Raw genomic sequence first — 48,257 nt, 5'->3', positions numbered from 1 at the left:
GCCACCGACGACGGTTTCTGTACCGGCACGGTCGAGACCGCCACCTACGTCGGCACGTTGGTGCGCGCGGGCGTGCGCATCGACGGCGGGGAGGCGCCGCCGCTGCGCCTGGAGGTACCGGCCGGCCGCGGCCCGGTCACCGGCGAGCGCGTCGGGATCACCGCCGACCCCGAGGACGTCAACCTCTTCCCCACCGAACAGGCAGGGTGAGCCATGGCCGCAACCCTCACCGCCACCGCACCCGCCCGTCCGCGCAAGCTCCTGGCTTCGCGCAAGACCCGGGTCGGGATCCTGTACGCGCTGCCGGTCGTCGTCTATCTGCTGGTGCTGTTCGTCTACCCGATCTTCAGCACCCTGCTGCTGAGCCTGAAGGACGCCGACGGCTCGTTCACCCTGCACTGGTACGCCGACGCGCTCACAGGCGTCAACCTGTCGGTGCTGTTCACCACGCTGCGGATCTCCGCAGAGACGGCCGTGCTGAGCCTGGTCTTCGGGTTCGTCCTGGCCCAGGCGATCTCCCGGCTCAAGCCGCTGTGGGCGGGCCTGGCGATGCTGGTCGTGGTCGTCCCGCACTTCGTCAGCGCCCTGGTGCGCACCTACGGCTGGATCATCATGCTCGGCGACAAGGGCCTGGTGAACGAGACCCTGGCGTGGGCGCCGGGGGCGCCGTACTCGCTGCTCTACAACGAGCTGGGCGTGGTCATCGGCACCACCTCCATGATGCTCCCGTACACGGTGCTGCTGCTGTACGGCGTGATGCGCGGTGTGGACCGCCGCCTGCTCGCGGCCGCGGCCAGCATGGGCGCGGGACGCGTGACGATCTTCCGCCGCATCTACCTGCCGCTGGTCTCGCCCGGACTGGCCAGCGCCGGACTGCTCAGCTTCATCCTGTCGCTGGGCTACTACATCACCCCCGCCCTGATGGGCGGACCCAACCAGACGATGATCGCCACCCTCATCAACCAGCAGGTCACCAAGGAGAACCAGTGGAACGGCGCGGCCGCGCAGGGCGTCATCCTGCTGGTCCTCACCCTGGCCGGACTGCTGCTGGTCAAGGCCGTCAGCTCGCTCGGCGCCAGCCGTAAGAAGAGGAGCGCGTCATGATGGAGCTGCGCAGCACCCTGGCCGGGCGGATCGTCCTGACCGCGGTGGCCACCGTGATCCTGCTGTTTTTGGCGCTGCCGATCGTGGTCATCCTGGTCACCTCGTTCAGCAACAACGCCTTCGCCTCCTTCCCGCCCGACACCTGGACGCTGAACTGGTACAAGGCGCTGTTCGCCGACGGCAGCAAGTGGCCGGCCGCGCTCTCCCTGAGCGCCCTGGTCGCCGCCATCAGCACCGTGTTCTCACTGATCATCGGGGTCACCGCGGCGACCGCCCTGGTCCGCAGCGAACTGCCGCTGCGCTCGGCGGTCTTCGCCCTGGTCCTCGGGCCGCTGCTCATCCCGCAGATCGTCACCGCGCTGGGCCTGTTCCTGCTGTTCGAGCCCGCCGCGATGCTGGGCAGCCCGCTCGCCATCGCCCTGGGGCACACCGTGCTGGCCTCGCCGATCGCGGTGCTGATCCTGATCGCCACCCTGCGCGGCATCGACGAACGGCTGGAGGACGCCGCCGCCAGCATGGGCGCGGGCCGGCTGACGATCGCCCGGAAGATCACCTTCCCGCTGGCCGCACCGGGAATGATCGCGGCGGCGATCTTCTCCTTCATCACCAGCTTCGACGAGTTCTACATCTCCCAGTTCCTGTCCTCGGTCGACACCGTCACCCTGCCGGTGCGGGTCTACAACTCACTGACCTTCGACATCGACCCCAGCGTGACCGCGATCAGCGCGATCCTCATCGCCTTCGCGATCCTCGCCCTGGGCCTGGTGGCCCTGGTGCGCTGGCTCGGCTCCGGACGGCAGGAATCCCTGCTCTCGGTCGAGAACACGGTCGGAGTCGCCAACCCCGCAGGCGAGACCGTATGACCACCCACCGATCGTGCTCTCTCAACACACCATCCTGCGATCAGCGAAAGAGCCACGCGCATGACTGACACGCTCACCGCTCCCTCAGAGGAGTCGGCAGTCCTCGAATCCGTCCCCCGTGGCTTCCTCGCCCACGACTGGCAACCCGCCAGCGGCGGTCGCACCTTCGAGGTGCGCAACCCCGCAACCGAGGAAGTCATAGCCACCGTCGCCGACTGCGGCGCACAAGACGCGCTCAAAGCACTGGACGCGGCGGCCGCGGCCGCCGACCAGTGGGCCCTCACCAGCCTGCGGGACCGGGCGACCGTCCTGCACCGGATCACCGACGCCATGACCGAACACCGTGAGCGTCTGGCCCGGATCATCACCCTGGAGATCGGCAAGACGATCACCGAAGCCCGGGGTGAGGTCGACTACGCCGCGGCCTATTTCCGCTGGTACGCCGAGGAGGCGGTCCGCCCCCACGCACGCAGCACACCCTCCCCGGACGGCAAGAGTCACATCGTCACCGTCGCCGAACCGGTCGGGCCCTGCCTGCTGATCACCCCGTGGAACGTGCCCCTGGCCATGGCCGCCCGCAAGGCCGCAGCCGCCCTCGCCGCAGGCTGCACCGCCGTGCTCAAACCGGCCGCGCTCACTCCGCTGTCCTCCCTGATACTGGGCGAGCTGGCGCGCGAGGCCGGCGCGCCCGCAGGTGTCCTGACCGTGATCACCAGCAGCGACCCGGCAGCGGTCACCACGGCTCTGCTGGCCGACCCCCGGCTGCGCAAGTTGTCCTTCACCGGGTCCACCCCGGTCGGCAGGCTGCTGCTTCAGCAGAGTGGTGCCCGGGTGCTGCGCACCTCGATGGAGCTGGGAGGCAACGCGCCGTTCCTGGTCTTCGACGACGCCGACCTCGACCTCGCGGTCCGCGAAGCGATGATCGCGAAGATGCGGCTGGGCGGCCAGTCCTGTGTTGGCGCCAACCGGTTCCTGGTCCAGGAGGGAATCGCCGACGCGTTCGCCGCTGCCATGGGCGAGCGGATGGCCGCCACCCGGGTCGGACCCCCGGACCGGGAGGACACCGAGCTCGGCCCGCTGGCCGACCACCGTGCGGTGGACAAGGTCCGCCACCTCGTCGAGGACGCCGTGGCCCGTGGGGCTGTCGTCATCGGCAAGGCGGACATCCCTGACGGGCCCGGCCACTATGCCGCCCCTACCGTGCTGGACCACGTCCCCGCCGACGCCGCGATCATGCACGAGGAAGTCTTCGGCCCCGTCGCCGCCATCCACCGGTTCTCCACCGAGGCCGAAGCCATAGCGGTGGCCAACAACACCGAGCACGGCCTCGCTTCGTACGTGATGACGTCCCACATCGACCGCGCCCGCCGGGTCGCCGCCCGTCTGCAGGCCGGCATGGTCGGCATCAACCGCGGCCTGGTCTCCGAGGTCGCGGCACCCTTCGGCGGGATCAAGCAATCCGGCCTGGGCCGAGAAGGCGGCCCCGAAGGCCTCCACGAGTACCAGCAGCTCAAGTACCTGTCCATGCCCGGCTTCAACACCTGAGCAAGGCGGACTCCAGCGCAGGGCTCGCCCACGTGCCGGCCGGGCAACGCAGTGACCGGGATGATGATCCGTTCCGCGACGTCCACTGGCGCGCGGCCAAATCCGCCCCAGGTGGCCAGTCTCCGGCGGCGGCATTGATACCGCCGGCCTGGCCGCCCGGACGGATCTTCGGCAGGACGGCGCTGTGAAGCAGTTCCCGCCGCTGGTGCCTGCCTCGCAGTGCTTGGTCACCGACGGCAAGGGGCATCCAGCAGAAGCTGGGCAGGCGTCTGGGGCGTCAAGCTGCCACGGCAGCCCGGTGGGGAGAGCCTCGGTTCTTCCTCACCGGGCTGCCCTCTTGTCGGCCTACACATAACGTGCACAGCCACGCCCGGCGTCCAGAGGCTCGACACACGCGTTCGCGCTGCCGCCTCTGATCCCGGGCCGGGCACATCCGGAGCCTGATCAGCAACCAGCACGCACCATGCTCCGCAGGAACCCATGGCACCCGCGATCCGCGTGCCGTGGGGGCTGTCCTCTCCACCGACTTTATGAAGGAGACGGTCGACCGTGGATGCCACCGACGAGAAGATCATCGCCGAGCTGACCCGCAACGCCCGCATCTCGCACTCCGAGCTGGCCGGCAAGGTGCTGCTGTCCCGCAACGCGGTGCGCCAGCGCATCGAACGACTGGAGCGCCAGGGCCACATCGCCGGCTACACCATCGTCCGCGCCGGCGACGACACAGGCAACGTCGTCTCGGCGCTGGTCCTTGTCTACCGCCAGGACCGCATGCGCGGCGGCGACGTCCTGGCCGCGCTCAAACGCATCCCCGAGGTCGTCATCTGCGAGATCCTCAGCGGCGACTTCGACATCATGGTGCGCCTGGAGGCGGCCTCACTGGAACGCGTACGAGTCATCTGGGAGGACATCGCCCAGATGCCGGGCGTACGGGACACGATCACCGCGCTCACCCTGTCCAGCGTCGTCAACCGCCCGCGAGGAGGGCGGAGTTCTACGGCACCGGGGTGAGCAGCGCCATTGCCTCTTCCCTGTCCAGCAGTCCGCGCTGGACCACGAGGTCCACCACGTCCGCCCCGGTGGCCAGGGCCGCTTCTGTCGCGGTTCAGGCGGCCGCCGCATGGCCGACGTGGGGGTCAGGGCGGTGCGCCCAGGGGGTTCGCGCTCGGTACGGAAGGCGGTCATTGATGTCCCACAGAAGCAGTTTCGCCATGTGCCCTCCCACCGTGCCGCGTTACGGGGTCGCACCGGCACCCGATGTGTGCAGAGCGTGCACGCGACCGCGTGTCCGGTTCTAGGCCGACGGTACGAGAGCCGCGCGTGAAGGCGCCTCGGTGTTCACGCCGCACCTGCCGATCAGCCGCACCATGCGGTACTGCTGGCGCAGGGAATGCGTACACCTCACCCCGGCGGCCGGAATCGTCCGCCGCTGGTCGTGATGATCACGATAGGGGTTCCGCCGCAGTGAATCCGGTATCTACTGCGGCAGCAACAGGCGGGACGCCAAGCCACGAAGGTCCGTAAGCCCAGCGGTCACACTGGTTCGGAATCGTTTTCGAGCTGGCTCGTCTTGTCCCGCAGCCATGCCGTCAGCTGGCGGACGCGTCCGTCTTGCTCAGGTGATTGACGGCTGAGGAGGTGGTAGCTGGTGCCGTCGGGGACGAAACCGAAGGGTGCGACGAGTTGCCCTCGTTCCAGGTCGTCCCGGGCGACGGCATACGGGGCGATTGCGACCCCGACGCCGGCCGCGGCAGCCTGGAGGGTCAGGTAGAAGTGCTCCAGGGTCTGCTGGGAGGCAGGCTCTGCTTTCATGCCGGTGATACGTCGCCAGTCGTCCCACGCCTGCGGTCGTGTGTCGGTGTGCAGAAGGGCTACCTGCGATACGTCGGCGGCGCCGGTCAGGCGGGTCGCGAGATCGGGCCGGCAGACGGGTCCGATCCGCTCTGCGAACAAGCGGGTCCTGCTCGCCTCTTCAGGGAACGGGAAGTCGTCTCGGCGGATCGCGAGGTCGATGTTGTCCCGCTCGAAGAAGACAGGGCCGCCGCCTGCGGACAGGTGGACGGCGACGTCCGGCACGTTCGCGGCCAGATCGGGGAGCCGGGGAATGAGCCATCGCATCAGAAGTGTGGGCTCACACGAGAGGGTGAGCGGTCCTGCGGGTGTGCGGTGTGAGATCTGCCGGGCTGCCGCATCGATCTGATCGAGCGCGTCCCGGACGATGGCCGCCAGCTGGCGGGCCTGCGGGGTCGGGCGCAGGGCGCGTGTCTGTCGCTCGAAGAGTGATATTCCAAGGGACCGTTCGAGGTTCTGGATCTGTCGGCTCACCGCGCCGTGCGTGACATGCAGTTCCTGCGCCGCCGCGGTCATGCTCGCGTGCCGGACGGTCGCTTCGAAGGGCAGCAGTGTATTCAAAGGAGGAAGGGCCGACCATCGCATGCGTGAATTTTACTCACAGGTCTTGTGAGAATGAATCGTTTGTCCTGCCATTTCATCTGAATGACTATTGATCCAGTCACAGAGAAGGTGGCTGACGGAGAGGTGGGGCATGACATTCCGCAACGACGTGCGGCAGGGCATCGCCATCCTGGCGGATGACCTCACCAGCGCAGGCGACGGTGCCGCGCCGTTCCGCCAGGCAGGTCACGACGCCCGGATCCTGCTCACCACCACAGCGAGCGTGCCGCGGCACGCCGTGGGCGTGAGCGCGGTTGACCTCGGGAGCCGGGTGCTGGACGAGGAGGCCGCCGCTTCGCGTATGTGGCGGGCAGCCCGCCTGTTCGCCGGCTCCGAGTTGCTCTTCAAAACCGTGGATTCCACCCTGCGCGGTCATGTCGCGGCAGAGGTCCGGGCTGCATGGGCGGGATCGCAGAAGCGGGCCGTCGTCATCGCTCCGGCCTTCCCTGCGGAGGGCAGAGTGACGGTGAAGGGGGTCCAGTACGTGCGGGGCGTACCGGTCCACGAGAGCGACTATGCCCGCGACCCGGTACACCCCGTGCGGTGCTCGGACCTCGCCATGCTGTTCCCGGAAGCCGTTCTCAGTCAGCCGGACCGGGCAGCCGAGCTGCCCGAACTGATCGGGAACGGTGACCTGATCGTCTACTCCGCCGCCGAAGACGGCGACCTCGACCGTCTGGTGGCAGCGGTGCCGCGGCTTGACGAAGTGTTGTGGGTCGGTTCCCCAGGTCTGGCGGCCGCCCTGGCCCGAAGGTGTGCACGCGCTACGGGCAGCACTGCATCACTGCCCGCCCCGGCCCGACGTCCACTGATCGTGGTCGGCAGCACCAACCCGGCGACCCGCCGGCAGCTGGTCAAGCTACACACCAGGGTGGACGTCCAAGGTGTCACCGTCGACGTCGATCCGGCCCCGGCCGTGGAAACGCTGCGAGGCCTGACGGCCCCCATCCTCACCCTGCAGACACCCGACGAACGCCACACGCCACAGACCGCACAAGTACTCGCCCGCTCTCAGGCAGCAGTCGTCCAGGCGCTGACCGAAGACCACGCGGTCGACGCCCTCGTCATCACCGGCGGAGAAACGGCCACCACCGTGCTGCAGCCCCTTGGTGCCACCGGCATCGACCTACTCGACGAACCCGAACCCGGCGTCGTCCGCGGATCCCTGATCGGCCGACTCCGCCTTCCCGTGCTGATCAAGGCAGGCGGCTTCGGCGACGACGCCATGCTCCTGCGCCTGTGCCACCTCATCCGACATCCCCTCGACCCAGGAGAGCACACATGACCCCGATCGCCATCACCATGGGCGACCCCTGCGGAATCGGCCCCGAGATCACCCTCAAGGCGTGTGCCGATCCCCGGCGCACCGTGCCCGTCGTCGTCATCGGCGACGTGGGCGTCCTCGCCCGCGCCGACCGGGTCGCCGGCACACACCTCACCCTTCGCCCCGTCGCATCTGTCGACCAGGCGGCGTTCGCGCCCGGCACGGTGGACGTCCTCACCGAGGACGGCCTTCCGGCCGACCTGCGCTGGGGCACGCTCGACGCCCGCGCGGGAGCAGCGTCCTTCCAGTACGTCCGCCGCGGTATCCAGCTCGCCCTGGCAGGGGAGGTACGGGCCCTGGTGACCGCGCCGATCAACAAGGAAGCACTGCGCATGTCCGGCGTCCCCTACCCCGGGCACACCGAGATCCTCGCCGACCTGTCCGGCACCAAGGACTACGCGATGATGATGGCCACCGACGAGCTGCGGACCGTCCTGGTCACCGTGCACCAGTCCCTCCGCACCGCGATCGACGCGATCACCACCGCCCGCGAACTCGACATCATCCGCCTCACCCACCGCACACTCCAGCGCGGCGGCCTGCCCGCCCCGCGCATCGCCGTCGCCGGCCTCAACCCCCACGCAGGAGAGAACGGCCTGTTCGGCCGCGAGGACCTGGACATCATCACCCCCGCCATCGAGGCCGCGCAGAGCGAAGGCATCCAGGCCAGCGGCCCCTGGCCCGCCGACACCGTCTTCATGCGAGCGCGCGCCGGAGCCTTCGACGCCGTGGTCGCCCAGTACCACGACCAGGGCCTGATCCCCGTCAAATACCTTGGGATCGAACACGGCGTCAACATCACCATCGGCCTGCCCTTCGTCCGCACCAGCGTCGACCACGGCACCGCCTTCGACATCGCAGGTCTCGGCACGGCCGACCACACCAGCCTGCTCACCGCCCTGACCCACGCCGACCGCCTGTCCTCAGGGACACCGGCCCGCCCCTGACCACCGACTCACACCAACCCGGAACAAAAACCGGAACAGAAAGCCGAAGGACACCGTGGACTTCATCTTCATGCTCACCCGCGACGACCGCACCGTCACCGACTGCCTCGACGTCCTCGACACCATCAAGGACCTCGGCATCACCCACATCGGATTCAAGGACATCGGCGTCGACCGCGACACCCTCGCCCAGCTGCACGCCCGCATCAAGGACATGGGTGCCACCACCTACCTCGAAGTCGTCAGCACCGACCGGGACCAGGCCCTTGCCTCCGTACGGACAGCCACCGAACTCGGCGTTGACTGGCTGATGGGCGGTACCTGGATCAAGGAGACCCTCGATCTCCTGCAGGGCACGTCCATCGGCTACCTGCCCTTCCCCGGAGAACCCCTCGGCCACCCCACCCGCCTCGCCGGAACCCCGGACCGCATCGCCGACGACTGCCGACAGGCGGAGGCCGCCGGCTGCGCCGGCGTCGACCTCCTCGCGTACCGCGCCACCGATGCCGACCCCCTCGACCTGGTCCGCGTCGCCCGCGCCGCCACCACCGGCCGCCTGGTCGTCGCCGGCTCCATCACCAGCACCGACCAGATACAGGCGCTCGCATCAGCCGGAGCCGACGCCTTCACCATCGGATCCGCCGCTTTCGACGGCTCCCTGCAGCCCCACGCCGGCACCCTCCGATCCCAACTGGCCCCCGTGGTGGGTCTGTAGCGAGGGCCGCCCCCGGGAACCCAGCAGCAAGGTGGCGCGGAGCGCCCCGTGCGTGCGGGAGCGGTCACCGCTTCGCCGTCCGGGATGAAGCGGCATCGCCCGGACACGAGGACCGAGCAAGGTCACGGGCGGGGTGAGGTCGAGCCACACGGCCATCGGCTGGATCTCTTGACTCCTCCCTAAGCCGCTGCCATTCTCTGTGCCAAATACCAGCATGATGTACCACGATGTGGCACGACGGAGGGGTTCGAGGGCTGAGGTGGATCCCCGAACCCGGGACGAATGCGAGCGTTGGGGCCCCAAGGGCGCGCCGCCTCCAAGTCGCCACCAAGCATCCTCACGCTCGGGATCCAGCTTGCGGCCCGGCGATACGAAAGGAAAGTCCTGTGTCAGCTGGGAGGAAGCGCGTCGCCGTGGTCGGCGTGGGAACGATGGGCGGCCAGGCCGCCTGGCGGCTGGCGGCCCGGGGCGCCGAGGTCGTCGGCTACGACCGCTTCGCCCCCGGCCACGACCGCAGTGCCGCAGGCGGTGAGACCCGGGTCTTCCGCAGCGTGCAGACCCACGACGGCCGCTATGTGCCGCTCGTCCGGCACGCCGACGCCCTCTGGAAGCAGTTGCAGGCGGAGACCGAGCGGGAACTGCGCCGCCTGACCGGAGCCCTGGTCATGGGGCCGGCCGACGACCCCGAGATGCGTACCGTCATGGACGGCATCGCCGAGCACGGCCTCGACCACGAGGTGATCGACGCCGAGGCGATGGCCAAGCGTTTCCCGCAGTTCCGCGTCGACGAGGGCGACCTGGTGCTCCTCGACTCCCACGCGGGCTTCGTCCGCCCCGAGCTGACGGTCCAGACCGCGGCCCGACGTGCCGAGGAGCTGGGGGCCCAAATCCGCCGCTACACCCCGGTGCGGGAGGTCACTCCCGTCCCCGGGGGAGGCGTGGAGATCCGCACCGACACCGACACGGAGCGATTCGACGCCGCGGTCGTCACCCCTGGCCCCTGGGTGGGCGACCTGCTGCCCGACCTGCCGTGGGAAGTGAACGTCTACCGCGCGATCAGCGCCTGGTTCCTGCCCCACGAGGACCACCCGGCAGACGCCGAGCGTCCCGCCTTCATCCGCTGCGGCGACATCCCCTTCTACGGCATCCCGTCCCCGGACGGCCTGACCGTCAAGCTCGGCCTGCCCCAGGCCCACCACAAGCCCGTGGACGACCCGAACCGGCTGAACCGGACCGTCGCACCGGAGGAACTGGAGTCCTTCACCACGGCGGTGCGGCGCCACCTGCCCGGCCTGAACCCCGATCCGGTGCGCCTGTCCGTGTTCATGGAGGGCTACACCGACAGCACCAGGCCGCTGGTCGGCCCCCTGCCGGGCTGTGACGACATCGTCCTGCTGGCCGGCTTCTCCGGCCAGGGCTTCAAGATCTCGCCCGCCATGGGCGACATCGCCGCGGACCTCGCCCTGGAGGGCCGCACCTCCCAGCCGATCGACTTCATCACCACAAACGGCCGTGCTGCGGCCTGAGCCCGAACGAGGAAAGCCATGACGCTGACCATCGGCCCGCTGCGGGCCGAGCCCGGCCAGAAGACCCGCGGGAGCCTGCCCGCCGACCTCGGCACCACGACAGTGGAGGTGCCCCTGATCCTCGTCAACGGATCCCGACCAGGCCCCCGGGTCGTGATCACCGGTGGCGTCCACGGCGGCGAGTTCATCGGCGTCGACGCCGCCACCCGCCTGGCCGGGCTGCTGGAACCGAACGAGGTCGCCGGCCAGGTGGTGATCTGCCCCGTGGCCAACCCCCCGGCCGTCTACGGGGGCAGGCTCAACATCTCCCCGCTGGACGGCGTGAACATCAACCGCGTGTTCCCCGGCGACAAGGACGGCGGCCCCACCGACCGGATGGCGGCCTGGCTGTTCGAGAACCTGATCGACGGCGCCGACTCCTACGTGGACCTGCACAGCGGCGGCATCGACCAGCATCTGCTCGACTTCGTCGGCTACCGTCTGACCTCCGACGACGAGCTGGGCGGGAAGATCAAGGCGATGGCCCACGCGGTCGGATACGAGCGAGTCATCTTCGGCACCAGCCCGGACGGCGGCAACAGCCACGCCGCGGCGAATCGGCAGGGTGTCCCCGCGATCCTCGTCGAGACCGGGCAACTCGGCGACCGTGACCCCGCCACCGTGCGCAGGCTGCTCGACGGCCTGTACCGGCTCCTGCACCACCTCGGCGTCATCGAGGCGCCGCAGCACCTCGCACCGGTGACCGTGCAGCCGCGCGACTGGATCTGGACGGGCGAGGTCGAGTCTCCGGTCGCAGGCCTCTGGTACCCGGACGCGGCCACCGGTGACGAGGTGACCGAGGGGCAGACCATCGGCCGCATCATCGACCCGGTCGACGGCGCCGAGCACAAGGTCGCCGCCGTCTCCACCGGAACGATCATCTACAGCATGAATGGGCTGTCCGTCCGCCCCGGCACGCACCTCGCCGCCATCGCCACCCCCCACGACTGACGGGCCTCATGCTCGACCACTGAACCGCCTCCATCCCGCTGAGCTGGTCCCCATGCCCTATTTCCAGGAGAGCTGCCATGACTGATTCCATGATCGGTCGCAGAGCGCTCCTGCGCGGAGCAGGCGGCCTCGCCGCTCTTCCCTCTGAAGAACAAAGCGGCCGTCACCAAGCGCTGGTTGGAGTGGGCTCGTGGCTGAATTCGGTGTCGCCACACCGTCCGTCAAGGTGGCCGGCGGCAAGCCGGCCACCGCGACCGGCAAATCGCTGTCGGTAGTGGCCCTGCGCAAGACCTACGGCGATGTCGTCGCCGTCGATGAGGCGTCCATGGAGATCGCCGGTCCCTGGTCTACCGCCCGCCGGTCATCCTCATGGACGAACCGCTCGGCGCCCTGACAAGCGTGATCGAGCAGTTCGACACCCCCCGGAACTGTTCGAACGGCCGAGAACCCACTTCGTCGCGGACCTCCTCGGCGCGGCCAACTTCCTGCCCGGCCGCGTGGAGAAACACACCGACGAGCACACCCTTGTCTCGGGTGATCTCGCTGAAGTGAGCCGGGATGCCGAGAGACGATTCGCGAAGGAGACGGTCCGCTATGGACGCCATCGACGAGAAGATCCTCGCCGCGCTGACCCGCAACGGCCGCATCTCGCACTCCGAGCTGGCCGGCAAGGTGCTGCTGTCCCGCAACGCGGTGCGCCAGCGCATCGAACGGTTGGAGCGCCAGGGCCACATCGCCGGCTACACCATCGTCCGCGCCGGCGACGACACCGGCGATGTGGTCTCCGCGCTCGTACTTGTGTACCGCCAGGACCGTATGCGCGGTGGTGATGTCCTGGCCGCGCTCAAGCGCATTCCGGAGGTCGTCATCTGCGAGATCCTCAGCGGCGACTTCGACATCATGGTGCGCCTGGAGGCGGCCTCACTGGAACGCGTACGAGTCATCTGGGAGGACATCGCCCAGATGCCCGGTGTACGGGACACGGTCACCGCGCTCACCCTGTCCAGCGTCGTCAACCGTCGGCGAGGAGCGCGGAGTTCAACGGAGCCGGGGTGAGCAGCGCATCGGCAGGTCCTCGCCGGTTACCGTTCAGGGCCATGGGTTCGCGCTCGGTGCGGAAGGCGGTCATTGGACCACTTCACTGATGTGGTTGACGCAGACGACCTTGGGCTGGGTCATCTCCTCGAAGGCGAAGCGCACGCCCTCGCGGCCCATGCTGCCGTACTTGAATCCGCCGAACGGCATGGCGTCGAAGCGGTAGTCGGACGAGTCGTTGATCATGACTCCGCCGGCTTCCAGCAGTCGGGCCGCGTTCAAGGCGCGGTCCAGGCGCGAGGTGAAGATGCCCGCGTGGAGGCTGTAGTCGATGGCGTTGGCCTGCTCGATGGCGTCCTCGAAGGACGTGAACGGCTGCAGCACGACGACCGGGGCGAACACTTCCTCCTGCCAGATCGAGCAGGTCGCCGGGACGTCTTCCAGGATGGTCGGCGCGTACAGGGAGCCGGTGACGTCGTTTCCGCACAGCAGCACCGCGCCCTCGGCCACCGCCGTGTCGACCTTGGCCCTGGTGGCGGCCACGGCCTCCTGGGTGATCATGGGGCCGACGTCGGTGCGCTCGTCGAGCGGGTCGCCGACACGCAGCAGCCTGGTGCGGGCGACGAAGGCGTCGCGGAAGCGGTCGTAGACCTCACGGGCGATCAGGATCCGCTGGGTGCCGATGCAGTTCTGGCCCGCGGCCCAGAACGCGCCGGAGACACAGGAGGCCACGGCCTCGTCCAGATCGGCGTCGTCCATGACGATGACCGGGGCGTTGCCGCCCAGGTCCATGGCGAGCTTTTTCACCCCGACCGTGCGGCTGATGGCCTCGCCGGTGGCGAATCCGCCGGTGAAGGACACCATGCGCACGTCGGGGGCGGCCACGATCGCGGCGGCGATGTCGGCATTGCCGTTGACGACGGTGACGATCTCCTCGGGCAGGCCGGCCTCGATGAGGGTGTCGACCAGGCGCAGCGCGGACAGCGGCGTCAGCGCGGACGGTTTGAGGATGACCGCGTTGCCGCCGGCGATGGCCGGGCCGAGCTTGTGGGCGACCAGGTTGAGGGGGTCGTTGAACGGAGTGATGGCGGCGATGATGCCCAGCGGTTCGCGGGTGAACCAGCCCTGCCGTTTCTCCGAGCCCTCATAGGAGTCGAAGGGGATGACCTCGCCGGCGTTGCGCCGTGCCTCGGCCGCGGACAGGGACAGGGTGTTGACCGCGCGGGCGACTTCTTTTCGGGCCTGGGTGATGGTCTTGCCGGCCTCGCTGACGATCAGCTGAGCGAAGGACTCGGCGCGCCGCTCGATCAGGCGGGCGGCGCGTTCCAGGACCGCAGCCCTGGAGGCGCGGGACAGCGCGGCCGCGGTGCGGCGCCCGCACCTGGCCTGCTGCAGGATGCCGGCGACGGCGCCTGCGTCGACGGTGGGTACCGAGGCGATGACCTCGCCGGTGTAGGGGTTGTGCACGGGCGCCGTGTCGGTGCCGAGTTCGATGCCGGGAGGCACGACGGTGTCAGACACGGTGAGTCTCCTTCAGAACAGGGCGCGTGGGGGCGGTGTCGTCGTCCGCGTGGCGCTGGTGGATGGCGATGAGGTCCGACAGCAGGGCGTAGGCGGTCTCGATGCGGCCGGCGCCCGGCCCGCAGACTGTGACGGTGCCGAGGAGGTCGGTGTGGAAGGCGACCGCGTTGAGGGGGCCGGAGATCCCGGCCAGCGGGTGCTGGGCGGGCAGGGCGAGCGGGGCGACGCGGGCATCGACGCTGCCGTCCTCGTGGCGGGTGGCGGAGCCGACCAGCTTCCACCGCAGCCCCTTCGAGGCGGCGTCCTGCACCTCGTCCGGTGTGATCGCGGAGATGCCCTCGCAGAAGACGTCCTCGCGGCGCAGGTCGGCGCCGAGGACCTCGTTGGCCAGGATCATGACCTTGAGCTGGACGTCGTGGCCCTCGATGTCCGCGGTGGGATCGGCTTCGGCGTATCCGAGCTCCTGGGCTTCGGCGATGGCCGCCGAAAGCTCGATGCCCTCTTCGAGGCGGCCGAGGATGTAGTTCGAGGTGCCGTTCATGATGCCCTGGACGCCTGTGATCTTAAGGCCGGCGAACATGCGCTCGGCGGTGCGCAGGATGGGGGTGCCGCTGAGTACCGAGCCCTCGAACTCGAAGCTGACACCACGCTCGGCGGCCAGCTGCTTCAGTGCGCGGCCGGCGAGTGCGACCGGTCCCTTGTTGGTGGTGCACACGTGCTTGCCCGATTCCAGGGCCCAGCGCACATGGGAGAGGGCGGGCTCGCCGTCGGTGGGGTTGGTGAACGTCGCCTCCACGACGATGTCGGCCGGGACTTCGCGGATCACCCACTCGTTGCGCGGATCCGCGCTGCCTCCGGCAAGGCCCGCGAAGCTCAGCTCCCCGGGCTCGGCGGCCAGCAGCGGCGCCAGATCGATGCCGTCGGTGTCCACCAGGGAACCGGCCCGCAGGTCGGTGATCGCCACCACTCGCAGGGCGAAGCCCAGTTCCTCGGCCAGGCGGTCCCCGCTCTGGGATATGAGTTCGGCAAGCGCGCGATTGACGCCGCCGAATCCGATGAGGGCGAGATCGTATCGGCCCATGAGATCGCTCCTTCGCAGTCCGCCACCTTCACGGTGCGGCTGCTCAGAGCCTCGCTTCTCCGCCTGTCACCTGCTCCATGTCACAACGGCCACGACGCATGCCGATCTGCTCAGTCCTTAGGGCGATTCGCCCACCTGGTTTTGTACGTGGGAGCTGACACCACTTGTCGCTCAGAGCGGGGAACGCCCGGTCCTCCCGGAGGGCAGTGTTGCTGAGTTCTGGGCAACACCCGGGGCCTTGCGGTGGGAGCCTGGGGGTGCTCTGCGGGATGAGGGTGCGATGGCGCCACCGAAGTCCAAGGTCGATCTGTACGCGGCGATCCGCCGTGATGCCCGGGCGGGGGAGTACGCCCGCACGACGCAACGGAGCCAGTCTTGATCTCCTGACCATGCGCATCCGGCACTCTTCGCGGTCTCAGGTGCCGCAGTCGTGCACGAAGAGATAAGTTTCAGGTTGGAACTGAAACGAAAAATGATAGGCTGCCGCTGAAGCAGCCGCGACGAGATGCAAGCCACGAAGGAGGGAACCTGCTGATGACTTCCACGCTGAGTCGAGCGCTGGTCAACTACCCCAACAGGTTCGACCCCGCAGCGGTCGGTGAACTGCCTGAGCGATTGCAGTCCACCGTCAAGCGGCGAAACAACGTGCTGGGCCCTGGTTACGCGCTGAACTACCGGGAGCCGGTCGAGTTCGCCTCCGGCCGAGGCGCTCACCTGTTCGACCAGGATGGCAACGACTACCTTGACGCCTACAACAATGTGCCGTGCGTCGGTCACGCACACCCGCACGTCGTCGAGGCCGTGTCCCGCCAGATGGCGGCGGTCAACACCAACACGCGCTATGTGCAGGAATCACTCGTCGACTACGCCGAGCGCCTTCTCGCGACCATGCCCGAAGCGCTCTCGAAGGTCAGCTTCGCGTGCAGCGGGTCGGAGGCGAACGACCTGGCCATGCGCGTGGCTCGCTTCCACACGGGCGGCGAAGGAATCATAGTGACTCGCTGGGCTTACCACGGCCTCACTCGCGAGGTTGCGAGCTTCTCGCCGACGCTCGGCGCGGGCTCACCACTCGGGCCGAATGTGCGGCTCATCGATGCTCCTGATCCGCGACTCGTCCCGCCGGGTTCATCGCTTCCCGACTACATGCGAAGCCAGGTGCGCGGCGCGATCAACGACCTCGAGCGCCACGGCTACAGGCTTGCGGCGCTGATCACCGACTGCGCGCACTCCAGCGACGGCCTCTTCACCGATCCCGTCGGTTACCTGCGTGACATGGTCGAGGAGGTACACGCCGCGGGCGGCGTGTACGTCGCCGACGAGGTCCAGTCGGGATTCGCCCGGCTCGGAGAGTCGATGTGGGGGTTCAGCCGCCATGGGGTGCTTCCGGACATCGTCACGATGGGCAAGCCCATGGGCAACGGCATGCCGATGTCCGGCGTGGTGTTCAGGCCCGAGGTGTGCGACGAGTTCGGACAGAATGTCCGTTACTTCAACACCTTTGCGGGCAGTTCGATCGCGGTTGCCGCCGGTGCCGCGGTTCTGGACGTCTTCGAAGCGGAGAACGTGCAGCAGCGAGTTCTCGACAACGGCAGGGCGCTCAAAGCCGGCCTTGAGGAGATCACTCGCGAGTCTCCTCACGTCGCGGAGGTCCGCGGCAGTGGTCTGTACGTGGGCGTCGAACTCGTGAAGGACCGGGAGTCGCTGGAGCCCGATCGTGTCCGCGCCGACCACGTCATCAACGACATGCGCGAGCGTCGAATCCTCATCAGCGGCACCGGGGAAGCAGTCAACGTGCTCAAGATCCGACCGCCGCTGGCCTTCGACTCGGCCGACGTGACGCGATTCCTCGAGACCTTCGCGGAGATCGCCGAGATGCGCCTGTAGCAGGCCGAAAGCCGAAGGGACCCAACGGTGAACACCTCGCCCCCCGCACGTATCGCCCAGCAGTTGTTCCAGGAGAGCGGCCTGGCATCGTCCCACGAGCCCATCGAGACGAACGTGGTGGACGCCCTCCTCGCCCGGCACTACCAGCTGAGCGGACATCTCGAGCGGCTGGCAACCGAGAAGGACGACACGTTCCGGCTGCGGACCGGCACGGCCGACCATCTCGTCAAGGTTTCCCCGCCCGACGAGGCAGTGGCTGTCGTAGCTCTGCAAACGGCTGTGATGCGCCACCTCGAAACCGAAGCTCCTCATCTCCCCGTCCAGCGGGTCAAGGAGACCACCGAAGGCAGCGACAACGTACCGATCGAGACGAACGACGGCGGGGTTCGAGTCCTGCGCGTCTTCGACTTCGTCGAAGGTGCCGTCCTGGCGCGGACCAACCCCGATCCCCACCAGCTTGCCCAGGCCGGGCAGATGCTCGGGCGAGTGGATCTGGCTCTGCGGTCATTCAGGCATCCAGCGGACGAGCGGCGCCTTGTGTGGGATCTTCGACACTTCGACCAGCTGCGGGAGCTCATCGAGTACACGCCCAGCGCCGCGCACCGTCGGCTGGCACAAGAAGTGTTCCGCCTGTTCCACGAGGCCATTGTTCCGAGGCTGGGTGATCTCGAGACCCAAGTGATCCATGGTGACTACAGCCCCTACAACGTCCTGGTGGATCCGCGGACAGACAGCTTCGTCACAGGGGTAATCGACTTCGGCGACAGCATGCGCAGTGCTTTGATCTTCGATCCTGCTGTGTCTCTCGCGAACCTTCTCGGCCGGACGCCGTGGGATCCCTGGCGTGAGGCATGCAGCTTCGTCGCGGGATACGAGCGGGCCCGGCCGATCAAGGACACCGAACTCCCGCTCCTGCCTGTTGCCGCGCTGGCACGCCTGACACTTCGCGCGCTGGTCACCCATTGGCGCGCGGAACGAGTGCCGGAGCGTCGCGACTACCTGCTCGAGCACGCCAAGGACGACTGGGCCAACGTGGAGCGGGCCATGGCCGTCGCCATGGAGGAGGTCGTGGCCCGCTTGCTGAGCATCCGCCATGACACGTCTTGAGCGGCGCCACTGAGGCGACACTCGCCGGCGTCCGACACGGCAGACCTGGCCGATCGCCAAGTTCAACAGAAGCGCAGGCGGGCCAAGGATCAGCATCTTCACCGACGCCCACGGGTAGTTCGGCAAGTCCGGCAGAGACCACTGGTTCGCGCTGCGTATGGTCTCGCTAAGGTCATGAGGTGAGCAGCATCAACCCCACACCGCGCGACTACAACAAGGCAAGTGTCCTTGACGTGGTTCTCTCCCATGCGCCGTTGACCCGGAACAAGCTCATCGAGCTCACGGGGTTGAGCAAGGCGACGGTGTCGCGGGCCGTCGAGGAACTGCGCTCTGACGGGTTCGTCGTGGACGGGGGAGTCGACGCCGTCGTCGGGCGTGGCCGTCCGTCGACGTACCTCGATGTGCCCGAGACAGCCGGACATGTCGTGGGGGTCGGCTTCGGCGCCGTGACCACCGGCGTGCTGGTGACCGACCTACGCGGCCGTGAGATCGGACACGTGATCGTCCCGACGGTCGAGCACCACGACGTCCCCGCTGCCGGCCGGTGGCTGGTCGACCTGATCGCGCAGACCAGCGCCTCCGCACGAGGGCCACTGCGCCAGGTCCTCGCGGCACTGCCCGCCCATGTCCGCGACGGCGCCGAGGTCTTTCGGCCTGCCGATCCGATGAAAGTCTTCTCCGGCAGAGACCTCCACCGAACCGTCGAAAAGCTCGTCGGTGCTCCAGTGTCCTTCGACAGTGACGCGAACGCGTCCTTGCTCCAGGTGCTCACGGACGACGCGAGCATCCATGACGCTGCCCTGTTCAGCGTCAGCAGCACCCTGAATTTCGCCACCTGCAGGGACCAGGAACTGGCTCGGGGACGTACTCCTGCATTCGGCGACATCGGTTCCCTCTCCTCCGGCATCGACGACCGCACCCTCAACGAGCTGCTGAGCACCGCAGGGCTTGTGAAGCTCGCTCGCGAACACGGACTGGACCTCGAACGCGTCGAGGACCTGTGGCTGGCACCTCAGGACCATCGAGCCCGTGCCGAGATACTCAAGGCGTTCACGACGGCGGTCACCACCGCCGTGAGCATCGTCGCCGTGACACTCGATCCCGAGTCCGTCTACTTCGTCGGCCGGTTGCACCCCTTGGTGGACGAGGTACTCCCCGAGGTACGCAAGCGACTCGCACAGAACTTGCCGGCCGCCCCTCGGATCACGACCGTCTCCCAGATTCTGGGACTCTCGGTAGCACGCGGCGCGGTGCACGCGTGCCTGGCCATGACCCACAACCGCCTACGGGACGCGCTGCTCAAGGCACGCAGTCAGGGACCACGGCAGGAGCAAACCGCGCCGGCATTCTGATCCGGACTGCGAGCATGAGGAACGTGAGCGCCGTCGCGACAAGTGGAACAGGCCCCTCATCACCTACGGAATCCAAGCCCAGCACCTCCTTCTGACCCCCGGCTTCGTCCTCCCCGTGGAACACACAGGCCGCGCACGCCCGGGACCTGCGCACGTTCTTCGACTTCCTGTGGTTCGCCCGCGAACAGTGCGAGGAGGTGCACGCCCGCTGCACGCCCGAGGACAAGGCCGACCTCGTACGGCGGCTGCGGGAGGAGGGCCGCCGGGTCGCGGTCGTCGGTGACGGCGTCAACGACGCGGCGGCGCTCGCCGACGCCGACCTCGGCATCGCCATGGGCAGCGGCACGGACGCGGCGATCGGGCCGCCGACGTGACGCTCGTGCGCGGCGACATCGAGGTACTCGGCGACGCGGTCCGCCTCGCCCGGCGCACCCTGGGCACGATCCGCGCCGACCTCGTGTGGGTCTTCGGCTACAACGCCGTCACCGTGCCGCTCGCCATGGTGGGCCTGCTCAACTGGCTATTCAAGTAGCAACCTGGATGTCGTCCCATGGGTGGCAGGTTCACTGGGGCAGTGTCAGATGTGTGCCGCGCACCGTGGCCTGCCTGCCCCGTCGACGTGTACAGGTTGCACTGAATTCGGTCGCTGCGCTGCACCCTGTGCACACGTCATGAGCTGCGAAAACACCGCAAAGGCGTTTGGGATTCGGGGCTGCTGCGTTTTGGGGCGTCGCACACCACCAGGCCTGACCTGCAGCGACGGAATTTCCCACACATCCCACGAAGGCGGGGGCTTGTGGAAAACCTTGTTGAAAATCCAGCCTGCGGATCTTCGACAAGGAGCACAAGCCCGCTGGTCAGACATGGTGCGATGCCCTCCGCGATACCACCTGAGCGGACAACGTGACGTATCAACGACCGACCAGGGACAGCGTAGCGGATGCGTGCCGGCGAGGGTCCTCTGTATAGGGGCAGGAGAGCGGCACGGCGAGCTGGAGTGGCTCTGACCTGGCGTTTCTGTGGCTTGCGGCGAATGATTGGTGGACGTTGAGGGCGCGGGGACCGGGGGCGGTCACGTTCACGGGGTGTCGGTGCGGCGGCGGAGGACCGGGCGCAGGACCTCGATGACGCCGGGGTCGTCCACCGTGGAGGGGATGGGTTCGTCGTGGCCGTCGGCGATGCCGCGCATCGTCTTGCGCAGGATCTTGCCCGAGCGGGTCTTGGGCAGGGCGGCGACGACCGTGACGTCCTTGAGGGAGGCGACGGCGCCGATGCGTTCGCGTACGAGCCGGACGAGTTCGGCCTCGACCTCGCTCGGGTCGCGGGCGGTGCCGGCCTTGAGGACGACGAAGCCGCGGGGGATCTGCCCCTTGAGTTCGTCGGCGACGCCGATGACGGCGCATTCGGCGACGTCGGGATGGGCGGCCAGGGCCTCTTCCATGCTGCCGGTGGACAGCCGGTGTCCGGCGACGTTGATGACGTCGTCGGTGCGGCCCATGACGAAGACGTAGCCGTCGTCGTCGATGTGGCCGCTGTCGCCGGTGAGGTAGTAGCCGGCGTAGGCGGAGAGGTAGGAGGCGACGTAGCGGTCGTCGTCGTTCCAGAGGGTGGGGAGTGCGCCGGGCGGCAGGGGGAGCCTCACGACGATCGCACCGTCGACGCCCGCGGGCGCCGGCTCGCCCGAGGGGTCGAGGACGCGGACGTCCCAGCCCGGCAGCGGGCGGGTGGGGGAGCCGGGCTTGAGGGGAGCGGCCTCGATGCCGACCGGGTTGGCGACGATGGGCCAGCCGGTCTCGGTCTGCCACCAGTGGTCGATCACCGGGACGCCCAGCAGGGCGCTCGCCCAGTGGTACGTCTCGGGGTCGAGGCGCTCGCCGGCGAGGAAGAGGTAGCGCAGGTGGGAGAGGTCGTAGCCGGCGGTGAGTGCTCCCTTCGGGTCCTCCTTGCGGATGGCCCGGAAGGCGGTGGGCGCCGTGAACATGGTCTTGGCCCGGTACTCGGCGGCAACCCGCCAGAACTGGCCCGCGTCCGGGGTGCCCACCGGCTTGCCCTCGTACAGGACTGTCGTCGCGCCGGCCAGCAGAGGTGCGTAGACGATGTACGAGTGCCCGACGACCCAGCCGACGTCGGAGCCGGTGAACATCGTCTCGCCCGGGCCCACGTCGTACACGGCGCCCATCGACCAGTGCAGGGCGACCGCGTAGCCGCCGCAGTCACGCACGACTCCCTTGGGTTTTCCGGTCGTTCCGGACGTGTAGAGGATGTAGAGGGGGTCGGTGGCGGCGACGGGGACGCAGTCGGCCGGCGGTGCGGCGGCGACCAGGTCGGCCCAGTCGAGATCGTCGGGCCCCAACTCGGCCTGCTCCTGCGGGCGTTGCAGGATCACGCTCTTCTCCGGCTTGTGGACCGCGAGTTCGATGGCCCGGTCGAGCAGGGGCTTGTACGCGATGACACGCTTGCCCTCGATGCCGCAGGAGGCGGAGACGACCACCTTGGGGGCCGCGTCGTCGATGCGGAGGGCGAGCTCGTGCGGGGCGAACCCGCCGAAGACGACCGAGTGGACCGCGCCGATCCGTGCGCAGGCCAGCATCGCGATGGCCGCCTCCGGGACCATCGGCATGTAGATGACCACACGGTCGCCGTGCCCCACGCCGAGCTGTACGAGTGCTCCGGCGAAGGCCGCCACCTCGTCCCTCAACTGCGCGTAGGTGTAGGTCCGTTGGGTGTTGGTCACGGGCGAGTCGTAGACGAGCGCGGGCTGTTCGCCGCGGCCGGCTTCGACGTGCCGGTCGAGCGCGTTGAAACAGACGTTGAGCCGCCCGTCGGGAAACCAGCGGTAGAACGGTGCGCCCGAGGAGTCCAGCGCGCGTTGCGGAGCGACATCCCAGTCGATGCCCTCGGCCGCCTTCAGCCAGAAGCTCTCCGGGTCCTCGGTACTGGCGCGGAAGACATCCTCGTACGTTCCCATCGCGCACTCCTTTTGTGGCATCGAGAGGGGCGGGCATGTTGCGGCGTGCGGAACCGTGTCGGACACAAGTACCGTATGCCGACCCGGCATGGTCGAGCAGGATGCCGGAGGCTCGCGGAGGCGCTCCGAGCCCTGTGTCAGGATCTTGAGGTGCCCACCCCTCAAGCCCACGGCAACGTGATGGCCACGACAGCCAGGTCCGCGCGGATGGAGAAATGACGACCGATGACTGATACCGCTGCGGTCGAGATTCTCGCCGACGTCCACCGGGGCGTCGGCCGCATCCTTTTGAACCGGCCCAAGGCGCTCAATGCCCTGACGACAGGCATGGTCGCCGCCATCGACCGCGTGCTCGCCGGGTGGGAGGACACACCGCTGTCCGCTGTGGTGCTCGCCAGTACCAGCACGAAGGCGTTCTGTGCCGGTGGAGACATCCGTACGATCCGCGAGCACAGCCTCGCCGGGGATGCCGAGGCCAGTGAGCGGTTCTTCGCCTCCGAATACCGGCTCAACGCCCGGATCGCCGAATATCCCGTCCCGGTCGTGTCGCTCATCGACGGCCTGTGCATGGGCGGCGGTCTCGGGCTGTCCGTCCACGGCAGCTTCCGTGTCGTCACCGAGGGCGCGGTGCTGGCGATGCCCGAGACCGGGATCGGGTTCTTCCCGGACGTCGGGGCCAGCTACTTTCTGCCGAGGCTGCCCGGCGCGATCGGCATGTACCTGGGACTGACCGGGCACCGGCTCGACGCGGCCGACGCCCTGTATACGGGGCTGGCCACGCACTTCGTTCCCAGGGACGGGCTCGAGGGGGTCGGGGATGCCCTGGCCGACAACCCCGGCGACCCGGTGGATGTGGTCCTGAACCGCCTCGCCGGCCGTTCCCCGGTGGCGGGCAGCGGGCTGGCGGAGGTACGCGGGGACGTGGACTGGGCGTTCGGCGCGCCGAGCCTCGGCGAGATCGAGAAACGCCTGCGCCACCTCGACACCCCCTGGGCGGCAGACGCGCTGGCCACCTTGGAGTCCGCCTCGCCGCAGAGCCTGGAGATCACTCATGCCCTGCTGGCCCGGGGCAGGCAGCGTACGTTGCGCGAGTGCCTCGGCGCCGAACTCGCCCTCACACGCACGACCATCCGCACGCCGGACTTCCTGGAGGGCGTGCGCGCGGCCCTGGTCGACAAGGACCGCACTCCCAACTGGCAACGTGCGTCGCTCGGCGGACGGACGTCGTCGTCCTGAGCATGTCCGTCGTGAGCGTCGAGAGCTGCGAGCTGTCGGTGCGTCTCGCCCGACCCGGGCGTGCCGGACGGAGGGTCCGTGGCCGGCACGGTCTCAGTCGTTGTCGGGCACCATCGAGACCACGACCTTGCCGGCCTTGGTGCGGCCCTGCTCGACGTGCGCCATCGCCTCGAGCGTCCGGTCGAACGGGAAGGTGCGGTCGATGACCGGGCGGAGCTTCCCGCTGTCGTAGAGGGCGCCGAGTTTGCGCAGCTGGGAGCCGTTGGCCTGCATGAAGAGGAACTGGTAGCGCACGCCCAGCGCCTTGGCCTGCTTACGGACCTTGCGGCTGAGCACGTTCATGACCAGGCCCAGGAACGAGGGGGCGCCGAGCTGCTTGGCGAAGCCGGCGTCCGGCGGGCCGACGACACTGATGGCCAGGCCGCCGGGCTTCAGCACGGTCAGTGACTTCTCGAGGTTCGCTCCGCCCAGGGCGTCCAGCACCAGGTCGTAGCCGGACAGTACCTTCGAGAAGTCTTCCTTGGTGTAGTCGACGACGACGTCGGCGCCGAGGCTCCTGACCAACTTCTCGGTGTCGGTGTCCGTGGTCGTCGCCACCGTGGCGCCGAGGTGCTTGGCGAGCTGGATGACCGTCGAGCCGAGGCCACCGGCACCGGCGTGGATGAGCACCTTCTGCCCCGGCTTCACCTGGGCACGGTCGACGAGAACCTGCCAGGCGGCCAGGGCCACCAGCGGTACCGCGGCTGCCTCTTGGAGGGTGAGTGAGGCCGGCTTGGGCGCGACGTCGTCCATGTCGATCGCGATGAACTCCGCGAAGCCTCCTACCCGCAGGTCGCGCGGACGGGCGTAGACCTCGTCGCCGACGTTGAGGCCGTGTACGGCGGAGCCGACCCGCGTGACGACGCCGGCCACGTCGTGGCCGAGCACGAACGGAAGCTTGTACTTCAGGATCTGCTTGAACTCTCCGTTGCGGACCAACTTGTCCAGCGGGTTGATACTCGCGGCGCTCACTCTGACCAGGACATCGCGGTCTCCGACGGTGGGCTCGGGTACCTCCGCGGCGTGTACGCCGTCCTTGCCGTACTTCTCGACGACGAATGCCTTCATGTCGGCCGCCTTTCTGCGTGGGTGTTCGGGGGGTCGATGTGATTCTTCGCGCAGGTCCCCCTGCGCGCCCGTTTCTCGCATGCGGCCGGGTTGATGTGCTGGTCATGACGCTACCGGCTGAGTATAGAAAAGTAAACTCAGGCGGGGTCGGGGTCGCCCCCGTGGGTGCGAGGACCGAAGCTCTTCGGAACGCCGGCGTGGACCTTGACTCGGCCGGGACATGTCAACTGTTCGATCGCCCGGACCCTTGAGGTCGTGGGTGAGAAGTGGACGATCCTGATCCTGCGCGAGGTTCCGCAAGATCGGCTACGGGAGGCAGGTCCTTGCCGACGTATGGAGGCCGACCCCTTGACGGGCCCAACAACCGCTTGAGTACGTGGTGTTGGGCCGCAGTCGCATAGCCCGTGTTCAGGATTCCGGGTCAGGCCGGTGTGGTGCGGTCAGGGCTTTGTGGGTCGACTCCAGGATCTTCTCCGACAGTTCTGTGCCCGCCGTGGCCCGGGCGAGCAGGATCGCGCCGACCAGGGTGGCCACCATGGGAAGGCCGTCTTCGGCGTCGGTGGACATCCACGCGGCGAATTCCTCGACCCCGGCTGCGTACGTTTCGCACACCTCCCCGGTTGTGGACTCGCGCGCCATGTCCCCTGCGAATCCCGCGGTGGGGCAACCGGTGCCGGGCTGGTCACGATGCTCGGCCGACAGGTAGAAGTCGACGAGGGCGCCGCGCGCGGTGTCGTGATCGCCGTGGGCCGTGTCGAACGAAGCCAGGAGCAGGTCGAGGTCCCCGAAAGCGGCTTGAGCCGCCTCGGCCACCAGGGCCTCCTTGGAGGGGAACTGCTTGTAGAAGCCGCCCGTGGTCAGCCCGATGGACTTCATCAGATCGGCGACGCTGATGCCGTTCACGCCGCGCTCCCGGAAGAGCTGGGAGGCCGCGGCGACCGCCCGCCTGCGGTTCTCGAGCGCTTGTGCTTGCGAAACGCGACTCATCGGTCACCTGCCCATGTTAGATAGTGAATCGCATCTATCGTATGCGAAGTGCCGGGCGGCGGGCCGCGGCGCCCTCTTTCCGTACGCGCCCCCTTTCCGTACGGCCCCTTCTCGCTGTCGCAAGGCGAGGAGCTCGTGGACCCGCAATCCGAACTGGAAGCGACTTCCGGGCGCGCGATGCATCCGTTCCGGAGTGCGGTTGCGAGTCCGAACCTGATCGGCCGCCGACCCTGTAGCCCCGCGGGTGCGTCGAGCAGCCTCCGGCCGCGGGCGGTGACCGACGGCGTCGTGGGGTCGTTGACCGGATCATTTTAGATAGCTATCGTAATCTAAAGCGAGGCCGACGCTTCGGCCTCCTACTCATTCGCCGGACCAGAAACGAGATCCATCCCATGACCACGCAGAACAAGACCGCCGTCGTCACCGGCGCGTCCGCCGGCCTGGGTGCCGCCTACGCACAGCGGCTTGCCGACCGGGGCTACGACCTGATCCTGGTGGCCCGGAACACCGCGCGGCTGGAGGCGCTGGCGTCGGACATCCGCAGCCGCACGGGCCGCGCAGTGGACGTCGTCACCGCCGACCTCACCGATGCGGCGCAGATCTCCGTGGTCGAGGAGCGTCTACGGACCGACGAGAGCATCGCGGTGCTGATCAACAACGCCGGCGGGTCGCTGTTCACCCCGCTGACGACCTCCGACGCGGCGGCCTCCGAGGCGCTGATCAACCTCAACGTGACCTCGCTGACCAGGCTGACCACCGCGGTCCTGCCGGGCCTGACAGCCCGCGGGCACGGCACCGTGGTGAACGTCTCCTCCGCCCTGGCTCTCAACATCCTGCCCGTCAGCGCCGTCTACAGCGGCACCAAGAGCTACGTACTGACGTTCACCCAGGCCCTGCAGCAGGAACTCGCCGAGAGCCCCGTCACGGTGCAGGCCGTACTGCCGGGCGCTGTCCGCACGGAGTTCTGGGACGGCTCCGGCCTCGACCTCGCGGCGTTCCCCGACGAGTGGATCATGAGCGCGGACGACGCCGTCGACGCGGCGCTCGCCGGACTCGACGCCGGGGAGCCCGTCACCATCCCGTCACTGCCGGAGATCAGCGACTGGGAGTCGTTCGAGAAGGCACGTCAGACGCTCGTCCCGAACCTGTCGCAGCGGGTCCCGGCCGATCGCTACCGCGGCTGACCGCCGCTCCCACTCCGGTGCCGGAGTCCCTTTGTGACAACGGCACGACCGCTGCTGCACACGACCGATGCGTCCTCCGGCGCGGGGGAAGATCGACGCACTCGGCGTCCTCCCTGTACAAACAGCCGGGGCCCGGCACCGCCTGCATCGGCGGCGGTCATGTGCGCGGCTGCAAGCCCGTCCGCACCGTCGACCGCCCCTCCACGCAGCCTGCCTTCCACGCTGGAAGGCCACCGGGCTCATCCCGGCCGGTCACCGCCTACGCGCTACCAACGGGGCAGGCAGCCCGCCACCCCGCAGCTCTCTCACACCCTTATTCGAGGAAACATCCATGTTGAACGCCCTGTGGAACCCGATCGTCGCCGGGGAGATCTCCCTGCCGCACCGGCTTGCGATGGCCCCCATGACGCGGGACCGGTCCACCCCGGAAGGCATACCCACCGAGCTGAACGCCGAGTACTACGCCCAGCGCGCCTCGCACGCCCTCATCATCACCGAGGGCACCCAGCCCAACGCCGATGGCCAGGGCTACCTCCTCACCCCCGGCATCCACTCCGAGGAGCACATCGCCGGCTGGCGCAAGGTCACCGACGCCGTGCACGGCGTCGACGGACGCATCGTCATCCAGCTCATGCACGTCGGACGGATGTCCCACCCCGACAACACCCCCCACCACCGGCAGCCGGTCGCCCCCTCCCCGGTCCAGCCGGCGGGCACCATGTTCACCCCGTCCGGCCCTCAGGAGATGCCGGTACCGCGCGAGTTGTCCACCGAGGAGGTCGCCGCGACGGTCGAGGACTTCCGGCGCGCCGCAGCGGCCGCCGTCGCGGCCGGCGCCGACGGCGTGGAGATCCACGGCGCCAACGGCTACCTGGTGCACCAGTTCCTCGCCGGCAACACCAACCAGCGCACCGACCGCTACGGCGGCTCCATCGACAACCGCATCCGCTTCGCGGTGGAGGTCGCCACCGCGGTGGCGGACGAGATCGGCGCCGGCCGCACCGGCTTCCGGATCTCTCCCGGCAACCCGTTCAACGACATCGAGGAGAGCGACACCCACGAGCTGCACCCGGCACTCGTGCGCGCCCTCGCCCCGCTCGACCTCGCCTACCTGCACATCGGCCACGGCGGCGACGACGAACTCCTGCACACCCTCCGCAAGCTGTGGCCGAACACCTTGGTTCTCAACCGGGCCGGCACCGACATCGCCACCCGCGCGAAGGACATCGAAGACGGCCTGGCCGACATCGTCACCGTCGGCGTGATGGCCCTCGCCAACCCCGATCTCGTCGAGCGCGTACGCACCGGCGCTCCGCTGAACACCCCCGACCCCGCCACCTTCTACGGCGGCGGCGAGGCTGGCTACACCGACTACCCCACCCTCACCGCCTGACGAATCCCGGCCGGGCGCCTCGCCTCCGCGAGAAGAAGCAGCCGCTGCCCGGCGCCATCGCCAGACCCTGCTCGTCCAACCCGCCTGTTCGACCCGATTCCGCTGTCCATCACCGGGGCGGAGCCGCTCCGTCCATCCACATTGGAGAAGCACATGTCTTCCTCGAACGTCGAAACCCAAGCGTCCACCGCCGACTTGCACCGGCTTGCCGATGAGTACGTCAAGCTCGTCAACCTGCGTGACCTCGACGCCCTGTTCGCCCTGTACGCGCCGGACTTCCGCAACCACGCCGCCGACGGCACCGCCACCGGCCTCGAGGAGACCCGCGCGGTGCTGGCGTCGTTCCTCGACGCGGTCCCCGACTTCGCCGCCGCGCCGGTCCGTGTCGTCGCCGAGGACGATTGGTTCGCGATCACCTTCATCCTCACCGGCACGAACACCGGGTCCTTCAACGGCACTCCCGCCACCGGCCGATCGATCAAGGTACTGGAGGTCCGCATGTTCAAGGTGGCCGACGGGAAGCTCACCGACCACTGGGGCCTCATCGACCTGGCGACGCTCTTCGCCCAGCTGCAGTCCTGAGAGGGTTACATGAGTTGATGCCTGTTTCACCCCTTCGCAAGGGACAGGCGGGCCGGCCGCGGCGTCGCCGGGCGGCTACGGCCGCGGCTGGGTGCACAAGCTCTGCTCGGTCTCGACCGCGATTCCGCGCTCGGTCAGCCGCTTGAGCTTCAGGCGGGTGTTGTTGATGTTGTTGGGCGCGATCTCCAGGTCCATCGCCTCGCATACCCGCCGCGCCCGCAGCGGCGCGTCGGCCGCGGCGAACAGCGCCATGATCTCCTGGTAGGCCGGTTGGTCCGGGAGAAGACGAAGATCTGGCCTAAGCGACCCCGGGCACGGCAGTTGCAAGATCCACGCGCCTGCCGGATCGGGACGGTGGACGGACGCCGACATGGCCTGCGGTGGCGCGCAGGTCCGCGACGCCCGCGCCCTCGTCCCGGTCCGGCAGGCGAGGGTCGGGACGGCCGACCACGACGGCGGCTTCAGCTACGCGCGCGCACCGCCGCGCGCGAACAAGCTCGCCGACTCTCGGGTCGCCGTCCGGGCCAAGGATCCGTCGCATCTGGTCGACACGACAGCGACGTCGCCGCAGCCGTCGGGGACGTACCCACCCGACGCTCCGCCCTTCAGCGCCGCGGGCGGCCGGCGCCAAGCTCGCAGTCCAGCCGGCGAGCCTCCCCGTCGACTGAGGGGCAATGACGGCGGAGCACACGGCACTCAGCTGATGTCTCACCGCTGTCTGGCCCGCGACCGCGAGGCCGATGGCTCACGACCTTCAGGACCGGAGGCGGGCGCCTGCTCCCGGCCGGGCGGTGACGTCACGGGGAGTGAGGGCGGAGTGTTCCGCGGAGCACTCGACGACGACGCGGACCGGAGCGTCGCAGTCGGTGTGGCGGACGTCCAGTACGGGGCCCTCGGGGCCGAGGGCGTACGTCTCGCCCCACTGGCTCAGTGCCATCAGGACGGGCCACAGGTCCCAGCCCTTGTGGGTCAGGCGGTATTCGTTGCGGGAGCGGCTGCCGGGCTCCTGGTAGGGGACGGTCTTGAGGATGCCGGCCGAGGTCAGCTTGCGGAGGCGGTCGCTGAGGACGGCTTCGGACAGGCCGATGTGGCGGTGGAAGTCGTCGAAGCGGCGCACCCCGTTGACGGCGTCACGCAGGATCAGCAGCGTCCATTTCTCCCCGATCACGTCGAGCGTGCGCTGGACGGGGCAGTTCTCCGTGCTCGCCTCAAGCCACTCCATCCCGCCATCGTACGGGCCTGACTTCACCGTTGACAGTCAGCTGGGCAAAGAGCTAGCTTCGCTCATAAAAGTCAGATGGGAAGGCCTTGGTCGTGGGACGAACACGTACGTATCAGTGGGAAGATCCCGCGCTCCTGGCGGAAGCCGCCGGGCGCATGGCCGGCATCGACTTCCTGCGCGAGCTGCAGGCGGGGCGGCTGCCGGGACCGCCCATCAACTACACCGTCGACTTCGCCCTGGACGAGGTGGAGCCCGGCAGGGCGGTCTTCTCGCTGACGCCGGGCGAGGAGCACTACAACCCGATCGGCAGCGTGCACGGCGGCATCTTCGCCACCCTGCTCGACTCGGCGGCGGGCTGCGCCGTCCAGTCCACCCTCCCGCAGGGCATGGCGTACACCTCGCTCGACCTGACCGTGAAGTTCCTGCGACCGATCACCGTGGACACCGGCCGGGTGCGCGCCATCGGCACGGTCGTCAGCAAGGGCCGCCAAACCGCCCTCGCCCAGGCCCAGTTGGTCGACGCGAAGGACCGCCTGCTCGCCCACGCCACCAGCAGCTGCATGCTCTTCCCGGTGCCCGCCCCTCGGGCGTGACTCCGTAGGCAGGGCCCTCGGCGTGTGGGGGCAGCCGGGACTGCAGGGAGTGCATCGATATTCCGCCAGGCGGCGGCCCGTTGCCCCTTGGTGGCTCGTCGATTTTTTGAATTACGTTCGCAATACCATAGACTGGCGAAGTCGGTGAAGGGCAACCGGCCCTTCCGGTCGGCGAAGGAGCGTGTGCTGTGGTGCGGTACGCAAAAGAGCACAAGTCGGAGACGAGGCGGCGGATCATCGAGACGGCGGGCCGCCGGCTCAAGCAGGACGGTATCGACGGCTCCGGGGTCTCGACGCTCATGAAGGACGCGGGGCTGACCAATGGGGCCTTCTACGCTCACTTCGAATCCAAAGACGACCTCGTCACCACGGCAATCGCCGACCAGTTGAAGGTGCAGGCCGAGGACGTCGTCGCGCGGGCTGCTCCTGGCCGTGCCGGACTCGAGCAGATCGTGCGTGGGTACCTGTCGCCCCAGCACCGCGAGAGCCTTGGCGACGGCTGCCCCAACGCCGCGCTGCTCGACGAGATCGGGCGCTGCACCGACACGACCAGGCAGGCGTACACCGACGGCGTGCTGGTCCTCGTCGAGGGCATTGCCGCCCGCATGGCGCCCGAGGCCCCGTCCTCCGCACGTGTGAAGGCGCTCAGCCTCCTCGGCCTGATGGCCGGGACACTGCAGCTTTCCCGCGCCTTGACCGACAGTCAACTCGCCAAAGAACTCCTCGATCAGGGGATCAGCAACGCCCTCGCCCTGCTGGACACCGGGCAGCGCGTCTGACGCACCCAACCCCAACCCCAGCCCCAGGCCGTGGCTCTCGGGGAAGCGGTCCGAAGCCGGCAGGTTCTCTCCAGCCGGTACGCAGTCGACGCCGCCGGGGATCACCTCCTGCGCCGCCAGCAGCTGCATGCTCTTTCCGTTCCCTGCGCCCTGAACCGCGACGGGCATTTCACGGCTCGCACCGGGCAGCGCTCCCAGTCGAGGTCGCGGCCGCGACCTCGGCTGACGGCCGTACCACCGCACGCACGCATCGATTCGCCCTGGCCGAACGCAGGGAGCCGCGCGTTCCGTGCGCTGCCGCGACTCTCGTGCTGCTTCTGCTGTCGATCACCCAGGGACACAAGTGGGGCTGGTCCCCAGTGAGTGCGATCGGCTGCTTCGCCGGGGTGGCCTTCGCGCTGATGGCGCTGGTCGCCTGGTTCGGCCTGCGGCACATCCAGGAGGCACAGCACCATGCCACCGAAGCGGCGGCGGACCGGGTTGCCGTGGCCGAGTCCGAGGTGCTGCCCGGGAGCAGGTAGGAGGCCCGTACGGAGCCCTGGCGCGGCGGCGTCAGAACAGGGCTTTTGCCTCTGACGCCGCCTCTGACGCCGCTGCGGACACCGTCACTGCGGACCGGACCGGACCGGACCTGGCTGGCCGATCACCGCGCACCGCCGAGGCAGGCCCGCCTTCGCGACCGGGCGGCTGCCGGCGGAATTGTGTGCGGCAGCTGTGTGCAGCGGTCGGTAACGGAGTCTCCCCGGTTCGGCGGCAGGCCTGCCCCCTCGCCACTCATGTGAGTACGGTCATAATCCCAAACCTGGTCAGGGCCTTGCCCGTGGGCTTACCTCCTGCTTATTGTCGTATGGTCGTAATCTAAAAGCCTCGACGAACGTACGGGCGCGGCGTCCTGCGAGCCCGCCGGCCCAAGAGGCCCCGCAGCTCTCTCAGTCGAAAGGGACTTCCCATGAAGTCGCTGGTCTTGCCGAAGACGACGCCGGAGGCAGCGGACGAGGTGCGGGGTGCGGAACGGACGGACACCGATATGGCCGCGGTGCGACGGAACCCGGGCGCCCCCGGCCCACTCGCCTCCTTCGCCCGGTTCGTCCTGTTCGGCGGCGGCGTCGGGGTCGCGTCCAGCACCGCTGTGGCCGGGCTCGCCGGACTGATGCCCTGGGCTGTGGCGAATGCGCTGATCACCGTTGCCTCGACTCTCCTCAGTACGGAGCTCCACGCACGCTTCACCTTCGGGGCAGGGCATGCCGGATGGCGCCAGCACTGGCAGTCCGCGGGGTCGGCCACGGCCGCCTATGTGGTGACCTCCACCGCGGTGCTCGTCCTGCACCTCGTGCAGCCGTCGGCCGGAGTGCTCTACGAGCAGGTCGTCTACCTCACCGCCGCCGGGCTCGCCGGTGTCGGGCGTTTCCTGGTGCTGCGTGTGTTCGTCTTCGCCGGCGGCCGGACCCGGACCACGGTGCGGGCCATGAGCCCGGCGCCGGCACGGGAAACGGGCGCCAAGGTGTACCCGCTCTTCCCGGTACCGGCACTGTGAGTAAACCGTCCGACAGTGTCTCCCTCGGCGTTGCCGCGGACCAGGGCGTGGACGATGCCGAACAGGCCGCCGCCGGCCAGTCCCCGCGTGATGGGACCTCAGCCGGCTGCGGGCAGAGCGTCAGGACCTCTGCGGCCGGCGCCGACCACGCGCGGCGGTGCCGGTCGTGTGGGCCTGACCAGTCCGGTGTCGTAGGCGAAGATCACGGCCTGGACGCGGTCGCGGGCGCCGATCTTGGCGAGGAAGCGGCTGACGTGGGTCTTGACGGTGGATTCGGCCAGCGACAGCCGTTCGCCGATCTCGGGGTTGCTCCAGCCGGAGGCAATGGCGGTCAGCACCTCGCGCTCGCGCTGGGTCAGGGATTCGCGTTCGCGCTGGGGCAGGAAGGCGAGCTGCCGGTTTTGGCCGGGGGCGCGGCCGGGCCGCCGGCCGGGGAAGACGTCGATGAGCTCGTGAGTCAGGCCGGGGGCGATGACCACGTCCCCGGCGGCCACGGACCGGATACCGGCGACGAGTTCGTCGGGCAGCGCGTCCTTCAGCAGAAAACCCCTGGCACCGGCGCGCAGGGCGTCGTACGCGTGCTCGTCGATGTCGAAGGTGGTCAGGACCAGGACGTGGGAGCGGCCTCCGGACTCGACGATGCGGCGGGTGGCCTCGATGCCGTCCATACCGGGCATCCGTACGTCCATGAGTACGACGTCGGGGCGCAGTTCGACTGCTTTGCGGACCGCTTCGGCGCCGTGAGCGGCCTCGCCCACCACGGTCAGATCGGGGTGCTGTTCCAGAAGCATCCGGAAGCCGAAGCGCTGCAGGGCGTGGTCGTCGACGATGAGAACGGTGGTCATGTCAAGTCTCCGTGTGAGCGGTGGTGGGGGGTGGTGGGGGACGTGGGGACGAGAAGGGCACGGACGGTCCGGTCGCCGCGGGAGTCGGGGCCCGCGGTGGCCTCTCCTTGGCGGAGGGCGGCCCGCTCGCGTATGCCGACCGGCCTCTGGTCGCCGCCGTCATGGCCGTCCACTCGTGGGGTGCACGACGGTCCGGTGTCCTCGGCGGTGACGTCTACCGCGTCGAGGGCGGGAACGACATGGCGGAGCGTGCTGATGCCTCCGGTGGCCGGGCCGACGGCGTAGCGCAGTTCCGCGAATGCGCTGATCACGTTTCCGACGCTACCGGGATTCATTCGTAGTGCATCGGGCTCCAGTCCGGTGGTGAAGCGAATCTGATGGTGGCGACGCGGAGCGTCGCGGATTCTTGTCCGGCGGAGCCGGGTGATTCTCACACGGGCCGGTTCTGCTGTTCGATGTATTGCCTGATCACGGAGAGTGGGGCGCCGCCGACGGTGCTGGCGAAGTAGGAGCCGGACCAGAGTTTGTTGGCCCGCCAGTAGTGGCGTACCAGGTCGGGGAACTCCTGGCGCAGGCGGCGGGAAGAGACTCCCTTGAGGGAGTTGACGAGCTTGGCGACGGCGACCTTGGGCGGGAAGTTCACCAGGAGGTGGACGTGGTTGTTCTCGCCGTTGAACTCCACCAGCTCGCACTCGAAGTCCGCGCACACTGACCGCATGATCTCCTCCATCCGCCTCAGGTGATCGTCCGTGAACACCTTGTGCCGGAACTTGGTCACGAAGACCAAGTGGAAATGCATCACGAAAACACAGTGCCGACCAGTTCTGATCTTCTGCATATCACCCATAACCCAAGTGTGTAGCGTGGCCGCCATGCAGCTTCGGTACGCCTTCAGGCTGTACCCGGATTCCGGTCAGCGCATCGCACTGGCCAAGGCGTTCGGGTGCGCCCGCGTCGTGTTCAACGACGCGGTGCGCGCCCGTGAGGACGCCCGGAAGGCGGGTGAGGCGTTCCCCACCGCCGGGCACCTGTCGAAGCAGCTGATCACCCAGGCGAAACAGACCGCCGAGCGGTGCTGGCTGGGCGAGGTGTCCACCGTCGTGCTCCAGCAGTCCCTGCGCGATATGGAGGCGGCCTACAGGAACTTCTTCGCCTCCCTCAAGGGTGAACGCCAAGGCGCGAAGACGGGTGCGCCCCGGTTCAAGTCCCGCAAGGACACCCGACAGTCGATCCGCTTCACGGCCAATGCCCGCTGGTCGGTCACCGAGTCCGGGCGGCTGAACCTCCCGAAGGTCGGCGCGGTGAAGGTGAAATGGTCTCGCACCCTGCCCCAACAGCCCTCCTCGGTCACCGTGATCAAGGACGCGGCCGGGCGGTACTTCGCCTCCTTCGTCATCGACACCGACCCGGCCGCCGACGCCACCCGCATGCCCGACACCGACCACACGATCGGCATCGACCTGGGCCTGACCCACTTCGCCGTCCTCTCCGACGGCACGAAGATCGACTCCCCGCGGTTCCTGCGCCGCGCGGAGAAGAAACTCAAAAAAGCCCAGCGGGAGCTGTCCCGCAAACAGAAGGGATCGAACAACCGCGAGAAGGCCCGCCTCAAGGTCGCCCGCGCCCACGCACAAGTGGCCGACGCCCGCCGGGAGTTCCACCACCAGCTCTCCACCCAGCTGATCCGTGACAACCAAGCGATCGGTGTGGAGGACCTGGCGGTCAAAGGACTGGCGCGCACCAGGCTGGCGAAGAGTGTGCATGACGCGGGCTGGGCGCATTTCGTGCACCTGCTGGAGTACAAAGCCGCCAGGTACGGGCGCACCCTGGTGAAGATCGGCCGGTTCACACCGACCAGCCAGGTCTGCTCGGAGTGCGGGGCCAAGGACGGCCCCAAACCGCTGCACATCCGGACCTGGACCTGTACCGCCTGTGGTGCGGTCCACGACCGGGACCACAATGCCGCGAAGAACGTGAGAACGGCCGCCGGACTGGCGGTTACAGCCTGTGGAGCGCAGGTAAGACCGGGACTCGTCCTGGCACAGCGCGACGAAGCAGGAAGCCACGGATTCCCGTCGGAAGACTGTGCCGTGTAGCGGCACAGCAACGGACGAGAAGGCCAGAATCCTCGGGCTTCAGCCCGAGGAGCAAGTCAATGATGAGGGGATGGCAGCGGATCCGTCACCGTATCGGTCATGGAACTGCCAAATCTGGTTGGACGCGGTTGCCTGCAGTGGCTCCGGGCGATCGCAGCCCATTAAGCTTTCAAGCAAATGGACCTTTACGGACGGCGCCCGGAGCAGGCAGTCCTTGACCGGATCCTTGACGGTGCTCGGCAAGGCGACGGGGCAACGCGGGTGCTGTGGGGCGACCCCGGTATCGGCAAGACCGCCCTGCTCGACTACGTGGCCGAGTCCGCGGCTGCGGACTTCACCGTCTTGCGATGCGGGGGCACTCGCCTGGAGTCGGGGCTGACGTTCGCCGCACTGCACGAACTGCTGTGGCCGGTGAAGGAGCGGATCAGTACGCTCCCGGAGCCGCAGGCCAACGCCTTGAACGGGGCGCTCGGTACCAGCAACGACGTGGCGGACCGGTTTCTGATCGGCGTGGCCGTACTGACGCTCGTCGGCGAGCTGGCCGACGAGCGGCCGGTGCTGATCATCGCCGACGACGCCCACTGGCTGGACGAGCCGTCCGCCCAGTGCCTGGCCTTCGTCGCGCGCCGCCTGCGCAACGAGCCCGTGGTCATGCTCCTCACCGGACACGACGACCCCGTCGACGGCCCCTGGGAGAAACTGGCGGCCATGGAGGTCCGGGAGCTGGGCGACGAGGATGCCCGGCTCCTCGCCCGTGCCGTCGCTCCGCACGCGGACGAGTCAGTGATCCGCCGCACGATCCGCGCGGCAGCCGGAAATCCCCTCGCACTCCAGGAACTGCCCACGTCCATGGCGGCCGGCGACCTCTCGACGCACCCTCTCACCGATGAGCAGATCGCTGTCGGGCCCCGCCTGCGCCGCGCCTTCCGCGCCCGCATCGAGAGGCTGCCCGCGCCCGCCCGTACCGCGCTCCTGCTCGCCGCCGCCGATGACCGCAGCGATCGCAACACCGTGCGCCAGGCCGGTGGCGTGCTCGGCCTCGACGCGGCCGCCTGGGACGAAGCGCTGCACTCGGGCCTGCTCACCATGCGCTCGGACGGGCGGATCTGTTTCCGCCACCAGCTGATGGCGGCAGTGGTCTACGAGGAGGCGCCGCCCGCGAACCGGCAGGCCGTTCATCGCGCGCTCGCCTCCGTACTGACCGGTGAGAACGCCGACGAGCTGCGCCCCTGGCACCTCGCCGCGGCTTTGGAGGCCGTGGGCCGGCCCGACGAGGAGGTGGCCCGGCTGCTGGAGGAGTCGGCCCACCGGTCCTGGGCGCGCGGCGGCTGTGCCACGGCGGCCCGTGCCCTGCAGCGTGCGGCGAAGCTGTCCCCCTCGACGGACGACGCGGCCAGACGGCTGGCTCTCGGAGCGAGGGCGGCCTGGGAGGCCGGCCACGTCGACGTGGCGCGCGGAATGCTGGAGCGGGCCGAAAGGATTTCCTCCGCAGCCACGGTCGCGGAGCTCAGCGAGGGGCTGCGCGGGCTGATCGAGTTCGCGCACGGCAATCTGGAAGTCGCCTGCCGTCAGCTGACCCGGGACATGGAGCGGGTGGCCGATCCGGGGCAGGCGTTCGGGCTCGGCAGCATGGCACTGCGGGCGGCGTGGGCGGCCAGTCATGGCGCACTTCAGCGCGAGGCGCTCCAGCGACTCGAGCGGCGGCTCCCGCAGGGGAACTTCCCGAACGCCGATCTGCTGCCGTTGCTGCGCGCATGGTGGACGGAGGAACGGGGTGGCGGCGCCGATGACCGCGACCAGGCCGTGGCCCCCATCGCTGAGATCCTCACCCGGCTCAGCGGCAGTTCCTGGCTCCTGATGCCACCGGCACCGCTGGCGGTGGCCTGGGGCATCGAGTCCGCCCTGCAGGAGGCGCTCCGCCGTGAAATCGACACGCTGCGGCACACGGACCAGGTCACTGCCCTGACCCAGGCGCTGGCCCAGACCGTGGCGCCCGACATCGCGCAAGGCTCCTGGACCTTGGCCACGGCGAACGCCCTTGAAGGGCTCCAGGTGGCTCAGGGGATCGGCGACGACCACTTGGCGGGGCAGTGCCACACCGGTCTCGGATGGCTGGCAGCCGCGCGAGGCGATGAGCGGACCGTCAGGGACGTCGCCGACCGGACCATCGAGCTTTGGGTGCCGCGTGGGGTGCGCGTCTTCAGCGCCTGCGCGGAGTGGAACCTCGGTATGTCGGCGCTCTTCGCCGGCCGGGCCGAGGAGGCGCTGGACCGCCTGGTCCGGCTGGGCGAGGACGGGCACCACGCGGCGAACGCCACTGTCGCGCTGCTCGCCGCTCCGGACACCGCCGAGGCCGCCCTCCAAGCCGGGCAGCGGGCGACGGCCGAGGAACAGGCGCGGTTGCTGCGGCGGTGGGCCGAACGGACCGAGGCGGCGTGGGCGATCTCCGCGACGCACCTGGTCCATGCCCTGCTGGCGTCCGGAGCGGATGCGGAGAAGCAGTTCCGGCTCGCGCTGGAGGTTCCCGGAGCCCGGTCGCGGCCCTTCGCCTACGCCCGCACGCGCCTGCTGTACGGCGAGTGGCTGCGGCGGTCCCGCCGCCGTACCGACGCCCGAGTGCAGCTGGCCGAAGCCGCGGAGACCTTCCGGCGACTGGACGCGGCTCCCTTGCTCGCCCGTACCCGGGCCGAACAGGAGCTGACCGGGCAGCAACCGCGCCGGGACTCCGCGCGGGCACGGGCACGGGACACCCCGACGACCCTCACCGCGCAGGAGTTGAGAGTCGTACGGCTGGCCGCGGAGGGACTCACCAACCGGGAGATCGGGGCACAGCTGCTGATCAGTCCTCGTACGGTGGCTCATCACCTGGCCAACGTGTTCCCCAAGCTCGGTGTCGTCTCGCGCGCCGACCTCGCGCGCGTCGACTTCGAGGACGGGCTGCGTTTTATGGGGTGACCGGCGGTATCCCGGGGCTGCCCGGGGGCTCGCCGATGCCCGGATTCTTGACCGGGTGTACTTGGACGGGATGGTCGGCTGCTCAGTGCGTGGGCGACAGGGCGCCCCGGAAGGTGCGCCGGTAGGCGAGGGGTGAGACGCCGATGGCGGTGTGCAGGTGTTCTCGTAGCGAGGTGCCGCCGGCGAAGCCGACTTGGCCGGCGATCTCGTCCACCGGCAGGTCGGTGGTTTCCAGGAGGTGTCGTGCCCGGTCGACGCGCTGCTGGATCAGCCAGCGTCCCGGGCTCATGCCCACCTCTTCGGTGAAGCGGCGGGCGAAGGTGCGCAGGCTCATGTGGGAGTGCTCGGCGAGGTCCGTCAGGGTCATCGGCTCGTGGAGGTTCTCCAGCGCCCACTGACGGGCGGTGGCCGTTCCGCTGGCCGTGGCCTCGGGCACCGGGTGCTGGATGTACTGCGCCTGTCCTCCGTCGCGCCACGGGGGGACGATGCACCTGCGGGCCACCTGGTTGGCGACCTCACTGCCGTGGTCCTTGCGGATGAGGTGCAGGCAGACGTCGAGCCCGGAGGCGGCACCGGCCGAGGTCAGCACATCTCCGTCGTCGATGAAAAGGACGTCGGGATCCAGGGCGACCTGGGGGAACCATGTGCGGAAGAGGTCCGCGACCATCCAGTGGGTGGTGGCCGGCCGTCCGTCGAGGAGACCGGCTGCGGCGAGGACGAAGGCGCCGGTGCAGATCGATACGAGGCGGGCGCCCGGAGCCACGCACGCAAGCGCCTGGGTCATGGCCCGTGGCACTTCCATCGTGACGGCGGTGGTGGTGAAGGGCGGGATGACGACGGTGTCGGCGGTGCGCAGCGCCTCCGGGCCGTGCTCGACGGTGATCGAGAAGTCGGAGTTGGTGCGGACCGGGCGGCCGTCGACGCTGCAGGTGAGGACCTCGTAGCGGCCGTCCGCCGCCTCGAAGACCCGGCTGGGAATGCCCAGCTCGAAGGGGTACACGCCGTCTACGGCCAGGACGACGACTCGGTGAATGGGTGCCATGGCGTGATCCCGTCGAAAATTGGAATTCATGCCACGGTATCGGACGGTGGCAGCAGCGCGCTGGACGCATCACGCGTCGGCTCCCTCCAGCGCGGCGAGCCCGGGTGCGGCCGACGCGATGAATCGACGAACATACGCCATGGCGTGATCCCGTTGAAAGTTGGCATTCATGCCATGGCGCCCGGGAGTGGCAGACCGCGACGCTGGACGCATGACGAACCCCGATACCGCCACCATGCGCGCCATCCGCCAGGACACCCACGGTTCCCCCGAGGTACTCAAGGAGGTCGAACTGCCCCGGCCCGAGCCGGGGTTGAGTGAGATCCTGATCGCCGTCCAAGCGGCCGGCGTCAACCCCACCGACTGGTGGAACCGCGCCCAGCCCATGACCGCGGGCGGCCTGCCCCTCATCCTGGGCTGGGACGTCTCCGGCGTCGTCGAGGCCGTCGGCATCGGCGTCACCCTGTTCAAGCCGGGCGACGAGGTCTTCGGCATGCTGCCCTACCCGCACGGGGTCGGCGCCCACGCCGAGTACGTGACCGCCCCCGCCCGCTCCTTCGTCCACAAGCCCGTCGGCATCGACCACGTCCAGGCCGGCGCCCTGCCGCTCGCCGCCCTGACCGCCTACCAGGCACTCGTCGACACGGCCGATGTCCAGCCAGGGCAGCGCGTCTTCATCCACGCGGCGGCCGGCGGCGTCGGCCATCTCGCCGTCCAGATCGCCAAGTCCCGCGGCGCGTACGTCATCGGCACCGCCAGCGCCGCCAAGCACGACTTCCTGCGTTCCCTGGGTGTGGACGAGGCCATCGACTACCACACGGTCGACATCGCCGAGGCCGTCAAGGACATCGACGTGGTCCTCGACCCGGTCTCGCGGGACACCGCCGCCCGCGCCCGCTCGCTCGCCGTGCTGCGCCCGGGCGGCACCCTCGTCTCGATCCTTCCGGTACCCATCGACGCCGACGAGCTGGCGGACATCGCCGAGCGGGGCATCCGCTACGAGTCCCTCCTCGTCGAGGCCGACCGCGCCGGCATGCAGGCCATCGCCGACCTGGTCGAAACCGGCGCCCTGCGCGCCCACATCGAGGCCACCTTCCCGCTCGCCGAGGCCGCCAAGGCCCACACCCTCGGTGAGACCGGCCGCACCACCGGCAAGATCGTGCTGACCGTGGAGGGGGCGGTGAAGAAGCAGATCGCCCAATCCCTCATGACCGTCTTCGACGGGGGCGACACGACCGTCATCGACCGCCACGTACGGCCGGACTACATCCAGCACAACCCGCTCGCCCCCGACGGCCCCGAGGCCCTCAAGGCGTTCGGTGCCGCCTGGCGCCAGCAGTACCCGGACGCCAAGTACGACATCAAGCGGGTCATCTCCGAGGGCGACCTGGTGCTCCTGCACTCCAACGTCGTCCCGGCTCCTGGTACCCGCGGGATCGCCGCCTTCGACATCTTCCGCTTCCAGGACGGGAAGATCGCCGAGCACTGGGACATCCTCCAGGAGGTGCCGGCGACCACGGCCAACGGCAACGACATGTTCTCCACCCTCAGCCGGCCGCAGGCCGACGCGCCGGAGCAGCGGTGGTTCACCGCGTACAACAAGAAGCTGGTCACCGCGTTCGTCGACCAGTTCCTGGTCCGCAAGGACCTGTCCGCCATCGATACCTACATCGGCGCCGAGTACCGTCAGCACAACCCGAACATCCCCGACGGCGTGGCCGGCGTGAAGGCCGGACTGGGCGCGTACATCGAGCAGTTCCCGCAGCTGAGCGTGGAGCCGAAGAGGATCATCGCCGAGGGTGACCTGGTGGCCGTCCACAGCCACTACGTCGAGACCCCGGGCGAGCGCGGCCGGGCGGTCCTCGACCTCTTCCGGGTCAGGGACGGAAAGATCGTCGAGCACTGGGACGCCGTGCAGGACGTGCCGGAGACCTCCGCCAACGACAACACGATGTTCTGACGGCCGCCGGGGCGTAGCGGTCGCGCTACGCCCCTGGCCGGCGCCTGCCTCGCCCAACGGCAGGGAGGAGTCGGTCAGGGCTATGAGGTGATCAGCGGAAGCGCGTTGAACACGTGGTCCTGCCAGAGGCGGCGCGAGGCTTCCTCCGGGTAGGTGGTGGTCATCGGCTCCGTGTCGAGGATGCGCGTCGGGCGGTGCTCGGTGTCGTAGGCGGGCCAGCCCGGATCGCCGGTGGTCGCGAAGGAGGTCCAGGCGGCGCGGACCAGACCGGAAAGGGCATCGGCCTCGTCGAGGTGCGCGGGGCCGATCAGTTCTCCGCCGAGGCCGCCGAACGTACCGAAGACGAGCGGGATGTCCAGCGCGTGGCAGGCGCCCAAGGCGCCGCCGTTCGCCGGTGCGGCCCAGGTGAGTTCGTAGAGGTGGGCCCGGCCGCCTCCCGCCACCTGGGCTTCCGCGAGGTGCAGTGAGGGCATGCGGAAGAGCCAGTCGGACTGGACGAGCTCGAAGAGGCGCTCCGCCGGAGCATCGGGGAAGGCGGTGCGGTAGGCGTGCCCGGGGTCCGCGCCCGGCCCGAACGTATGCAGCGCTGCGGCCGCCATTTCCTCGTCGACCTGACCGAAGAGCCCGCCCAGTGCCATGAACAACCGGTACTCGTCCCGGTTGTGGCCGATGATCAGCTCCACCTCGCGTGCGGCGCCGTCGGCGAGCGCCTGCCACGGTACGGTCGGCAGGACCTCGCCGTCGACCACGGGGGAGTAGGCCGTCGACGTGTGGGCGATCGGTCCCCAGCGGTCCGCGTACTGACTCATCGAGGTGCCGAGGGCAGCCCCCGCCCCTGGGAGTTTGTGCGGATCCACCGCCGAGAGGTCGCTCACCGTGGGCCGCAGCCCGAGCTCGCCCGCCAGGGCGGTGGCGATGTCGGTGGCCAGCTCGTCGGAGAAGAAGGTGCCGCACACGCTCTGTGCGATGGCCCGCCGGAACAGGCCTCGTGCGCTCGGCATCGCCAGCAGCGCGGCGACGGACCCGGCGCCGGCTGATTCGCCGAACACGGTGACCTGGCCGGGGTCGCCGCCGAAGGCGGTGATGTTCTCCCGCACCCACGTCAGGGCCGCGACCTGGTCGAGCAGTCCGCGGTTCGCCGGCGCTCCCTCGATGCGGGCGAACCCCTCCATGCCGACTCGGTGGTTGAAGGTCACCACGACGAGATTCCCGTCACGGGCCAGCCTGCCGGCATCGTAGGCGGGGTCGTCGACGGAACCGAACTTGTAGGCCCCGCCGTAGATCCACACCATCACCGGGCGCCTCGTCGCCGGGTCCGGATCCGGTGTCCAGACATTGACGGTGAGCCAGTCCTCTCCTCCGGCCATGGGAGAGGGTATGGCAGGGCTCAACGGCTCCTGCGGTGGCGGGGGACCGAACACGAACGTCTCACGCGTGCCCTCCCATCGACGCACCGGCCGCGGCGCGGCGAAACGCAAGCTCCCCACCGGGGGTTCGGCGAACGGGATGCCCTGGAAGACCGCGAGACCGTCCTCATGGCGGCCGCGCACGACACCCCCCACGGTGGCGACGTCGGGAATCGGTTCTGTGGTCACGACACTCCTCATTGAGCTCTACCGACCGCCGTGCGGCCGCTGTACGAGGACCACGCGTCGGCTGCGTGGTCCTTCGGGGTCCCGGACGGCCGCGCGGGTTCGATCGTGGAGCCGGGGCGACGACGAGATCCTCGTCCGGGCGGACGGACGGGCGGAACGGCCGCACATCATTTTCAGGATCGTGCGGTCCGAACCCGCGGGGGCCGCCTGTCCGCGACGGGCGGGCACCTCAGGCGAGCGAGGTCCACACGCTCTTGACCTCCGTGTACGCATCGATGGCTCCCGTGCCCATCTCCCGGCCCCAGCCGCTGGCCTTGAACCCGCCCCAGGGGGCGGAGGCGTCCACGGGGTTGGGCATGTTGATGAACACCGTGCCCGCCCGGATGGAGCCCGCCACGCGGTGCGCCGCGCCCACGTCGCGGGTCCATACGGCCGCCGCCAGGCCGTACTCGGTGTCGTTGGCGCGGGCGACGGCCTCGTCCTCGTCGTCGTACGGCAGGACGGACAGCACCGGGCCGAAGATCTCCTCGCGGGCGATGCGCATGTCGTCCCGTACACCCGTGAACACGGTCGGCTGGTAGAAGAAGCCCGGCAGGTCGTCGACGGGGGCCCCGCCTGCGAGCAGCTGGGCGCCTTCTTTGACCCCGCTGCGCACCAGTGCGTGGACGTGGTCACGGTGTTCGCCGGTGACCAGGGGGCCGAGCTCGGTGTCGGGCGCGCTGCCCGCGCCGAGTCGCATCCCGCTGACGGCCTTGGCACAGCGCTCGGCGAACTCGTCGGCGAGGGAGCGGTGGACGAGGAGCCTTGTGTAGGCGGCGCACACCTGGCCGCTGTTGAGGAGCGCGCCCTGAAGACAGCCCGCCACGGCCGCGTCCAGGTCGGCGCCGGGCAGTACGAGACTCGGTGCCTTGCCGCCGAGTTCGAGCGAGACACGCTTGAGGTTGCCCGCGGAAGCCCGGACGATGTCCCTGCCGGTCTCGGTCGAACCGGTGAAGGAGACCTTGTCCACGCCGGGGTGCTCGACGAGGGCCCGGCCGGCCTCGGGACCACCGGTCAGCAGGTTGACGACGCCGTCCGGCACACCGGCCGCCCGGCACAACTCGACGAGCCGCACCGTGGTCATCGGGGTCTGTTCCGCGGGTTTGACGATCACGGTGTTCCCGCAGGCAAGGGCCGGTGCGATCTTCCAACTCGCGATCATGAGAGGGAAGTTCCACGGGGTGATCAGCGCGCACACTCCCACCGGCTCGCGCTTGGTGTACTGCAGCACGCCGGGGATGGACAGCGGCGCCGTCTCGCCGTAGATCTTGGTGACCCAGCCGGCGTAGTGGCGGAAGTGCTCGGCAGCGGTGGCGACGCTGACCGCCATGGAGACGCCGAGCGGCTGGCCTTGGTCGCGCGTCTCCAACTCGGCCAGTTCCTCGGCGTTTTCTTCGATGAGGTCGCCGATGCGCCACAGGATCCGGGCGCGTTGGGCCGGGGTGAGTCCCGCCCACTCCGGGTTCTCGAGGGCGGCGCGGGCGGCCCGTACGGCCGCGTCGGCGTCCGCGGTCCCCGCCAGGGACACCTGGGCGTGGGGTTGCCCCGTCGCCGGGTCCAGGGTCTCGAACTCCGCTCCGGAGGCCGCGGCCTGCCACTCGCCACCGATGAAAAGGGTATTGGTCACAGCTGTGCTCCAAGGATGAGGTCGGCGCAGCGCTCGCCGATCATGACGGCGGGTGCGTGGGTGTTGCCGGAGGTGACGGAGGGCATGACGGAGGCGTCCGCGACGCGCAGCCCGGCCACGCCGTGTACGCGCAGCTGCGGATCGACGACCGCCATGCGGTCGATGCCCATACGGCAGGTGCCCACCTGGTGGTGATAGCTGAGGAGGGTCCGCTTGATGTACGCGGCGACCTCCGCGTCCGTACGCACGTACGGTCCGGGTGCGACCTCGCGGGCTCGCCAGTCGCCCAGCGACTTCTCCTCGCCGATCTCCCGCACCTGCTGCACGGCCCGCACCATGGCCGCGAGGTCCGAGGGCTCGGAGAAGTAGCCGGGGTCCAGGGCAGGAGCCTGGGTGGGGTCGGCCGAGCGCAGCCACAGGCGGCCCCGGCTGAGCGGACGGATCGTCCCGGCGAGGACCGAGAAGCCGTGGCCCTCTTCCGGAACGTTCATGTCGGGCACCGGCAGTGGCAGGTGGGACATCAGCGGCTGCAGGTCCGGCACGGCCAGCGCCGGGTCGGACTTGGCGAAGTAGTGGGCCTCCAGCTTGTTGGCCGTACCCTGCGGCACCGGCCGTGCCGACTCCCACACCACCGGAGCGAGGGTGTGGTCGTGCAGGTTCGCGCCCACCCCCGGCAGGTCCGCGGTCGCCCCGATCCCGAGGGCCCGCAGCTCGTCCGCCGGCCCGACCCCGCTGAGCAGGAGCAGCTGGACCGATCCGATGGTGCCGCCGGACAGGATCACGTCCCCTTCGCAGCGGATCTCCGTCGTACGGCCCTCGCGCAGCAGCTCGACGCCCCGCGCCCGGCCACCGTCCACCAGGACGCGCGTGACCGCCGCGCCGGTCATCACTGTCAGCAGCGCGCTGTCGAGCACCGGCTCCATGAAGGCGGTCCACGCGCTGACGCGCCTGCCGTCGCGGATGGTGCGGTGGATCAGGTTCACGCCGAGCTGGTCCTCGGCGTTGCAGTCGTCGTTGTACGGGAGTCCGTAGTCCTGGCAGGCCTCGATGAAGGCGGTGGTCACCGGGTTGGGGGAGTGGTTCCGGCTGACGGGCAGCGGACCGCCGGCCCCGTGGTAGTACGACGCGCCGTCCTCGAAGTCCTCCGAGCGTTTGAAGTACGGCAGTACCTCGTCGTACGACCAGCCCGCCGCTCCCTGGTAGGCCCAGCTGTCGTAGTCGGCCCGGTTGCCGCGAACGTAGATCATGCCGTTGAGGGCGCTGGAGCCGCCGAGGACCTTGCCGCGCGGCCAGAACACCTGGGTTCCGGAGGCGTGCCGCTGGGGTTCGGTGGTGTACGCGTGGTCCTGCGGGGAGTTCCACAGTTCCCACAGGCGCCCGGGGTCGTGGATGGCCGGGTTGTCGTCCCGGTCGCCCATCTCGATCAGCAGTACGGTCCGGCCGGCGTCCACGAGTCTGCGCGCGAGCGCACAGCCCGCGGACCCGGCGCCCACCACGATGTGGTCGTAAACGGTGTGTGTTGCTCGCATGACGGGAGAGTCACAGGCGGACGGGCCACCGGCTTGTGCGGCGGTGCACGGTGTCTTGTGGAGGCGGGCACGAACGGCAGATCCGCCGTGTTCGGGACGTACTAAGCGGCCTTGGTGAAGTCTGGTGGCGGTGCCGCGCCCGCTTGAGGGGCCGCAGGCCCCGATAGGGGCGCGGGGCTGTATCGATTTGCGGCTCCGCCGCGCGGGCGCGACCAGCCCCCACCGGCCCGCAGGTGAATCACTGCGCCACCAGCGGAGCGCTTACGCGCCCAGCGCCGTGCGCCCGGCCCCGCGTGCCTCCGACGGGCTCATGCCGTAGGCGCTCCTGAAGGCGTGGCTGAAGTGGGCCGGGTCCGGAAAGCCCCAGCGGCTTCCGACGGTGGCGACGGGCATATGGGCGAGCGCGGGGTCCGCGAGGTCGCGCAGGCACTCGGCGAGGCGACGCTCCCGGAGCCAGCCCGAGACCGTGTATCCCCGCTCGGCCAGCAGCTTGTAGAGGAAGCGCCGCGAGATGTGGTGGGCGGCCGCGATCCGGTCGGGGCCGAGCCCCGGGTCGGAGAGCCGCTGCTCCATGTACGTGAGGATCCGCTGGGCCAGCAGCTCCCGGCCGTCGTCCTGCTGCGTCACGTGCACGGCGCACCGGTCCGAGAGCATCGCGCCGACCAGGTCGACCGTGCTGTCCGCGAGCCGCTGCGTGCCGAGAGCGTCCAGTTGCCGCACCTGCCCGGCCAGTCCGCGCAGGAACGGGTGCACCACGGGCCCCAGTCCGTCGCTGCACGACACGGGAGTGGCGATCATGCGGGTCAGATCGCGCTCGGGCAGCCGGAGCATGACCCGCGGGAACATCAGCACGAGTGTGCGGTACGGCTGGTCGAAGTCGAGTGTGTACGGGTGCCGGGTGTCGTAGATGGCCAGCTCGCCCGGCTTGAGCAGGGCCTGGCGGTCCGCCTGGGTCAGCATGCACTGCCCGGCCAGCTGAAGACTCACCTTGACGAAATCGGCCGGGTCGGAGGCGATGTGTCTACGGGTGTGGGCGACGCCGTGCGGATCCGCGGCTATGACAGACACCTGCACCGCGCCGAGCTGGGCGGTGTGCAGGGAGGCGCGGAAGTCGGGAACCTCGCGCGGCAGCGCTTCCAGCGGCACAAAACTCTGGCCGACCACTTCCCGCCAGAACTCGAAGCGTCCTGCGGAGGTGTCGTCCGACGGAGTCGTCATCGAGGGCATGGGTCTCCTCTGCGGGCCCTTCGGCAAGCCGGCAGGTAGGCGTGCCGCCGGATACTACTGTCGTATCCGGTTTTTACAGAGTGTAATGAATGGGATGAATGAGAAGATCCCGTGTCTGTCGAGGGTGCGGTGAGGGGGGCCCGGAAGGGCGCGAAGCACTTCCGGGACCCCTCACCGCCCGTGGCATCAGCCGAGGCCGTCCGCACCCACCTGAACCGCGGACTCGTCGAGGACGGTGTCGGTCACGGGTTGCGGGCGCCCGTCGAGGTCGAGGACCGGGGTGGCTTCCTTGTACCAGGATTCGATGAC

General features: G+C 69.2%; 42 protein-coding genes and 2 pseudogenes. 28 read left to right on the top strand and 16 right to left on the bottom strand.

Annotated elements, in window-relative coordinates; all coding sequences use genetic code 11:
- From IEZ21_RS44385 to IEZ21_RS44365, 5 genes are all read left to right on the top strand, one after another.
- The coding region (locus IEZ21_RS44385; protein ID WP_189327485.1) for a TOBE domain-containing protein at nucleotides 1-210 on the top strand (210 nt) is incomplete at its 5' end.
- Between the two features lie 3 nt (nucleotides 211-213).
- A complete protein-coding gene (locus IEZ21_RS44380; RefSeq protein WP_189327484.1) occupies nucleotides 214-1,104 on the top strand; it encodes an ABC transporter permease in 891 nt (296 codons plus the stop codon).
- Entirely contained in the window at nucleotides 1,101-1,967 is an 867-nt protein-coding gene (locus IEZ21_RS44375; RefSeq protein WP_189327483.1) for an ABC transporter permease, read from the top strand. The genes IEZ21_RS44380 and IEZ21_RS44375 overlap by 4 nt, the downstream gene beginning before the upstream one ends.
- A gap of 60 nt (nucleotides 1,968-2,027) precedes the next feature.
- On the top strand, nucleotides 2,028-3,512 hold the full coding sequence (locus IEZ21_RS44370; protein ID WP_189327482.1) for an NAD-dependent succinate-semialdehyde dehydrogenase: 1,485 nt from the start codon (nucleotides 2,028-2,030) through the stop codon (nucleotides 3,510-3,512).
- A gap of 549 nt (nucleotides 3,513-4,061) precedes the next feature.
- Nucleotides 4,062-4,523, top strand: a complete 462-nt coding sequence (locus tag IEZ21_RS44365) for an Lrp/AsnC family transcriptional regulator (protein WP_189327481.1) — start codon at nucleotides 4,062-4,064, stop codon at nucleotides 4,521-4,523.
- A gap of 522 nt (nucleotides 4,524-5,045) precedes the next feature.
- Here IEZ21_RS44365 and IEZ21_RS44360 read toward each other — a convergent pair.
- Nucleotides 5,046-5,924, bottom strand: coding sequence for a LysR substrate-binding domain-containing protein (locus tag IEZ21_RS44360; RefSeq protein WP_213089428.1), 879 nt, complete (start codon nucleotides 5,922-5,924; stop codon nucleotides 5,046-5,048).
- A gap of 133 nt (nucleotides 5,925-6,057) precedes the next feature.
- Here IEZ21_RS44360 and IEZ21_RS44355 point away from each other — a divergent pair, with 133 nt between their 5' ends.
- The 7 genes from IEZ21_RS44355 (at nucleotide 6,058) to IEZ21_RS44325 (ending at nucleotide 12,524) form a co-directional block, all read left to right on the top strand.
- On the top strand, nucleotides 6,058-7,251 hold the full coding sequence (locus IEZ21_RS44355) for a four-carbon acid sugar kinase family protein (protein WP_189327479.1): 1,194 nt from the start codon (nucleotides 6,058-6,060) through the stop codon (nucleotides 7,249-7,251).
- Entirely contained in the window at nucleotides 7,248-8,237 is a 990-nt protein-coding gene (gene pdxA, locus IEZ21_RS44350; RefSeq protein WP_189327478.1) for a 4-hydroxythreonine-4-phosphate dehydrogenase PdxA, read from the top strand. The genes IEZ21_RS44355 and pdxA overlap by 4 nt, the downstream gene beginning before the upstream one ends.
- Before the next feature lie 55 nt (nucleotides 8,238-8,292).
- The gene (locus tag IEZ21_RS44345; protein WP_189327477.1) at nucleotides 8,293-8,952 is read left to right on the top strand and encodes a HisA/HisF-related TIM barrel protein; all 660 of its coding nucleotides are present in this window, start codon (nucleotides 8,293-8,295) and stop codon (nucleotides 8,950-8,952) included.
- A 386-nt stretch (nucleotides 8,953-9,338) separates the two neighbouring features.
- Complete coding sequence (gene solA / locus IEZ21_RS44340; RefSeq protein WP_246568860.1) at nucleotides 9,339-10,478, top strand: N-methyl-L-tryptophan oxidase; 1,140 nt, start codon at nucleotides 9,339-9,341, stop codon at nucleotides 10,476-10,478.
- Between the two features lie 18 nt (nucleotides 10,479-10,496).
- On the top strand, nucleotides 10,497-11,468 hold the full coding sequence (locus IEZ21_RS44335) for a succinylglutamate desuccinylase/aspartoacylase family protein (protein WP_189327476.1): 972 nt from the start codon (nucleotides 10,497-10,499) through the stop codon (nucleotides 11,466-11,468).
- 190 nt (nucleotides 11,469-11,658) lie between these two features.
- On the top strand, nucleotides 11,659-11,862 hold the full coding sequence (locus IEZ21_RS48235; protein WP_246568858.1) for a hypothetical protein: 204 nt from the start codon (nucleotides 11,659-11,661) through the stop codon (nucleotides 11,860-11,862).
- Nucleotides 11,863-12,062: 200 nt separating this feature from the next.
- On the top strand, nucleotides 12,063-12,524 hold the full coding sequence (locus IEZ21_RS44325; protein ID WP_189327475.1) for an Lrp/AsnC family transcriptional regulator: 462 nt from the start codon (nucleotides 12,063-12,065) through the stop codon (nucleotides 12,522-12,524).
- 69 nt (nucleotides 12,525-12,593) lie between these two features.
- Here the strand turns inward: IEZ21_RS44325 and IEZ21_RS44320 are convergent, their stop codons facing one another.
- Nucleotides 12,594-14,024 carry an aldehyde dehydrogenase family protein gene (locus IEZ21_RS44320; protein WP_189327474.1) on the bottom strand — a complete coding sequence of 477 codons (1,431 nt, stop codon included), beginning with the start codon at nucleotides 14,022-14,024 and terminating at the stop codon, nucleotides 12,594-12,596.
- On the bottom strand, nucleotides 14,017-15,105 hold the full coding sequence (locus IEZ21_RS44315; protein WP_189327473.1) for a homoserine dehydrogenase: 1,089 nt from the start codon (nucleotides 15,103-15,105) through the stop codon (nucleotides 14,017-14,019). Before IEZ21_RS44315 ends, IEZ21_RS44320 begins: the two co-directional genes overlap by 8 nt.
- Nucleotides 15,106-15,639: 534 nt before the next feature.
- Here IEZ21_RS44315 and IEZ21_RS44310 point away from each other — a divergent pair.
- The 4 genes and pseudogenes from IEZ21_RS44310 to IEZ21_RS44295 all read left to right on the top strand — a co-directional run.
- The gene (locus IEZ21_RS44310; protein WP_189327472.1) at nucleotides 15,640-16,989 is read left to right on the top strand and encodes an aspartate aminotransferase family protein; all 1,350 of its coding nucleotides are present in this window, start codon (nucleotides 15,640-15,642) and stop codon (nucleotides 16,987-16,989) included.
- Nucleotides 16,990-17,103: 114 nt separating this feature from the next.
- The gene (locus IEZ21_RS44305; RefSeq protein WP_246568856.1) at nucleotides 17,104-18,096 is read left to right on the top strand and encodes a phosphotransferase; all 993 of its coding nucleotides are present in this window, start codon (nucleotides 17,104-17,106) and stop codon (nucleotides 18,094-18,096) included.
- A 179-nt stretch (nucleotides 18,097-18,275) separates the two neighbouring features.
- Entirely contained in the window at nucleotides 18,276-19,448 is a 1,173-nt protein-coding gene (locus tag IEZ21_RS44300; RefSeq protein WP_246568854.1) for an ROK family transcriptional regulator, read from the top strand.
- Between the two features lie 131 nt (nucleotides 19,449-19,579).
- A pseudogene (locus IEZ21_RS44295) lies at nucleotides 19,580-19,965 on the top strand (HAD-IC family P-type ATPase); the annotation flags it as partial.
- A 561-nt stretch (nucleotides 19,966-20,526) separates the two neighbouring features.
- Here the strand turns inward: IEZ21_RS44295 and IEZ21_RS44290 are convergent.
- Entirely contained in the window at nucleotides 20,527-22,416 is a 1,890-nt protein-coding gene (locus tag IEZ21_RS44290) for a propionyl-CoA synthetase (RefSeq protein ID WP_189327470.1), read from the bottom strand.
- Between the two features lie 225 nt (nucleotides 22,417-22,641).
- Here IEZ21_RS44290 and IEZ21_RS44285 point away from each other — a divergent pair, with 225 nt between their 5' ends.
- A complete protein-coding gene (locus IEZ21_RS44285; RefSeq protein ID WP_189327469.1) occupies nucleotides 22,642-23,652 on the top strand; it encodes an enoyl-CoA hydratase/isomerase family protein in 1,011 nt (336 codons plus the stop codon).
- Between the two features lie 93 nt (nucleotides 23,653-23,745).
- Here IEZ21_RS44285 and IEZ21_RS44280 read toward each other — a convergent pair whose 3' ends face one another.
- On the bottom strand, nucleotides 23,746-24,759 hold the full coding sequence (locus tag IEZ21_RS44280) for an NADP-dependent oxidoreductase (protein ID WP_189327468.1): 1,014 nt from the start codon (nucleotides 24,757-24,759) through the stop codon (nucleotides 23,746-23,748).
- A 408-nt stretch (nucleotides 24,760-25,167) separates the two neighbouring features.
- Nucleotides 25,168-25,746 carry a TetR/AcrR family transcriptional regulator gene (locus IEZ21_RS44275; RefSeq protein ID WP_189327467.1) on the bottom strand — a complete coding sequence of 193 codons (579 nt, stop codon included), beginning with the start codon at nucleotides 25,744-25,746 and terminating at the stop codon, nucleotides 25,168-25,170.
- A 392-nt stretch (nucleotides 25,747-26,138) separates the two neighbouring features.
- Here IEZ21_RS44275 and IEZ21_RS44270 point away from each other — a divergent pair, with 392 nt between their 5' ends.
- The 3 genes from IEZ21_RS44270 to IEZ21_RS44260 all read left to right on the top strand — a co-directional run bounded on the left by IEZ21_RS44270 (nucleotide 26,139) and on the right by IEZ21_RS44260 (nucleotide 28,905).
- The gene (locus IEZ21_RS44270; RefSeq protein ID WP_189327466.1) at nucleotides 26,139-26,930 is read left to right on the top strand and encodes an SDR family NAD(P)-dependent oxidoreductase; all 792 of its coding nucleotides are present in this window, start codon (nucleotides 26,139-26,141) and stop codon (nucleotides 26,928-26,930) included.
- 331 nt (nucleotides 26,931-27,261) lie between these two features.
- Nucleotides 27,262-28,323: an alkene reductase gene (locus tag IEZ21_RS44265; RefSeq protein ID WP_189327465.1), complete on the top strand. Its 1,062-nt coding sequence runs from the start codon at nucleotides 27,262-27,264 to the stop codon at nucleotides 28,321-28,323.
- Nucleotides 28,324-28,476: 153 nt separating this feature from the next.
- Complete coding sequence (locus tag IEZ21_RS44260; RefSeq protein WP_189327464.1) at nucleotides 28,477-28,905, top strand: ester cyclase; 429 nt, start codon at nucleotides 28,477-28,479, stop codon at nucleotides 28,903-28,905.
- Nucleotides 28,906-28,980: 75 nt separating this feature from the next.
- Here IEZ21_RS44260 and IEZ21_RS44255 read toward each other — a convergent pair whose 3' ends face one another.
- The gene (locus IEZ21_RS44255) at nucleotides 28,981-29,157 is read right to left on the bottom strand and encodes a hypothetical protein (protein WP_189327463.1); all 177 of its coding nucleotides are present in this window, start codon (nucleotides 29,155-29,157) and stop codon (nucleotides 28,981-28,983) included.
- A 502-nt stretch (nucleotides 29,158-29,659) separates the two neighbouring features.
- Nucleotides 29,660-30,127, bottom strand: a complete 468-nt coding sequence (locus IEZ21_RS44250; RefSeq protein WP_189327462.1) for a winged helix-turn-helix transcriptional regulator — start codon at nucleotides 30,125-30,127, stop codon at nucleotides 29,660-29,662.
- Nucleotides 30,128-30,219: 92 nt separating this feature from the next.
- Between IEZ21_RS44250 and IEZ21_RS44245 the strand changes: the two genes are divergently transcribed.
- The 4 genes from IEZ21_RS44245 (at nucleotide 30,220) to IEZ21_RS44230 (ending at nucleotide 33,033) form a co-directional block, all read left to right on the top strand.
- Nucleotides 30,220-30,720, top strand: coding sequence for a PaaI family thioesterase (locus IEZ21_RS44245; protein ID WP_189327461.1), 501 nt, complete (start codon nucleotides 30,220-30,222; stop codon nucleotides 30,718-30,720).
- A 188-nt stretch (nucleotides 30,721-30,908) separates the two neighbouring features.
- Nucleotides 30,909-31,499 carry a TetR/AcrR family transcriptional regulator gene (locus IEZ21_RS44240; protein WP_189327460.1) on the top strand — a complete coding sequence of 197 codons (591 nt, stop codon included), beginning with the start codon at nucleotides 30,909-30,911 and terminating at the stop codon, nucleotides 31,497-31,499.
- A gap of 308 nt (nucleotides 31,500-31,807) precedes the next feature.
- Nucleotides 31,808-32,020 carry a hypothetical protein gene (locus IEZ21_RS44235; RefSeq protein ID WP_189327459.1) on the top strand — a complete coding sequence of 71 codons (213 nt, stop codon included), beginning with the start codon at nucleotides 31,808-31,810 and terminating at the stop codon, nucleotides 32,018-32,020.
- A gap of 506 nt (nucleotides 32,021-32,526) precedes the next feature.
- Nucleotides 32,527-33,033, top strand: coding sequence for a GtrA domain-containing protein (locus IEZ21_RS44230; protein ID WP_246568862.1), 507 nt, complete (start codon nucleotides 32,527-32,529; stop codon nucleotides 33,031-33,033).
- Nucleotides 33,034-33,131: 98 nt separating this feature from the next.
- Here the strand turns inward: IEZ21_RS44230 and IEZ21_RS44225 are convergent, their stop codons facing one another.
- The 3 genes from IEZ21_RS44225 to tnpA all read right to left on the bottom strand — a co-directional run bounded on the left by IEZ21_RS44225 (nucleotide 33,132) and on the right by tnpA (nucleotide 34,725).
- On the bottom strand, nucleotides 33,132-33,878 hold the full coding sequence (locus IEZ21_RS44225; protein ID WP_189327458.1) for a response regulator: 747 nt from the start codon (nucleotides 33,876-33,878) through the stop codon (nucleotides 33,132-33,134).
- Entirely contained in the window at nucleotides 33,875-34,189 is a 315-nt protein-coding gene (locus IEZ21_RS44220) for a hypothetical protein (RefSeq protein WP_189327457.1), read from the bottom strand. The genes IEZ21_RS44225 and IEZ21_RS44220 overlap by 4 nt, the downstream gene beginning before the upstream one ends.
- 119 nt (nucleotides 34,190-34,308) lie before the next feature.
- On the bottom strand, nucleotides 34,309-34,725 hold the full coding sequence (gene tnpA, locus IEZ21_RS44215; protein ID WP_189327456.1) for an IS200/IS605 family transposase: 417 nt from the start codon (nucleotides 34,723-34,725) through the stop codon (nucleotides 34,309-34,311).
- A 25-nt stretch (nucleotides 34,726-34,750) separates the two neighbouring features.
- On the opposite strand from tnpA, the gene IEZ21_RS44210 reads away from it, so the two are divergent.
- A complete protein-coding gene (locus tag IEZ21_RS44210; protein WP_189327455.1) occupies nucleotides 34,751-35,974 on the top strand; it encodes an RNA-guided endonuclease InsQ/TnpB family protein in 1,224 nt (407 codons plus the stop codon).
- A 177-nt stretch (nucleotides 35,975-36,151) separates the two neighbouring features.
- Complete coding sequence (locus IEZ21_RS44205) at nucleotides 36,152-38,929, top strand: ATP-binding protein (protein ID WP_189327454.1); 2,778 nt, start codon at nucleotides 36,152-36,154, stop codon at nucleotides 38,927-38,929.
- 82 nt (nucleotides 38,930-39,011) lie between these two features.
- Here the strand turns inward: IEZ21_RS44205 and IEZ21_RS44200 are convergent, their stop codons facing one another.
- Nucleotides 39,012-39,971: a GlxA family transcriptional regulator gene (locus IEZ21_RS44200; protein ID WP_189327453.1), complete on the bottom strand. Its 960-nt coding sequence runs from the start codon at nucleotides 39,969-39,971 to the stop codon at nucleotides 39,012-39,014.
- A gap of 235 nt (nucleotides 39,972-40,206) precedes the next feature.
- Here IEZ21_RS44200 and IEZ21_RS48230 point away from each other — a divergent pair.
- Both IEZ21_RS48230 and IEZ21_RS48225 read left to right on the top strand, forming a co-directional pair.
- Nucleotides 40,207-41,145 (top strand): annotated as a pseudogene (locus tag IEZ21_RS48230) (NADP-dependent oxidoreductase); the annotation flags it as partial.
- Nucleotides 41,131-41,931: a nuclear transport factor 2 family protein gene (locus tag IEZ21_RS48225; protein WP_281399755.1), complete on the top strand. Its 801-nt coding sequence runs from the start codon at nucleotides 41,131-41,133 to the stop codon at nucleotides 41,929-41,931. The pseudogene IEZ21_RS48230 and the gene IEZ21_RS48225, both read left to right, overlap by 15 nt.
- A gap of 80 nt (nucleotides 41,932-42,011) precedes the next feature.
- On the opposite strand, the gene IEZ21_RS44185 is transcribed toward IEZ21_RS48225, so the two are convergent.
- From IEZ21_RS44185 to IEZ21_RS44170, 4 genes are all read right to left on the bottom strand, one after another.
- Entirely contained in the window at nucleotides 42,012-43,526 is a 1,515-nt protein-coding gene (locus tag IEZ21_RS44185; RefSeq protein WP_246568852.1) for a carboxylesterase/lipase family protein, read from the bottom strand.
- A 229-nt stretch (nucleotides 43,527-43,755) separates the two neighbouring features.
- Nucleotides 43,756-45,192 carry an aldehyde dehydrogenase family protein gene (locus IEZ21_RS44180; protein WP_189327451.1) on the bottom strand — a complete coding sequence of 479 codons (1,437 nt, stop codon included), beginning with the start codon at nucleotides 45,190-45,192 and terminating at the stop codon, nucleotides 43,756-43,758.
- Entirely contained in the window at nucleotides 45,189-46,721 is a 1,533-nt protein-coding gene (locus IEZ21_RS44175) for a GMC family oxidoreductase (protein WP_189327450.1), read from the bottom strand. Before IEZ21_RS44175 ends, IEZ21_RS44180 begins: the two co-directional genes overlap by 4 nt.
- A 261-nt stretch (nucleotides 46,722-46,982) precedes the next feature.
- Nucleotides 46,983-47,939, bottom strand: coding sequence for an AraC-like ligand-binding domain-containing protein (locus IEZ21_RS44170; RefSeq protein ID WP_189327449.1), 957 nt, complete (start codon nucleotides 47,937-47,939; stop codon nucleotides 46,983-46,985).
- Nucleotides 47,940-48,257 lie beyond the last annotated feature (318 nt).

The sequence above is a fragment of the Streptomyces flaveus genome, from assembly GCF_014647675.1.
GTDB classification, from domain to species: domain Bacteria; phylum Actinomycetota; class Actinomycetes; order Streptomycetales; family Streptomycetaceae; genus Streptomyces; species Streptomyces flaveus.
This window is presented reverse-complemented; position numbering and strand designations above follow the sequence as displayed.

Bases quoted from the DNA above. Each gene is read 5' to 3' on its own strand.
- IEZ21_RS44265 (WP_189327465.1), top strand. From the start codon at position 27,262: ATGTTGAACGCCCTGTGGAACCCGATCGTCGCCGGGGAGATCTCCCTG.
- pdxA (WP_189327478.1), top strand. From the start codon at position 7,248: ATGACCCCGATCGCCATCACCATGGGCGACCCCTGCGGAATCGGCCCC.
- IEZ21_RS44355 (WP_189327479.1), top strand. From the start codon at position 6,058: ATGACATTCCGCAACGACGTGCGGCAGGGCATCGCCATCCTGGCGGAT.
- IEZ21_RS44175 (WP_189327450.1), bottom strand. From the start codon at position 46,721: ATGCGAGCAACACACACCGTTTACGACCACATCGTGGTGGGCGCCGGG.
- IEZ21_RS44255 (WP_189327463.1), bottom strand. From the start codon at position 29,157: ATGGCGCTGTTCGCCGCGGCCGACGCGCCGCTGCGGGCGCGGCGGGTA.
- IEZ21_RS44260 (WP_189327464.1), top strand. From the start codon at position 28,477: ATGTCTTCCTCGAACGTCGAAACCCAAGCGTCCACCGCCGACTTGCAC.
- IEZ21_RS44205 (WP_189327454.1), top strand. From the start codon at position 36,152: ATGGACCTTTACGGACGGCGCCCGGAGCAGGCAGTCCTTGACCGGATC.
- IEZ21_RS44200 (WP_189327453.1), bottom strand. From the start codon at position 39,971: ATGGCACCCATTCACCGAGTCGTCGTCCTGGCCGTAGACGGCGTGTAC.
- IEZ21_RS44290 (WP_189327470.1), bottom strand. From the start codon at position 22,416: ATGGGAACGTACGAGGATGTCTTCCGCGCCAGTACCGAGGACCCGGAG.
- IEZ21_RS44325 (WP_189327475.1), top strand. From the start codon at position 12,063: ATGGACGCCATCGACGAGAAGATCCTCGCCGCGCTGACCCGCAACGGC.
- IEZ21_RS44370 (WP_189327482.1), top strand. From the start codon at position 2,028: ATGACTGACACGCTCACCGCTCCCTCAGAGGAGTCGGCAGTCCTCGAA.
- IEZ21_RS44210 (WP_189327455.1), top strand. From the start codon at position 34,751: ATGCAGCTTCGGTACGCCTTCAGGCTGTACCCGGATTCCGGTCAGCGC.
- IEZ21_RS44250 (WP_189327462.1), bottom strand. From the start codon at position 30,127: ATGGAGTGGCTTGAGGCGAGCACGGAGAACTGCCCCGTCCAGCGCACG.
- IEZ21_RS44310 (WP_189327472.1), top strand. From the start codon at position 15,640: ATGACTTCCACGCTGAGTCGAGCGCTGGTCAACTACCCCAACAGGTTC.
- tnpA (WP_189327456.1), bottom strand. From the start codon at position 34,725: ATGGGTGATATGCAGAAGATCAGAACTGGTCGGCACTGTGTTTTCGTG.
- IEZ21_RS44315 (WP_189327473.1), bottom strand. From the start codon at position 15,105: ATGGGCCGATACGATCTCGCCCTCATCGGATTCGGCGGCGTCAATCGC.
- IEZ21_RS44280 (WP_189327468.1), bottom strand. From the start codon at position 24,759: ATGAAGGCATTCGTCGTCGAGAAGTACGGCAAGGACGGCGTACACGCC.
- IEZ21_RS44285 (WP_189327469.1), top strand. From the start codon at position 22,642: ATGACTGATACCGCTGCGGTCGAGATTCTCGCCGACGTCCACCGGGGC.
- IEZ21_RS44375 (WP_189327483.1), top strand. From the start codon at position 1,101: ATGATGGAGCTGCGCAGCACCCTGGCCGGGCGGATCGTCCTGACCGCG.
- IEZ21_RS44270 (WP_189327466.1), top strand. From the start codon at position 26,139: ATGACCACGCAGAACAAGACCGCCGTCGTCACCGGCGCGTCCGCCGGC.
- IEZ21_RS44380 (WP_189327484.1), top strand. From the start codon at position 214: ATGGCCGCAACCCTCACCGCCACCGCACCCGCCCGTCCGCGCAAGCTC.
- IEZ21_RS44335 (WP_189327476.1), top strand. From the start codon at position 10,497: ATGACGCTGACCATCGGCCCGCTGCGGGCCGAGCCCGGCCAGAAGACC.
- IEZ21_RS44275 (WP_189327467.1), bottom strand. From the start codon at position 25,746: ATGAGTCGCGTTTCGCAAGCACAAGCGCTCGAGAACCGCAGGCGGGCG.
- IEZ21_RS44230 (WP_246568862.1), top strand. From the start codon at position 32,527: ATGGCCGCGGTGCGACGGAACCCGGGCGCCCCCGGCCCACTCGCCTCC.
- IEZ21_RS44225 (WP_189327458.1), bottom strand. From the start codon at position 33,878: ATGACCACCGTTCTCATCGTCGACGACCACGCCCTGCAGCGCTTCGGC.
- IEZ21_RS44170 (WP_189327449.1), bottom strand. From the start codon at position 47,939: ATGACGACTCCGTCGGACGACACCTCCGCAGGACGCTTCGAGTTCTGG.